Origin of the sequence: Mucilaginibacter sp., assembly GCF_028288225.1 — a bacterium.
Classification (GTDB): Bacteria; Bacteroidota; Bacteroidia; order Sphingobacteriales; family Sphingobacteriaceae; genus Mucilaginibacter.
Genome location: NZ_JAQBOC010000034.1, coordinates 1 through 42,765, shown reverse-complemented (window position 1 = coordinate 42,765; position 42,765 = coordinate 1). Strand labels below are relative to the sequence as shown.

35 protein-coding genes and 1 tRNA gene are annotated in these 42,765 nt (G+C 40.0%); 18 read left to right on the top strand and 18 right to left on the bottom strand.

Features of this window, described 5'->3' with window-relative positions; translation table 11 throughout:
* On the top strand, nt 1-1,860 hold a 1,860-nt coding region (locus JWQ54_RS10805; protein WP_299584340.1), incomplete at its 5' end, for a TonB-dependent receptor.
* A 95-nt stretch (nt 1,861-1,955) separates the two neighbouring features.
* On the opposite strand, the gene JWQ54_RS10800 is transcribed toward JWQ54_RS10805, so the two are convergent.
* Together JWQ54_RS10800 and JWQ54_RS10795 are read right to left on the bottom strand one after the other, a co-directional pair.
* Entirely contained in the window at nt 1,956-2,279 is a 324-nt protein-coding gene (locus JWQ54_RS10800; protein ID WP_299584338.1) for a hypothetical protein, read from the bottom strand.
* A gap of 407 nt (nt 2,280-2,686) precedes the next feature.
* Nucleotides 2,687-3,538, bottom strand: a complete 852-nt coding sequence (locus JWQ54_RS10795; RefSeq protein ID WP_299584335.1) for an AraC family transcriptional regulator — start codon at nt 3,536-3,538, stop codon at nt 2,687-2,689.
* A gap of 127 nt (nt 3,539-3,665) precedes the next feature.
* On the opposite strand from JWQ54_RS10795, the gene JWQ54_RS10790 reads away from it, so the two are divergent.
* The 4 genes from JWQ54_RS10790 to JWQ54_RS10775 all read left to right on the top strand — a co-directional run bounded on the left by JWQ54_RS10790 (nt 3,666) and on the right by JWQ54_RS10775 (nt 10,399).
* A complete protein-coding gene (locus tag JWQ54_RS10790; RefSeq protein ID WP_299584332.1) occupies nt 3,666-4,613 on the top strand; it encodes a phytanoyl-CoA dioxygenase family protein in 948 nt (315 codons plus the stop codon).
* A gap of 422 nt (nt 4,614-5,035) precedes the next feature.
* Complete coding sequence (locus JWQ54_RS10785) at nt 5,036-6,820, top strand: hypothetical protein (protein WP_299584329.1); 1,785 nt, start codon at nt 5,036-5,038, stop codon at nt 6,818-6,820.
* An 827-nt stretch (nt 6,821-7,647) separates the two neighbouring features.
* Nucleotides 7,648-8,250 carry a TetR/AcrR family transcriptional regulator gene (locus JWQ54_RS10780; protein ID WP_299584326.1) on the top strand — a complete coding sequence of 201 codons (603 nt, stop codon included), beginning with the start codon at nt 7,648-7,650 and terminating at the stop codon, nt 8,248-8,250.
* Between the two features lie 4 nt (nt 8,251-8,254).
* On the top strand, nt 8,255-10,399 hold the full coding sequence (locus JWQ54_RS10775; protein WP_299584323.1) for a beta-N-acetylhexosaminidase: 2,145 nt from the start codon (nt 8,255-8,257) through the stop codon (nt 10,397-10,399).
* Nucleotides 10,400-10,560: 161 nt separating this feature from the next.
* Here JWQ54_RS10775 and JWQ54_RS10770 read toward each other — a convergent pair whose 3' ends face one another.
* The 10 genes from JWQ54_RS10770 to JWQ54_RS10730 all read right to left on the bottom strand — a co-directional run bounded on the left by JWQ54_RS10770 (nt 10,561) and on the right by JWQ54_RS10730 (nt 19,488).
* Nucleotides 10,561-11,286: a DUF1080 domain-containing protein gene (locus JWQ54_RS10770; protein WP_299584320.1), complete on the bottom strand. Its 726-nt coding sequence runs from the start codon at nt 11,284-11,286 to the stop codon at nt 10,561-10,563.
* A gap of 43 nt (nt 11,287-11,329) precedes the next feature.
* Nucleotides 11,330-11,752: a c-type cytochrome gene (locus tag JWQ54_RS10765; RefSeq protein ID WP_299584317.1), complete on the bottom strand. Its 423-nt coding sequence runs from the start codon at nt 11,750-11,752 to the stop codon at nt 11,330-11,332.
* A 210-nt stretch (nt 11,753-11,962) separates the two neighbouring features.
* Entirely contained in the window at nt 11,963-13,564 is a 1,602-nt protein-coding gene (locus JWQ54_RS10760; protein WP_299584314.1) for a DUF6377 domain-containing protein, read from the bottom strand.
* A 64-nt stretch (nt 13,565-13,628) separates the two neighbouring features.
* Entirely contained in the window at nt 13,629-14,384 is a 756-nt protein-coding gene (locus JWQ54_RS10755; RefSeq protein WP_299584311.1) for a DeoR/GlpR family DNA-binding transcription regulator, read from the bottom strand.
* Nucleotides 14,381-15,556, bottom strand: a complete 1,176-nt coding sequence (locus JWQ54_RS10750; RefSeq protein WP_299584309.1) for an MFS transporter — start codon at nt 15,554-15,556, stop codon at nt 14,381-14,383. The genes JWQ54_RS10755 and JWQ54_RS10750 overlap by 4 nt, the downstream gene beginning before the upstream one ends.
* Before the next feature lie 239 nt (nt 15,557-15,795).
* Nucleotides 15,796-15,981: a DUF1016 N-terminal domain-containing protein gene (locus tag JWQ54_RS10745; RefSeq protein WP_299584345.1), complete on the bottom strand. Its 186-nt coding sequence runs from the start codon at nt 15,979-15,981 to the stop codon at nt 15,796-15,798.
* Nucleotides 15,982-16,744: 763 nt separating this feature from the next.
* Entirely contained in the window at nt 16,745-16,960 is a 216-nt protein-coding gene (locus JWQ54_RS29165; RefSeq protein ID WP_367187092.1) for a phage integrase SAM-like domain-containing protein, read from the bottom strand.
* Nucleotides 16,944-17,288, bottom strand: a complete 345-nt coding sequence (locus JWQ54_RS10740) for an Arm DNA-binding domain-containing protein (RefSeq protein ID WP_299584306.1) — start codon at nt 17,286-17,288, stop codon at nt 16,944-16,946. The genes JWQ54_RS29165 and JWQ54_RS10740 overlap by 17 nt, the downstream gene beginning before the upstream one ends.
* A gap of 294 nt (nt 17,289-17,582) precedes the next feature.
* Nucleotides 17,583-17,657 (bottom strand) — tRNA-Val (locus tag JWQ54_RS10735).
* Nucleotides 17,658-18,486: 829 nt separating this feature from the next.
* The gene (locus JWQ54_RS10730) at nt 18,487-19,488 is read right to left on the bottom strand and encodes a histidine phosphatase family protein (protein ID WP_299584303.1); all 1,002 of its coding nucleotides are present in this window, start codon (nt 19,486-19,488) and stop codon (nt 18,487-18,489) included.
* A 1,171-nt stretch (nt 19,489-20,659) separates the two neighbouring features.
* Between JWQ54_RS10730 and JWQ54_RS10725 the strand changes: the two genes are divergently transcribed.
* Nucleotides 20,660-21,772: an ISAs1 family transposase gene (locus JWQ54_RS10725; RefSeq protein ID WP_299584300.1), complete on the top strand. Its 1,113-nt coding sequence runs from the start codon at nt 20,660-20,662 to the stop codon at nt 21,770-21,772.
* Nucleotides 21,773-21,948: 176 nt separating this feature from the next.
* Here the strand turns inward: JWQ54_RS10725 and JWQ54_RS10720 are convergent, their stop codons facing one another.
* From JWQ54_RS10720 to JWQ54_RS10710, 3 genes are all read right to left on the bottom strand, one after another.
* Nucleotides 21,949-22,269 (bottom strand): hypothetical protein, encoded by a 321-nt coding sequence (locus JWQ54_RS10720; protein WP_299584297.1) that lies wholly within the window; start codon nt 22,267-22,269, stop codon nt 21,949-21,951.
* Between the two features lie 428 nt (nt 22,270-22,697).
* Nucleotides 22,698-23,165: a thioredoxin family protein gene (locus JWQ54_RS10715; protein WP_299584294.1), complete on the bottom strand. Its 468-nt coding sequence runs from the start codon at nt 23,163-23,165 to the stop codon at nt 22,698-22,700.
* Between the two features lie 79 nt (nt 23,166-23,244).
* Nucleotides 23,245-24,936 (bottom strand): DUF6600 domain-containing protein, encoded by a 1,692-nt coding sequence (locus JWQ54_RS10710; RefSeq protein ID WP_299584291.1) that lies wholly within the window; start codon nt 24,934-24,936, stop codon nt 23,245-23,247.
* 192 nt (nt 24,937-25,128) lie between these two features.
* Here JWQ54_RS10710 and JWQ54_RS10705 point away from each other — a divergent pair, with 192 nt between their 5' ends.
* The 8 genes from JWQ54_RS10705 (at nt 25,129) to JWQ54_RS10670 (ending at nt 34,777) form a co-directional block, all read left to right on the top strand.
* Entirely contained in the window at nt 25,129-26,091 is a 963-nt protein-coding gene (locus JWQ54_RS10705) for a 2-oxoglutarate and iron-dependent oxygenase domain-containing protein (protein WP_299584342.1), read from the top strand.
* A gap of 178 nt (nt 26,092-26,269) precedes the next feature.
* Nucleotides 26,270-27,733 (top strand): cysteine--tRNA ligase, encoded by a 1,464-nt coding sequence (cysS, locus tag JWQ54_RS10700; RefSeq protein ID WP_299584289.1) that lies wholly within the window; start codon nt 26,270-26,272, stop codon nt 27,731-27,733.
* A gap of 128 nt (nt 27,734-27,861) precedes the next feature.
* Nucleotides 27,862-28,734, top strand: a complete 873-nt coding sequence (locus tag JWQ54_RS10695) for a hypothetical protein (protein WP_299584286.1) — start codon at nt 27,862-27,864, stop codon at nt 28,732-28,734.
* Nucleotides 28,735-28,923: 189 nt separating this feature from the next.
* The gene (locus JWQ54_RS10690) at nt 28,924-29,106 is read left to right on the top strand and encodes a hypothetical protein (protein WP_299584283.1); all 183 of its coding nucleotides are present in this window, start codon (nt 28,924-28,926) and stop codon (nt 29,104-29,106) included.
* 297 nt (nt 29,107-29,403) lie between these two features.
* Nucleotides 29,404-32,433, top strand: a complete 3,030-nt coding sequence (locus tag JWQ54_RS10685) for a DUF2723 domain-containing protein (protein WP_299584280.1) — start codon at nt 29,404-29,406, stop codon at nt 32,431-32,433.
* A gap of 65 nt (nt 32,434-32,498) precedes the next feature.
* Entirely contained in the window at nt 32,499-33,029 is a 531-nt protein-coding gene (locus JWQ54_RS10680; RefSeq protein ID WP_299584277.1) for a hypothetical protein, read from the top strand.
* An 88-nt stretch (nt 33,030-33,117) separates the two neighbouring features.
* A complete protein-coding gene (locus JWQ54_RS10675; protein WP_299584274.1) occupies nt 33,118-34,170 on the top strand; it encodes a 3-oxoacyl-[acyl-carrier-protein] synthase III C-terminal domain-containing protein in 1,053 nt (350 codons plus the stop codon).
* A 106-nt stretch (nt 34,171-34,276) separates the two neighbouring features.
* Complete coding sequence (locus tag JWQ54_RS10670) at nt 34,277-34,777, top strand: isoprenylcysteine carboxylmethyltransferase family protein (RefSeq protein WP_299584271.1); 501 nt, start codon at nt 34,277-34,279, stop codon at nt 34,775-34,777.
* A 389-nt stretch (nt 34,778-35,166) separates the two neighbouring features.
* Here the strand turns inward: JWQ54_RS10670 and JWQ54_RS10665 are convergent, their stop codons facing one another.
* Nucleotides 35,167-36,576, bottom strand: coding sequence for an alpha-L-fucosidase (locus JWQ54_RS10665; RefSeq protein WP_299584268.1), 1,410 nt, complete (start codon nt 36,574-36,576; stop codon nt 35,167-35,169).
* Nucleotides 36,577-36,681: 105 nt separating this feature from the next.
* Here JWQ54_RS10665 and JWQ54_RS10660 point away from each other — a divergent pair, with 105 nt between their 5' ends.
* The 4 genes from JWQ54_RS10660 (at nt 36,682) to JWQ54_RS10645 (ending at nt 40,763) form a co-directional block, all read left to right on the top strand.
* Nucleotides 36,682-37,209, top strand: a complete 528-nt coding sequence (locus JWQ54_RS10660; RefSeq protein ID WP_299584265.1) for a hypothetical protein — start codon at nt 36,682-36,684, stop codon at nt 37,207-37,209.
* A 191-nt stretch (nt 37,210-37,400) separates the two neighbouring features.
* Complete coding sequence (locus JWQ54_RS10655; protein WP_299584262.1) at nt 37,401-38,711, top strand: aspartate kinase; 1,311 nt, start codon at nt 37,401-37,403, stop codon at nt 38,709-38,711.
* Nucleotides 38,712-38,805: 94 nt separating this feature from the next.
* Entirely contained in the window at nt 38,806-40,017 is a 1,212-nt protein-coding gene (lysA, locus tag JWQ54_RS10650; RefSeq protein ID WP_299584259.1) for a diaminopimelate decarboxylase, read from the top strand.
* 29 nt (nt 40,018-40,046) lie between these two features.
* The gene (locus tag JWQ54_RS10645; RefSeq protein WP_299584256.1) at nt 40,047-40,763 is read left to right on the top strand and encodes an SDR family NAD(P)-dependent oxidoreductase; all 717 of its coding nucleotides are present in this window, start codon (nt 40,047-40,049) and stop codon (nt 40,761-40,763) included.
* Between the two features lie 70 nt (nt 40,764-40,833).
* Here the strand turns inward: JWQ54_RS10645 and JWQ54_RS10640 are convergent, their stop codons facing one another.
* Together JWQ54_RS10640 and JWQ54_RS10635 are read right to left on the bottom strand one after the other, a co-directional pair.
* Nucleotides 40,834-41,601, bottom strand: coding sequence for a hypothetical protein (locus JWQ54_RS10640; RefSeq protein ID WP_299584253.1), 768 nt, complete (start codon nt 41,599-41,601; stop codon nt 40,834-40,836).
* A gap of 60 nt (nt 41,602-41,661) precedes the next feature.
* Nucleotides 41,662-42,321: an HAD family phosphatase gene (locus tag JWQ54_RS10635; RefSeq protein ID WP_299584250.1), complete on the bottom strand. Its 660-nt coding sequence runs from the start codon at nt 42,319-42,321 to the stop codon at nt 41,662-41,664.
* Between the last annotated feature and the right edge of the window lie 444 nt (nt 42,322-42,765).

The following is a 42,765-nucleotide window of genomic DNA, read 5'->3' as shown; positions in this document are numbered from 1 at the left end:
GCTGTTGGTATAAACGGTTTGGGCCTGGGTGTTAAGGGCACAGTTACTGACAATACAGGTAAAACAATAACGCAATTTGCATCAGTGCATTTAGGTATGGGTTATTTTTACCTGGAGGCTAAAGCCGGCAAAAGCTATAAGGCCAATTTAAGCTTTGCCGATGGGTCGCAAAATACGATTGACCTGCCAAAACCTGGAGAACAGGGAATAGTGTTAACTGTTGATAATGACTCGCTGCAAAAAGCATCTGTGACTATCGCAGCTAATAACACATATTATCAACAAAATAAGGACAGGGCTTATCAGCTGCTGATCTATTCAGGAGGTATCGCTATTACTGTGGATTGCAAGCTTGACAGCCCGGTAATAAAGCTTGACCTGGCAAAACGGCACCTGCGTACCGGCATTAATACGCTTACTTTATTTTCAGCAGCAGGTGAACCTATAGCTGAACGCTTGTTCTTTGTGCAAAACTACGACCAGCTTAACCTTTCAGTTAGCAGTGATGAAACAACTTATGCGACGAGGGGGAAAATAAATATCAGGCTGAATGCAAAGAACCGTGCCGATTCGGCAGTTACCGGGCATTTTTCCATATCGGTAACTGATGAAAGCAAAGTGCCCATTGATGAAAATGCAGAAAGCACCATATTAAGTAACTTGCTATTAACTGATGATTTAAAAGGAAATGTAGAACAGCCCAACTATTATTTTAACGGCATTACTGATGAAAAACTAAAACAGCTCGACCTGGTGATGCTCACAAATGGCTACCGCAGGTTTGAGTGGAAGCAGGTGCTGAACAATAGCTATCCGGCGTTAGCGTATCAGCCTGAAAAAGGATTAGAAATATTGGGAGTTGTGAAGACATTAAGAGGGACGCCAATATCAAAGGGTTTAGTGTCATTAATCGACCCGGTTGGTGGTAATTCAGTTTTACGGGCAGGTACTGATAATAAAGGAAATTTTCGCTTTTCTAATTTGGTGTTTGCAGATTCTTCCAAATTTATTTTACAGGCGGTTAATGCAAAAGAAAGTAACAAAACAGAATTAGCTTATATTCAGAATAAATCTGTTCCCCCTATTCAAATTAATAACCCGCAGCCAATACAAGAAGATACAAATAAGGGGTTAAAAATTTACATGATAAATTCAGCAGAGAACCTTGAAAAGCGTTATGGTAAAGGCTTAATAACCGGAAAGATGCTAAGTGAAGTTGAAATTAAGGCACATAAACTTAAACCGCTTGTACATACCAGCAGATATGGCGTAGCAGATTATGTGATAAAAAAAGAGGATATCTTAATTGGAGGTTTTTTGTCTGATCGGTTAGATGGGAGAATTCCGGGAGTTAAGTTTGTTCCGACAGCAGTTATGGGACAATATATAGCCTATAAACGTGTAACTATGAGTGGCAAACCGATGATGATTATTGTTGATGATCAGGAAATGCCGGCCCGTTTTGATATTAATTCAATAAGTACAGGTTTAATAGATAAAATAGAAGTAGTAAAAACAGTAGGAACAAGTGATACTGAAGGAGCTATTCTTATTACTTTATTGCATGGAACACCACTAAAAGACATTCCTTCATTCGGCGTATTACCAATAACAGCCCGGGGATACTATAAAGCAAGAACATTCTACTCGCCAAAATATGATAACCTTGAAGTTAACATGAAAAGGAAAGACCTGAGATCAACCATCTACTGGAACCCGAAGCTGGTTACTGATACGGATGGCAATGCCGAAATTGATTATTATAATGCCGATACTCCCGGCACCTACCGTATGGTAGTGGAAGGGATTGATGAAAAAGGAAATTTAGGAAGGAAAGTTTACAGATATACAGTAAAGTAAATATGATCTGTTTACTAAGTGATTTTAACAAGTGTTTTATTTATGAAGATGCCGGCATAAAGCCCGGCAATATTTATTAAGAAACCGCACAAAAATTACAACCTGCCCTGGTGAGTTTCGATTTCATTATCGACCACAAATACCTTGAACCCTGTAATAACGCCTATGATAATTAAAAACAAGGTTTCATTTTTTATCGGAAAAATTCTGCCGGTGCTGCCATTGTCTTCCGTATTTGTATTACCGGTGTTTCCGTTGATACTACGACCAAATGAATTATGCAGCCAATCACCAAGGCCGCTTAAAATTCCATTACTGTGTTGAGCGCTTTGTTTTGTGCCGGCTTTTGTTGGAGAATAGGCCAGGAATAAAAAAGCTGCTAACATGCTTATAACCAGTAATTTTGATGTTTTTATCATTTTGGGTAACTATTTAACTTAATTGTTATTAAGGAGTTTTATTGTCATAAAAGGCAAAAATAAAACCCGTTGAAAACATTTTAACGGGCCTTATTAATTAAAAGTTACAATAAGTGGTTTAAAATTAGAATTGAGAGATGAAAATTATATATGTTGAGGTTGTAATTAACTTAGTAACATCTTAAATGCTGTTACATATAGGTATTCAAACATTGTACCGTTAAATGAAAACGGGATTAGAAATATGCCTTTTAAGCATGGTTTGCTTCTCTTTAACAAAAAGATAATAGTATTAAGGCGAATTTTATCCAGGTTAATTTGGAAAAAATTCCTGCAAATGAGATTTTAATTCCCCGGATCTGCTTTCATAAATGTATCCTGCATCAATAAGTAACGTAATCAACCCTTTAGACTTTGCTTTCCCAACTCCGCCTGAAACCTGATGGGTTTTGTCCAACAATCTCTTTAAAAAGCTTATTAAAATAGGATATGCTTTCAAAACCAATGGCGTAGCAGGTTTCACTTACATTGTGGTTTTGCATCAGCAGGTTTTTTGCCCGCTCAATGCGGTATTGGTTTACAAATTCAGTAAAGGTCATATTGGTTTGCCTTTTAAAGTACCTGCAAAATGCAGGGGTTGTCAAATTTATCTTCCCGGCCACCACATTAACATCGGGCTTGTTATGGTATTGGGCATCAATATATTCATAAATAGCCCCCATTCTTATCTTATCCTTTAAAATAAAGTTTTTGCTGGTAAGGTCGTCATTTAAAATAGTCCGCTCGTTTGAGCTTGCCAGCATTTGAAAAATATTGATCAGCTGCAATAATTGATCAAGGGAATTTAAGCTGCCCAGCTGTTTTAACTTTTGTGCAACCAGCTGTTTGGTTTCACCATCGAAGGCAATTCCATACTCAGCGCTCTTAAATAAATTATTGATGACAGAAAATTCTGGAACAAGGCCCACCGCAGTGCCTAAAAAATCAGTTCTTAGCTGGATCACAATCTGGTGATATTCACTCCTTAAACGGTAATCAAAATTGAGATGAGGGAGGTTGCCCCCGATAAATACAAGGTCGCTGTGAGTATAGGTTGATATATGCGTGCCAACATGACGGATCCCGGCATCAGCTTCCACATAAACCAGTTCAAACTCGGGATGATAATGCCATAAAAAAGTATTCCTCAGGCGGGGAGAAAACAGTTTAAATGACTTACCCGGCTCAAACTCTACCTTTTCCAATTGGATCTCATTCATGCTCCATTGTTCTGATGATAATATCTAATTTAAGCAAAATGTTAATACAGAGCAAATTTTTGTTAATGTATAGAATAAGCGAACGCTAATAGCGCGGTAGCTTTGAATCATCAAACCAATTGTAATTATGCAAGTAGAAACAATGAATGCTCACAAGGAAATACCAGGTAATCCTTCAACAGCAAAATCAAGCCAGATAAAATTAAATGACCGCAGTAATGGCGAACCTCTTCGTTTGCTTAGCGAAGACGACTGGAACTTTTGGATAAATAATGGTTATGTGATCATTAAAAATGCGGTACCAAAAGAACAGGTTAAAAAAATGGCAGACTATTTATGGGAGTACGAAGATAAAAACCCTGATGATATAGAAAGCTGGTATAAAAAGCCCAATGCCCAAATGCAGATGAAGGAGCTTAACAATACCGGCATGGTTGAAATTTATAACCACCAATATATGTGGGATAACAGGCAATATCCAAAAGTGCACGCAGCATTCGCCGATGTTTGGGGAACCGAAAAGCTTTGGGTAACAATTGACAGGGCGAATTTAAATTTCCCGCTGCGCCCGGGTTTTGATTATAAAGGGTTTATACATTGGGATTATGACCCTGAAACCAGGCCCCAAAATGTGCAGGGTGTTTTGGCGCTCGCCGATCAGACAGATGAAAATATGGGCGGTTTTCAATGCATCCCCGAATTATACAGAACTTATGATACCTGGAAGCTGACACAACCGGAAGACCGCGATCATTATAAACCCGACCCAGCAGGCTTCGAAATAGTAAAAGTTAAGCTGGAAGCTGGTGATCTTTTAATATTTAACAGCCTGCAGCCACATGGCATCCGGCCAAATACAAGCAGCAACAAAGTGCGTATAGCCCAATATATTGCTATGATGCCGGCCCAGGAAGAAAATGAGGAGCTAAGGCAATGGCGAATTAACAGCTGGCAAAACCGCGATGCCATGGAAGGCTACGCCTTTCCCGGCGACCCGCTGAAACGTGAAAAACTGAACCCTGTTGCTGAACTTTCAGCGTTAGGAAAGAAGCTGCTGGGATTGGAGAAGTGGTAACAATCAGGGCTGATGATTGAAAGCCAATGCAATCATTGAAGCTTTCTTAAGCTTATCTGCAATGTAATTAAGTTGCCGTATTTTCCTTCCCTCCTTACGTGCAGTGCAGCGAAGGGAGGGAGGTCGGGCGAAGCAATGACCGGGTGGGTAAATCTGCGCGCGGCATTAACGCCAATGCATTAACGCAATTCATGGTAGGTTAAGCCCGGCATTGAATGTAAAAAGCTATAAGGCCCGAATCTTATAGCTTTTTTATTGAGTTATAGTTAATAATTTATTCTAAATGTTTAATAATATTCTGGTTTTAAATTATCAATAATTGTTGTTATATTTATCTATAAATTAACATATTGCTTAATAGGCATTGCGTTAATAACCTGAACACTTTTATCAATATTTAAACCTTTCAATCACAATTAATTATGAAACATTCGATCAAAACCGTTGCCGGTATTATTTCCTGCTGCGCACTTTGGGGCTGTAGTAACACCCCTGTTGTTGACAAAATTACGCTCCCCCAGGATGTTTTGGCTTCCTGTACAGTTACACCAGCTACATTTAACTCCTGGTTTGCCAGTGGCAAGGCCGAGCCCAATGGGTTAGTACTACCTGCTAATAGTGTCGCTTTTCAGCATCAAAACAATTGCGAGTTTTACCAATGGTCTGAAAATATGTTTTTATGGCTTACTTCGCCTAACGCCAAACAATATGGGAGTGAAAATACAGTATTTGAGTCGCCATTGTTTTATGATGTTTTACCGGCAGATTCAACGGGTAAGCGCAAATTACAGCCCCATGCCGCTAATACTCCTTTAAGAATGGCAAGCCATGTTACCAAAAATGGCCCAAACAGGCTGCCCGTTATTATTGATACCAAAGGAAGGATGTTAGAAGTTGAAACAGCAGAATCTGCCCCGAAAACCAAAGCCCTTGTAAAAAGCGGGGCCGGAACTACGGTTGAGGTAGATCATGTAAGCCTTGATAATAAAGGTGCTTTTGTGTTTATGGATAAAGCAGGGAAAGTTATCCAGCACCCGCAAGCAATTATCCGCCATAAGATCAACCCAAAAAACATAGTGGAAAAATTTACGGTAGGCGACAGGTCGGTATTTCTTGATGCTGCAGGTAACCAGGTGCAAACAGAGGCCGGCCAGGCAACAGGCGATGTTTTAATGGCACAAAATGGATCATTGGTGTACTATTTAACCATGGTGAACGATGTGTATGCGTGGTTTGTTACCGGCGCAATAAACGGTAAATTAACTGCTAACGAATTTCCAACAACGCAGGGTGCATTAGATAGCATTATTACCTATGCTAAAGCTAACAATGTTACCCTGCCAGACTCAAATGCCCTGGCTATGGAGCTTAAAACATCGTGGGTTGAAGCCAGCACGCTACCCAATCCTGGTGATTATGTAACTGTTACTGCTATTATCCCAACTTATAATACATCAAACCCAAAACAATGGATCCCCAATGGCGAAAAAACTGTAAAAATGGCATTGGTAGGCATGCATATTGTTGGCAGCGTTGCTGGGCACCCGGAAATGGTCTGGTCTACCTTTGAGCATCAAAGCAATACCCCTAATGCCGAATACAGGTACCTTGATTCAAATAAAAAGGTAAAAACAGTACCACAGGACACAGGTACCGGCTGGCTGTTCAGTAAAGATGCCTCGGATAAATCTTTCAATGTTTCGCACATGACAAATGTCGACAAGCAATTTAATTCTACCGATACTATTACTGCTGATTCAGGCTTTACCATTACCCCGAGCAATACGCTTACCGTTATGCCGTGGGGCAGTGCCAAAGATTCTGTTACTAACCAGGAGGATAAAAGCTCGGCCGCATCAAACAGCGAGATCATTTCCATCAATAACACCATCCGGAAATTGTTGGGAGATAAAGATGTGCGCAGCAACTATCTTTTAATTGGCTCAACCTGGACAAGCGGCGGTGCAGCACCTACAGGCGGCGTTTACGGCGTGGACGGTACAGCCCCGGGGGTATCAATAGGAACAAGCGTACTGGCCAACAGTACTATGGAAACCTATTTCCAGCAACCCAAATTCTCCTGTTTTACCTGCCATTCATCATCAGTTCCGGCCCTGAACCCGGATAGTATAAGTCACATATATGGAAAAATACTGCCATTAATTACACTTCATGATGAGCTGGAGAAGAAGAAAAAAGGGAAATAGATTGTTAGTTTAGATTTAAGTTTTAATAAGGAGCACCTGCAGATGATGTGGGTGTTTTTTGTTTGCAGGAGGTTAAACGAAATTGTTGAGAGCTTCAAAGGTTGGCCGAACGAACAAACTATCATGGTTTTTCTAAAATCCCCGTTCATTGGGTATTACAAATTTAACGATATGATTATCGGGACATCAATGATATCCACTATTGGAAAGCTGAGTATTTTGACAAATCATGTGCTTGCCTGCAAACTTGACCTAACTAAACCACCTGGTAGAGCCTAACAAAAACCCCTCTGGTTCAAGCATCTTTCGCTTGACCGCGAATGATTTTGACTGTCCATACTCAACAAAAAGCTCTCAGAAATTACTCTGAAGGCTTCTACAAAAACTCCTTGAACATTTTCAAGTGGTCCCCACTGTACATATATCGAACCATTTCCTTTCGGATTTGCGTTTAATAGCGGATTTAGATTTATAAATGATTTGGTTCAATTTCTTATCTATAAATAGGTTGCAGATGGAGATTATTGTATGGAATGTTATTGTTGCCTGTCTTTAAAACTTGTAGTCTTTCCTTTTGAACGTATATGCCAGGAAGAGCCCCTAAAGTAGATGGGGTTAAATTATATAAACTCGAATTATTAGTATAAAAGATAATAAAGTGGAGAGTATCGTAAGATCGATCGTTGCCAAAGGCATACCTAATTTGCAATGTGCGTGTAACTGCGCATGAATTAAAAATAAATTGATAAAAATCATCGGAAAATAACTTGCAAATGATATTTTCCATTACCTTTATGGAAAATTAAACAATATAAATATTTTCCACTTTGAAAGAAGAGATCACAAAGGTAGCGCTGGAACGTTTTATGCAATACGACATCCGCAGCATGACCATTAAAAAGCTGGTTGAGCCACTGGGAATATCAACCAAAACCGTTTACAAGTACTTCAAAAGTAAGGAAGAGTTGTTGGAGGAATGCCTGCGGCTAATGTACAGGCAGTTTTCTGACGACCTGGAGCTCCTTCTTAAAAGCAATGAAAACCCGGCTGTTACCCTGCTCACATTATTTCGAAGTTCACTTGCCAAAGATTTTGGCATAAACCATGGTTTTTTTTACGATCTCAATCATTACTATCCGGAGCTGCAAAATGTGGCATTGGCCCGCGAGCAAAATAATTTTGCGAAAAAAATATTGCCCATAGTAGAAAACGGCGTAGTTGAAGGCTATTTTAAGAATGACACAAATCCGGCGATCGCATTAACCGGGATTGGCGTCTTATACGCTTCCATCACACGTTCCGGCAGTTATGACCAGTTTGGGGTAAGCGCCAATGTGCTATTCAAAAACCTTGTAGAGGTCTATATCCGCGGTATGTGCACTGAAAAGGGAATAAAGGAAATTGAAATTAACCCACAACATAATAAATAAATATATGAAGAAGATCGCCTTTTTAACCATCCTGCTTTTTTGTGAGTTTGTCTTGCATGCACAACAGGTAACCAGTTTGAAGCTATTGCCAATGCCAAAACAATTAATATTAAATACTGGGAGTTATCGTATTACAGGTAAATTCACCGTATCGGTACAAGCTAATGTGGCAGATACTGTTTTTTATAAAGCTATAAACCGAACCTATCAAGCATTGAACCGCAAAACAGGATTAGTATTTGGCCAGCATTACATAACGGCTGCAGATAGATCGGATTCCGCATCATTGGTTATTGCGGTAAAGACAATGGCCAGCCCTGTTATCGCGGCAGATGAAAGTTATTCATTAACGGTGGACGAAAAGAAGGTTAAGCTGGAGGCGCCAAATACCATTGGTGCGTTACGTGGATTGCAAACGCTTTTGCAGCTTTGGGATAAAGATGATAAAGGATATTATTTCCCGTGTATCACTATTGAGGACTCACCCCGCTTCAAATGGCGCGGGTTAATGATCGATGCTGCCAGGCACTTTATTTCATTTGAAGAAATGAAAAAAAATCTTGATGCTATGGCTGCCGTAAAAATGAACGTGCTGCACTGGCATTTAAGTGATGACGAGGGATTTAGAGTGGAATCAAAAGTTTTTCCGAAATTGCAAGTGAATGGATCGAACGGTGACTATTATACTCAAGCTCAATTAAAGGAACTGGTTGGTTATGCAAAGGATAGGGGTATTATCGTTGTGCCCGAGTTTGATATGCCTGGGCACTCGCAAAGTTGGTTTGCGGGATATCCTGAACTGGCCAGCCAGCCAGGACCCTACCGTCCCGGCTCACGAGGGCAATGGCAAAAAGAGCATCCCAGACCTAACACCCCCAAAACCACTTCGATAGCAGACGTAATTGCTAACTTGGAGGCGCCAACTTTTGACCCGACCAATGAAAAGGTCTATGCTTTCTTGGATAAATTTATAGGGGAAATGGCAGCCATCTTCCCGGCTGGATATATGCACATCGGGGCTGATGAAAACAATGGTTTAACCTGGAGGCAAAACCCTGCTATCGTGGCTTACATGAAACAGCATAATATGCAAAGCACGGATGACCTTCAGCGGTATTATGTACAAAGAATATATCATCTTTTGAAGAAACACCATCGGCTGCTTATAGGCTGGGAAGAGATATATAATGATAAATTACCTGCAGATGCCATTGTGCATAAATGGATTCCATCGGATAACGGAATGATCAAGTCAGCAGGCAAAGCCAGTGATTTGGCCACGCATAATCCTGTATTGATATCTGAAGGTTTTTACCTGGACGTGTTTATGCCTGCTTATGTTTATTATAATAACCCGGCATTTGCGGAGACCGATAATCCTAATATTTTAGGCGGAGAAGGAGCGCAATGGACAGAATTTGCCGATAACAATAATATTGACGGTCGTATTTGGCCCCGTGCGGGAGCTATTGCCGAACGATTATGGTCACCTGCCCTGGTAAATAATGTAGATGATCTGTACCGCAGGTTGTTTATACTAAGCGGTCAGCTCGATGAACAGGGGTTGTCGAACATAAGTAATTATGAACGGGCACTGCGAAGGCTTACCAATGGTGAGTCCATAGAACACCTGCAAATTTTAACTGATGTATTGACTCCAGTAAAAGGCTACCGCAAAATGGTGGCAGTGATGTTTAAACCTACACAGACCGCTTTCCAAACCTCGCCGTTAACCAATGTGTCAGATATTGTATTTGTCGATTCGGAAACTAAGCGTAAATTCAGGCATTTAGTGGAGATATATTTATCAACGAAAGATAAAAATGCGGAAGCGCAAATAAAAAGCACCCTGATTTTATGGCAGCAAAACGACGTGCAGTTGCAACTTGTTTTTGCCGACAATAAGCGGTTACTGGAAGTACAGGATCATTCAAAAAATCTTGCTGCCGCCGCTGCTATAGGGCTTGACGCTTTAGGCAAAATAGACAAGGGTAATGCTAACGATACCGATTGGGTAAAACAACAATCGGATACGCTGGATATATTTGGCAAAGCACATAACGAAACGGAAATAGCTGTAATTCCAGAAATTATTGCACTGGTTACAGGTCACCTGGCTCCTGAACCCGCAAGTTATTCCGTATTCTAAAAGTTCAGGTTTTGCATGGGCGAATTTATGTGGTTATTGAGCCTTTATATGACATGGAATGGTCCAATTGAAATAAAGAAGGCCGCCAAATTTGGCAGCCTTTGTGACCCTGGGCGCTCTGGCCCAGGAATTTTCTTCTGTTCATCGTATGGGTTAATTATCTATAGCGCTTTAATTTTTATGTTTCTGAAAGCCACTCCAGTCGACCAATCCTGTAATGCAATGCGGCCGTTGATATGTTTGCCAAATTCAGGAAACTTGCTGAAATGGGAACTGGCAACCTTATTGGTCCAGGCTTTGGAGGAGAAATCTTCTTCCGCAGTTAATATCCCATTCAAATAAAATTTCACTTTCCCGTTTTCCTGTTTGATCTCAGAATGGTTCCAGGTATCGGACGGCCGGATTTTCACTGGATTTTTTTGTGGTGCAAGGCTATAAAGGCATCCGGATCGTGATTGTGGTTTTGCGAAATCAGGATTAGCATTATCCAGTAGTTGATATTCAGGCCCGGATGCCCATGCGGCGGGGATATCTTTTCGTTCCAAAACATTGACAAACACGCCGCTATTCCCGCCCTTAGGAAGTTTCCAATCGAACTTAAGGTCGAAGTTTTTGAATTCCTGATCTGTGACAAGATCGCCAGCGCCCGATTTGTCCAGCGGGTCGCAAACAAGCGCTCCGTCTTTCCCTTTCCATACCGTAAATTGTGCGGTACCGTTATATAAGTGCCAGCCTGCTGTAGAACGTCCGTCAAATAAAAGCTGCCAGCCGTTGGCCCGCTCCGTCTTCGAAAGTCTGTTGTTTTGATCGCCCTTGAAGGCAAAGCAAGTTATAGCCAGCCCAATGATTGCTGCAGCTGCTATTGATGTGGTAATTTTATTTTTCATGATCTATAGGTTTAATTGAAATTTGATACCAGGTGCGTTTCTCTTATTTATATTTAAGGATAAATTTTACAATAACGCTCGCATCGGTTATGGAAAGTGAAGGATGGGGGCTCATCGAGGCATCCCCCCAATGGCCTGATCCACCCTTTATTATTTTAGCCGCGAGTAAATCAATATCATAATGTCCATATCGCTTAGCTATCTCCGAAAACGCAGGGCCGATTAGTTTTTCCCTTTCTTTATGACAATTTCGACAATCGTTTTTCACAATTAACGCTGCGCCTTCATCCGTAGAAGTCATAATTGAAATCGTGTTTGAATTTTCCCTTGCGGAATCAGGTGTTTTAGTTCCTGCGGCACTATCTGCCAATACGCTGTCGGTAGAACTTTTTTGGTTTTTTGAATTACCACCGCAACCAGCTACCAGAAAAGACACGCACAGGATAATTGTTAATCGTTTTGTCATTTATAAATTAAAAGTTTGTTAAATGATCCTCAGGGGACCGGTTAGTTTTTTGATTTATTATCGGCTATGTAAAGGTAAACCGATTATAGATTGCGTCATGCTAACGCAATAAAAAAGTAGTAGATGAAATCGGATAACCAATTTATTATCAAGCGATTATTCTAGTAAACGGGTCTAAAAAAGTAGTGACGGGAGGAATGTTAAACCCTATTATGCTTCAATCAGGCCTATTTTCATTACGCTTTGTTCAAAACTGTCGCGCGATACCGCTGCTTTATTTCTGGCACTCGTACGGTGGTTATAAATCGTACTTAATGAATATCGAAGAAACGCCGCAATTTGGGCGCTATCTGTGATTCCAAGCCGGATCAATGCATAGATCCTGAGTTCGGTATTTAAGAGTTCTCCGGGCTTAACTGACATCCTCTCCTCTGGAATTAAGAGCGAATTGAACTCGCTGATAAAATTCGGATAGAGACTTAAAAAGATTCTATCGAATATTTTGTACAATTCATCTATCTCTTCGTTGACCATAGCGGTCGACCGTAAAATTTTTATTAATTCGTCGAGATGTTTTTCAGAAGCTTTCTTATTCAGCACTTTCCTAAAATTCTCAAGTTTATTTATATAGGCGGAGCACAGGTCAAAAAATTGAGCGATATATACTTCTTTGATTTTGTTGGCTTCCAGCAAAGCTGAATTCGCTTCATTAAGCCGCAAATTTGTAGAATTCAAAGTTCGGTTAAGTTCACTTAGCTGCACGGTTGTGGAGTTCAGTGCTTTTTTTATTCGTGACTCTCGTTTCATTTGCTTGTAAACATATACTGCGACCCCCGCTAGAAAAATGGAAAGTGCGCTAATTAAAATAAGATATAAACGAAGCTGCTCCTTTTGCTTTGCTTCCTTCTTTAAGTAAGCGGCATTAATAATTGCATAAAATTCGGATATATGTAGTGTGCGGAATTTTGAATCGCTGAACAGCGCATCTTCAATTGCTGACTGCGTACAGCGGTAAGCATTATCAATGTCTCCGGTAGCATTTAGCAATAAAGCCAATTCTTGCATAGAAGCGTTATCTTTAATAGCGAATTTGACATCAAGTGCGGCGGACTCAGCATAATATCTAATCGCCTTTGTGCTTTCATTTTGCTTTGCATAACTCAAGCCCAACAGGTAAGTAAACATTGCATAATCGGGCGTCATCTTATTTTTTGTCTTTAAAGCCAGGAGCAATAATTTTTCCGTTTCACGTGTGTGCCCGGCATAAATATTACGTACTGTTAATTTCTCTTGATAAGCAGGCGAATTATGATCCAAAATTTTCAATAAGGAGTCCTGATATTCACGGATGCGGTTTTGATATTCGCCGTTTTCATTGTTGGCAAGGTAATGTTCGTAAAACTCCGCCTTCGCCGCGTAATAATCCTCCAACTGATCTTTTGAAATCTTACGGGGATTGATTGACTGCAGAAGCTCATTTGCTTCGAGAAATTTATTTAGCGGGAAATAGACATTCGCAAGATCCAGTTGTGCTGTTACAATAAGATTTGAACTATTCATTGCCTTTGCAATTGCCAAATTTTTCAAGGCATAAGATGCTGCCGAATCAATTTGAAATTTCTGGTACTCATGGTATAGAACGCTGTTTATCCGGTATTGCTCCAACGGTGGACCCAACGCTGCTTTCGTTCTTTTTATTGACGCGATTCGCTCTTCTTTTTGCCGGGTAAATATTGCTTTGCCGGCGATAGCCCGGTTTAGGTCTGAAAGCGGTGCATCATTCTCCTGCGCTTTCTGATCAGCAGTAAGCAAAGAAATTAAAAAAATCAACAAATATTTAATCTTCACAGTCCTGCCTGGCCCCCTTGCCCAGGTTCTATAAAATTTCTATATCAAAATGCCTGAACGCATCAAGGCGTTTATCGTCGCTTTGCAGATCTGTTATAAGCGTATCCACGTCATCTAAACCGCAAACCTTAAAAAAGTCAGTGGTTTCAAGTTTTTCGAAATTGCTCAGCACGACGGTTTTCCGGGATGATTTCATCAGGGCTTTTTTAACCTCGCCATCTTCAAGTACAGCTGCAGTAATGCCAACCTCACTGTGCACTGCACAGACCCCCATCATGTAAATGTCAGCCTGGTACATACCTGCTTCAGCACAGGTTTGCTGACTAACATTAGTTTGAGTTATGCGGTTATAATGTCCCCCCAAAACGATGATTTCAATTCCCTTATAAGTATTTAAAATTGGGATCAATGCCACGTTGTTAGTAATTACCCGAAATGCAGCGTCCTTTGGAAGTGTCGAAGTCAATACTTGAATTGTTGTTCCACCGTCCATAAATACCGTTCGGACATTTTTTAACAACTGTACAGCTTTTAATGCAATGGCATTCTTACCTTCCGTAAAAATCCCTTCCCTGTCATGGAAAGACAACGGGTTCTTTGCCGGGCTGATCGCGCCCCCTCTTACTTTAACCAAAAGCCCGCTTTTATTAAGCAGTTCGATGTCGCGGCGTACCGTATCTTCGGATACGCTCAGGCCTTTCGCCAACGCTTCGAATGTGACTTGATTTGTAGCCCTCAATTCTTTTAAAATGATTTCAAAACGTTCCTCTTTAAGCATATTCATTGTACATTACGGATAGATTTAACCTGGTAGGCAACTCCTATTGATAGCAGCAGTAACCCCGTAACGAATAATGCTGCTGGCAACGAAAAGTGATGGGCTATAAATCCCAAAATAGCTGGTCCGGCAAGCTGTCCGGCATAGCCCATGGTTCCGATTACTGAAACAGCCTTTGAGCTGGTCACGTTTTTTATACGGCCGGCTGCGGTAAAGAAAACGGGTACGATGTTCGCTGCGCCAACTCCAATAAGAACAAAACCTATAAGCACGGCAAAAAGCCAGGAAGAGAACACCACAAGCATAAACCCGGCGAACGCGATAATACTTCCATAAATAACAACATGTTTGCCCTCAGTTTTAGAAACAATTCTGTCACCGAAAAGCCGCATCGTAGCCATTGCAATGGAGAAGGAAGCATAACCTACGCCTGCCATAGCTTTATCGACACCTTTGTTGTCTCTGAGAAAAACTGCGCTCCAATCTAAAACAGCCCCCTCAGATAAAAATGCTACAAAACACATGACACCAAGAAAAAGTACTGCGCCATTGAGCAGGCTGAATTTTTTATTTCCTTCGGTCTCAGTTAAGTTGGTGAATCTTGCGGATATTTCATGTTCGGTATTTTGGTCCATTAAGGAACTAAATTGTGTTAGGGTGATCGCAAGTAAACTAATTGAAATAACGCCTGCTGTTATCGGGGGGGCGAGGCCGGCCTTGATAAGAACACCTACAACAATTGGCCCGCACAGCCCTCCTACGCTAAATAGGCCATGTAATGACGACATAATATGTTCGTCGGCCATATTTTGTACATGCACGCCGTGAGTGTTCATTGCAATGTCGATTGACCCTACGCCCGAACCAAATATAAACAGCATTCCCGCTATCTCAAACCAATTGTTTAACCAAAGCACGATAGGGAAGCTAACAGCTATCACTATAGATGAAACGGTGATCACTATCCGTGTTCCTATTTTGTGAATAAGCCAACCGGTAAGGGGCATTGTTATTATGGCGCCCGCGCCTAAAAATAATAGAAGCAAACCTAAGCTGCCATCATTTATTCTCAGCTTGTCCTTGACAAAAGGAACCATTGGCGCCCAGCTGGAAATGGCTAAACCACAGACCAAAAAGATAATTTTCGTGGCATTTTTTGCGCGTTTTAAATTGTTCATTAGCCGGTATCGAAATTATTTGCAATATACCGCAAATTTGCATTAATTCGCAATTACTTAAGTTGATGTCAAAAAAACATTTCGTGAAATATGGCTCAAATGGATACAGGCTTACTAATTGGACATTCCGGAAGGTTTGACCAAGCCATTCCCAGCGCTTTGGAGTACCGGGTTGTGTAGGCAATTAGGGAAACCGAAATTAATAATCAACAAATTAAAATGGTCAAAGTGTTACGGAATCAACTGTTTGCTATTCCGGAACCCAGGTGGTCAATGGCCCAGGAATGTCCACCCTGCTGTTCTTCTTCGACTATTCGTTTGCCTATGTGCCAGTAGGCTTCGACCATCGCCGAATTTACAGCCGTGTATGCTTTTGCCTGGCATTTTGCAAAATCTGCAGGACATTCGTAAAAAAAGGATTTAATTTACTTGATTGTTCTCCATTTACTTACTTCAATAAAGCCAAGCGTATACAAGCTGTTAGTACTAGTGTTATGTTAATTGTGTAATGACGGGTATAGCTTTTTCAACTTTATTCATGCCTCCTTATTGGTGATTCTGTTGGTAATTGCTAGTGTAAACGCACAAACAAATTCTTTAATAAATTTCTAAAATTTCTAAATATATTAAAATGAAGGATTAGTCGAGTAGTTTCAACTAAATACGCAGTATTTGATCAATACGGTGACTAAACACAAACGTTTTGAAAAAGCTGCATTTTATTTTCATTTAATTGGTAATATTATTACCTTTATTAAGGTGAAGGATTAATCGAGTAGTTTCGACAAAATGCGTACTACTTGATCAATACGTAAGTAAACACAAACGTTATGAAAAAGGCGTATTTTATTTACATTTTATTGGTTGTAGCATTACCAATTAATTCATGCAAAAAGCATAATGATGGTATAAATATAAGCGCAACGGCTAGCACTAAAACAGATAAGAATAACGCTACCACTGAATGTAAAAATGTGGAGGTATTGGAGCATCCTCCAGTAACAATACTATCAAGTAACAAACAACGGGCGCAAAAGGACGCCGAGGCGACTATAAGGGCCAGTTATCCGTGTCCTTCTTGTTCAGGCTGTCCCAAAGGAGAGTCTTGTAAAAGCAAGAGTGTTACCTGGGACCTAAAATGTACTGCTGTTACAGGAGGCTGGAAGTTCACATTTCGTAACATAGTCGTTAAATGTGAGTGTCAGTGAGATGATTTGTGGCATAGCGATTTCTCAGGAATACCTCAAAGTTCTTGATGAACCTGAAATCAAGCTGATTAAGGTAGATGTCAGTTGATTTGTATTGCTGTTCCAGGAATTTGACAAGGTAACGCTGCGTGACGAAATAATGCTTTAAGGTTTCGGAGTTTAATTCCTCTTTAGCCGTTTCATAATGATAGCTGATCAGGCAGGAAAGAGTATAAACCGCCCAGGTAAAGACTCTTGATCGCTTTTGCAGTGATCATTTTACCCTTTAGCTGGAGATCCCTATAATGATTTCCCAAGGTTAAGCGCACATCGTTGAGGTAAGCGTTGAGTTCTTTTGATTTATTTTTCGTGCCTTTCGCAGCGCCTTTACCTAAATCCCAGCTATTAACCTCTACATTTTGCTTTAATGCGATGAAGCATTTTTCGCCGTTAACCGTTACAGAGGCGTAAAGCGGCGCTTTTCCGTCTTTTTTTTTGTCACTTTTAATGGTGAAATAAATGCGGAATGACTGTGATGTTTTCATAAAATAACATTTTTTAAGTGATTATTAATTAATTACATCCTGTTTTTAGTGCTTTTCAGGTGTTCAAAAGGCGTTCGGAACCCAGCTGTTTTTAGTTAGTTTTAACAGCCTTAATCAGTTAAATATCAATTCATTACATCACTTTTGAACACCTAAGTTAAAAACTAAAAACAGGTAGTCAGTTAGGTGTTCAGAACTTTGGCTTTCTTTGGCTTTGTTAAGGGGATAATTATGCAAAAAACCCTCTAAATAAGCTATTTAGAGGGTTTTTACACCTTTTCAGAGGTAGGTTTGTGGGAGTTACTGGGTTCGAACCAGTGACCCTCTGCTTGTAAGGCAGATGCTCTGAACCAGCTGAGCTAAACTCCCTTTATTATTGTGATTCCTGTTAACTTTGAGAACTCTTATATTCCCTCCGTTTTGGGATTGCAAATATAGAATGTATAGGCTATTCTTCAAAAAAAAAATTAAAATAATGTGCAATAGCTTGATTTATAGCTGATTTAATTGAAATCAGGGTGTTTAAATAGCCTGATTTCGCTAGTAGTTTAGTCTCAGATCATTATTATAATGCTTATCAATCCTTGGAATTTTAAATTGACGTGAGTACATTGATAATCCGATGTTGGTACAATTGATAGTACAATGTTAGTACATAAGGTGACCATAAACCCCAAATTATGGTTTACTTCAAAATGCTTCTTAATGAAAAATGCTTCTTAATGACAAGAGACTAAAATCAGACAACATCTATCCTATAGTGGTTAGCGTAACTTTTAACAGGAACAACACAACTTTTACAACGGGAATCAGAGTCAGCAGCAATCTATGAGATGAAAACTCTCAGAAAATAAAACATGGGCATCCTAATGCACAAACCCTGAATAAAACCATTTAGCGAATTGAAGTCAATATTCTCCGTGTCCCGGCCCCGCCACAGTAAACCAGCAACTTTGCATCCATGCATTTTTGCAAATTCCCGGGCGTTAAATTTGTTACTTAGCTTCCTTTGCCAATTTTCCACATCCTGCCATACCGGCAACGGATCTTGAGCGGATAAGATGGTGTTTCGGACAACTTCAGCATTGGGGTCTTGCCAGAACCCGGCATGCCTGAATTTAATACGTTTAGAATAATCACTACCCAAACTTATTTTACTGATTAAAGCACTTAGAAGAAGCATATTATAGTAGTTAAGTCAATTCAGATGAAGCTTTAGATCTCTCCAGTATTTGAACATTGCCCATGAAACGGCACCCTGATAGGTAATTTGTTTATCTGGTGAGATCTTGATCAGATAAGCACCTGTCCAGTTAAAAGGCGAAACATCAGGGAATGTGGGATACCCGGTCATTTTCCTGAGTTCGTTTATCGGGTGATGCGCGATGATCAGGGTCATTTTGTTATCAATCGGCTGTTCTTTAATAATAGCCAGCATGCCCTGGAACAAGCCATATGGATACACCGTGTAACTCGGGTGATTGATCCTTCCATCTATTACGGGTGCTGGACCGGCATTGATCAGGTTTCCCGTTTCAATGGCTCTGTTAAACTCACTTGTTATAACTCTTTTAATGGGATAATTAAGATCTTTAAAAACCTGTCCCAAAATTGTTGCGCGTTGTACACCCTGATCATTTAACTGTCTTGCTAATGATGGGTCCTTTGATTTCCACCAATTAGGGGGTCCTGGGTAGTTATGGTTTACCGAAAAATCAACACCATTACTTGCGTCGGCATGTCTGAGGACTATTGCATACGTTTCATTTTTAACAGGCAAACTTTGCAGTGTTTTCCATCCCTGCTGGTAGGCCGCAGGTGCATCCGTGGCCAAAGCTCCCTGATAGTGGGTAAACGGCGGATCCTGGTCAATGTCTGTAGCGCCTAATGCATAGATAGTTGTTTTAGGAATAGCTTTGTTTTTCCAGGTTATTTCAATTGGAACGATCTCAGCAGAAGTCAGTCTTTTGATCAGGCCGGTACTATTAATTTGAATGTGCGTATCGCTGGAATAAAATGTGGCGGGATCCGTAGTGAGTATCTGGTAGTTGTTGCTGTTAACAAACAAAAGTTTATCAATGTACTCCGGGGATTTAATTAAAGGAGTGGGCGTTACAGGAGTGGGAATATCAGTTGTTTTATCCCGACTGCAACCCAATAAAAAAAGTGCTCCAAGTGATAATATTGCGAGAATTTTCATAATTAAATGAATTTTGAAATATATTGTTGACAGGATTAAACAGATAAGCATCCTCTAACACTGACAGCGGGTTGCCTCGCTAGAAAAGCTTTGTGCTTTTTCAGAATGATAATGTCCCTCCTGCCGCTGATCTACATGCAAAACTTTTCAATCCCCAATCAAAAAACTGTAAGATGCATGTTGTTACGTAACGATTTAGAAAGCTTTCCGAAAAGACGAAAAACACTAGTGGCCAAAATTGCACAGGATGGATTGATCCTAACGAATACCCAAGTGTCTACATTAGACCGAAAAAAGCAGAACAGGAAAGCCGGGGCGAGAGTGAAACCAATCCTGAGCTATTTAGAGCCCGGGACAATTTTTGTTGAAATTCCAAATGCTCAATTATTCGCACCCAGATAATGGTACGTCTTTAATTAACTTCCATCTATACTTCCCCTTTTCAGCCGGTAAGCACTTAACTACCCCAAAAAAAAGCTGTATCCCATTTTTTTTGTCTTTACATTCACATAAGAAACAGGGAACTGAATGGGGTAAGCCGTCAATATAGTCTGGGATATAACAAAGATTACCATCTATCGACGGAGGCGGTATTTGCAGTTCCTGGATATTTTTATCCTGTTTATCTTGGGTAGGGCTGACTGTCGCCTCCTTTTTACAGGTAAGTAATCCAAAACTTATGCAGATCAGAAATATGAGTGATGACTTTTTCATGACTTATAATTTGATTAGTGAATTTCAGTAACTAATAAAGTATCATTGGCTTTATAACCAACCTAGTGCGCTTTTCAACTTATTAGACAACTTGATTTAGGAAGCTATAAATGAACTCTTTATTCTTATTTGAACCTGCGTTTCCCTGCAAAACAACTAAGCGGGATTCATCTTTTAAAAATAACATTTTCTAATAGAGAAAAAAATAGCTACCTATAGTTATTTTTATACAAAAAAAGTTAAATATTAGTTGCGTGTTAGTGCTTTTGACGAAAAAATGAGGAAAACTTAAGTCGAAAAGGCGTGCTCAGCACTACATTTTATACCCTAAAATTGGAAGACCTAATCAGGGCAAACGCATTAAAATAATTCACCGATTGTTGATTAATTAAATATCTGATTATCAGATATTTATATTATTTGTGATTATATTTTTGTATATTTATCTGACAATCAGATGGATACAAAAAATAAGACAAGTACTATTTTCGCGTATTTTAGCGAAATGCAAGACTTCCGCGTCGACAGAAAAAAGCGACATCTACTAACAGACATCATTACAATAACTATAGCTGCTGCATTATGTGGTATCGAAAGTTACAATGACATCGAAGATTTCGGGGTGGTTAGGGAAGACTGGTTAAAAACCTTTTTGGAACTTCCGAACGGGATCCCTTCGCATGACACCATTAACCGGGTATTTGCTAACATGGACCCTGTTAAATTTGAAGCATGTTTTAGGAACTGGGTAAACGATATTCTTGATGGTCATGTCGGCCAACTGATCAGTATTGATGGAAAAACCATACGGGGCGCTAAAAGCCATGGGATAAAGTCATCGATACATATGGTAAGTGCTTGGGCAAGTGATAGTAATATGGTTTTCGGACAAGTAAAAGTAACCGAGAAATCCAATGAGATCACCGCTATTCCTGAGTTGTTAAAAAGCTTGCTTATAAAAGATTGTCTCATCAGTATAGATGCAATGGGCTGCCAGGAAGATATTGCTACGTGCATTATAACGGGGGAAGGAGATTATCTTTTGGCCGTAAAGAACAACCAGTCATCATTATACCAGAATATAGAAGATTCATTCCGGTTTTTAAAGACCGCTGGATATGATCAAACCATTGATATTGACCATGGGCGGATAGAAACCAGAAAATGTACTATAATAACGGACTTGGCACATATTGAAGCGCCTGAAAGGTGGACAAACTTAAAGGTTTTAGTAAAGATGGAAAGCGAAAGGTGTTTTAAAGCCACCGGAAAAACTGAAAGGTCGATCCGCTACTATATTGGAAGCAAACCCGCTGACGCTGCTTTCTATCAGAAAAATATCCGGGGACATTGGGCCATAGAAAATAAACTACATTGGACGCTTGACGTTGTCTTTCACGAAGATGCGGACAGAAAAAGGAACAAACATGCAGCCCAAAACTTTTCCCTGATCAATAAGGTCGCTTTGAATATCCTTAAAAATGATCAAACAAGGAATATCAGCATTCGAAGAAAAAAGAACATCGCTTCCTGGGATTTTAAATATTTACTTATGCTATTAAAATTTTAATGCGTCTGCCTTGGCTGCTGGTAGAATGTATAGGCTATTCTTCAAAAAAAAATTTACTTTTTTGTTAATTTGTTTTTTTGCTGTGGTAAGTGTATTATAAACAGCTACTTATAGTATAGACAGCAACAGGTTAATCTGGGTCTTGTTAATGTTTTTAAGCGTTAAACTGGCAATTCTTATAAAATTACATGGGCAATATGCTGACCCGGACGCGGATCATCGGGCAGAATTTCCATTTGGGGGAAGTCGATATACTCGGCGTACCATTGAATGGCGCTTACAACATCCAGGGCGTCTTCGGCAACAATATTTATAGTTTCAAAGGCATATAGCTTACTTTGCGCATAGCCGTAAAGCTGGATCTCATTGTTATCAGGACAAAAAGACTCTTCACTGAGACAAAACACCCTGATTTTTAAGCGCGTATCCCGCGAATGAATAACATCTCTGCACGGATTATTTGGGTCGGTTGCTAACAAATATATATTGTAATCCATACAAGTGTAACAACATTAATGTGTTATAGTTTCCAATTAATGGTTTAAGATTGCAGGATGTTAATAAATTATAATGTCGCTTGGAATTTTAGCGCGGCTATTTTATTGTGCAAAATTATTCCGATGGGGTGTGTAAATAATTCCTCAATTTATTTTCTTTACAGGAAAAGAAAGGTTGATTTATAGCCATTTAAAGCAAGTTTGTTTATTGGCATTGCTTTTGAGTTAATATATATACCCTTCCAAAAGGGTTGTTTTTCATAGGTAGATGTAGGGCCGGAACACTGCGAGAGTTTTTCGGCCTTTTTTTATCTGATTAATAATTGAACGAACCACTTAAAATACTGCAGCATCACATTAATTGTTCTTTAATAACAAATGCTATATAAACTGATCTTAAAGCCGGGAATTGAAAGAGCGCACTTTTTTTATTTTTTCAGAGCCTCCTTGCCAAATCTTATTAGCTCGTCGGCCTTAATAAAGCCTACTGTTCCCAACACAGGCTTGCCTTTTGAGTCGAATATAATGAGGGTAGGATAGGCGCGCAATTGCCATTGACGGGCAAGTTCAGGTCCGCGACCTTTTTCCATATCAATCGCAACATTTATAAAATTGCTGTTGTAAAAAGCTGCAGCCTTATCATCGGTAAAGGTTTGCATCTTAAGCATTTTACAGGGGCCGCACCAGATTGCATAAGCATCAACAAAAATGTATTTTTTTTGCAAAGCGGCCTGTTTCAAAGCTTCATCCCATGAGTTTTCAATAAAAACAATATGCGTAGGACTATTACTTATAGTTGAACTGTGATAGTATTTTATACCGGTTAAAGTTAAACCTGCAATCAGTAAAACTTGTACTAAATATTTGTAAAGGGATGTTGTAAAAAAATCTTTCATATTTATAACTAAGGGCATAAAAATAGCACCCGAAAATAATTTATTAAAGGTGCTATTTTTTTATTGAATATAATACTAACTATTGCTCTTTACGCGGTTCCTGGCGTGGGCGTTTTTGTTGTTGCTGTTGCTGTTGCTTTTGCTGTTGAGCCTGTTGCTGGCGTTGCTGAGCCTGTTGCTGCTGACGTTGTTGAGCCTGTTGCTGACGCTGCTGCTCCTGCTGTTGACTTTTTTGCTGCGCCTGTTGCTGACGCTGCTGCTCTTGTTGCTGCTGCCTTTGTTGAGCCTGTTGCTGACGCTGCTGCTCTTGTTGCTGCTGACGTTGTTGAGCCTGTTGCTGGCGCTGCTGCTCCTGCTGTTGACTTTTTTGCTGGGCCTGTTGCTGACGCTGCTGAGCCTGTTGCTCCTGCCTTTGTTGAGCTTGTTGCTGACGCTGCTGCTCCTGTTGTTGATTTTTTTGCTGAGCCTGTTGCTGGCGCTGTTGCTCTTGTTGCTGCTGCCTTTGTTGAGCTTGTTGCTGACGTTGCTGCTCCTGTTGTTGCTGCCTTTGCTGTGCCTGCTGCGGGCGCTGCTGAACTTGCTGCTGGTTTTTTTGTGCCTCCTGTTGCTGACGTTGCTGAGTTTGCTGCTGCCGTTGCTGATTTTTTTGCTGTTCCTGTTGTTGACGTTGCTGGGCCGCCTGTTGATTTTTTTGCTGAGCTTGCTGCCTTTGCTGCGCTTGCTGTTGATTTCGTTGCTGTTCCTGCTGCTGGCGTTGCTGGGCCTGTTGCTCCCTTGGGTTATTTGCAGGTTGGTTTGCCGGTTGAGCTGGGTTTGGCCGGGCTGCCGGTTGTGCCGGAGGATTGTTAACCGGGTTAACACGGACAACTTTATTATCAGGTTTTGGGTTTCTGGCAACCTGGGCCAGTCTCTCGGCATTGGCACGATTATATGCTGGTGAACCATTGCCCCTTTGTGCAATTGCCTGGTTAGGGTTTTGCTGCCTGTAAGCCTTGCCATCAACTACGCGCGAAGGGCGCGCATTTGGTGCTTTATTAACTGCCGGCCTGTAAATATTAACGGTATTATTTTGTACCCTGTAATTACCCGGACGGTTAGCGTTATTGATCTTATAGATCTGAACATTTTGACGGGTTACCCGCCTTATGTCCTGCGCACGGGGGCCTGCAATGTAAGTTCTGTTATTATTAACATAAGTGTTATTAATAATAGTAGTATTACGTATAATAGTAACAGCTCTTTGGTGCGGTACATAATAGTTATAAATATTGGGCCTGTTTATATAAGCCTGCGGTGCACATACCCAATAATTATCCGGTGCACGGTATCCGCCGCCAATTGAAATGTTTATGCTGATGCCGGGCTGCAGAGGGGCCCATCCATAATAGCCGCCACCATGCCTCCAGCTAACCCATGCAGGTGCCCATTCATGACCAGGCATCCATTCCCATCCATAATAATCATCATAATGCCAGCGGCCATAGTGGAAGGTTGCCCATCCCCACGGATAGTCTGATACCCAGGTGTTACCATATTCTGTTAGTACCCAGTGCCCGCGTGTAGCATAAGGCCTGAAACCTTCTTCGGCGTCAGGGATCCATACGTTGCCATATTGCGGATCGCTTACCCAGGTACCATAGGGCTCCAGGTCATCATAAAATTCCTGGTCAGAAATGTAATCGCCCTCCTGGGCTTTGCTATGTTTAGGGGCTGCTAATAAAAGCAAGAGAGCTAATAAGCCCGTTCCCCATATTTTATTTAATGTTTTCATAATTTATTAATCTATTAAGGTATTTATTATAAATACCCGGATTAACCTTTTTAATAAAAATAAATATATAATTGGTTTGACTATAGATAATGTAAAAGGTAAAGCCAGGCTTATTGTTTTATTATAAACCTATTTGTAATTTTTTTTTCAACTATTTTTAAATTAGATAGTTTTACAAAATAATTAAATACAATAAACATGGTAAACATTCCGAGACTTGATTTGAATTTATATACAGAAGGTGACAGCGGGCAACGCAAACAATTTTCGGATGATATTGGGAAAGCGTTTAACGATACGGGGTTTGTAACCATTACTAATCATGGTTTGAATAAGCAGTTGATTGACAAGCTATACGAAAATGTTAAGGCACTTTTTGCACTGCCTGATGAGGTAAAATCAAAATATGAAGACCCTGAACTTGCAGGCCAGCGGGGATATACCGGCAAACAGAAAGAAACAGCAAAAGGCTTTACTGCGCCCGATTTGAAGGAGTTTTGGCAAATAGGCCAGACGGTAACTGACGATCCGCAGCTTAAAGCAGAATATCCGGATAATTTAACTGTTGATGAGCTGCCTTCATTTAATGAAACTACACAGCAGGTTTATAAAAAATTGGAGCGGATAGGGCAGCATTTGTTAAAGGCAATAGCATTTTATTTAAACTTGCCCGAAAATTATTTTGATGATAAAGTGCACAACGGAAATTCTATCCTCCGCACGCTGCATTATTTCCCAATTACTGATCCGGATGCATTGCCTGATGATGCTGTGCGTGCCGGGGCGCATGAGGATATTAACCTGATTACCCTGTTAATTGGCGCCAGCGCTGATGGACTTGAAGTACTTACCCGCGATAATAAATGGTTTCCCGTAAAGGCGCACGGAGAAGACCTGGTGGTTAATGTAGGCGATATGTTGCAGCGCTTAACTAATAACAAGTTAAAATCAACCACGCACCGCGTAGTAAACCCTCCGCGCGAACTGATGAAAAATTCCCGCTATTCAGTACCGTTCTTCCTGCACCCAAAAGCAAATATGGACCTAACCTGTTTACCTCAGTGCATCGATAAGGATCATCCTAAACAATATGAGAATATTACAGCAGGCGAGTACCTTGATGAACGCTTAAGAGAAATTGGACTGAAGAAATAGGTTTTCAGAGATTAGTTTATGAATAACGGCCTTATGTTTCGTTAAAAATAACTTAAGTTATATAGAAGAGACCGGAGATTAGAGACCGGGAAAGGATAATTTATTATTATGACCAAAGTCTGACCCCTAATCTCTGGTCTCTATCTTCTACTCACTAAAAAATATTAAGTTTGCGCTCATGGAACAAAATTTGTTTGTTTACAACACTTTAACACGCAAAAAAGAAAAATTTGAACCGCTAAATCCTCCACATGTAGGGATGTATGTTTGCGGGCCTACGGTTTACAGCGATGTACACCTGGGTAACTGCCGTACCTATATATCTTTCGACCTGATATTCCGTTACCTTACCCACCTGGGTTATAAAGTGCGTTATGTGCGCAATGTTACCGATGCCGGTCACCTGGAAGGGGATGGCGGTGATGAAGGTGAAGATAAGATCTCGAAAAAAGCTAAAATAGCCCAGCTTGAACCTATGGAAATTGTACAGAAGTACACTGTAGGTTTTCATGACGTTATGCAGATCTTTAATATCCTGCCACCAAGCATTGAGCCTACTGCAACCGGGCATATTATTGAGCAAATTGAACTGGTAAAAATTATTATAGATAAAGGTTATGCTTATGAAGTTGACGGTTCAGTTTATTTTGATGTTGAAAAATATAATAAAACGCAGGACTATGGTATTTTGAACGGCAGAAACCTTGAGGATCTGTTAAACAATACCCGTACACTTGGTGGCCAGGATGACAAACGTGGTAAGCTTGATTTTGCCCTATGGATAAAAGCTAAGCCTGAGCACCTGATGAAGTGGCCGTCACCATGGGGGATAGGTTTCCCGGGCTGGCATTTGGAATGCTCGGCAATGAGCCATAAATACCTGGGTGAGCAATTTGACATTCATGGCGGCGGTATTGACCTGGCGCCAACTCATCATACAAATGAAATTGCCCAAAACGTAGCCGCTTGCGGTAAAAACCCGGCAAATTATTGGTTTCACACCAATATGCTCACGGTAAACGGCCAAAAAATGTCCAAATCATTAGGTAATAGTTTTTTACCGCATGAACTTTTTTCGGGCGAAAATTCAATATTGAAAAAGGGCTATAGCCCGATGACGGTACGCTTTTTTATGCTGCAGGCTAATTATCGCAGTACACTTGATTTCGGTAACGATGCCATGGAAGCATCCGAAAAAGGGTTTAAGCGATTAATGAATGCCTTTGGTTTGCTTGATGGCTTAAAAACATCGGCAGCTACTGACGTTGAAATACAATCCTTGCTTGATCGTTGCTATGCGGCTATGAATGATGATTTTAACAGCCCGGTATTAATTGCGGAGCTTTTTGAGGCATCGCGCATTATTAATTCTGTTCAGGATGGCAAAATGAAAATTGATGCCTTAAACCTGGAGATCTTAAAAAATTTGATGAACATATTTGTGCTTGATGTGTTAGGTTTAAAAAATGAACAGGCTGCCAATGACGATCTGCCCAAAATATTAAACCTGGTTGTTACATTAAGGAACGAGGCTAAGGCGAACCACGATTATGCCACATCAGATAAAATAAGAAATGGCCTGCAGCAAATAGGCTTTCAGTTAAACGATAGCAAGGAAGGTACAAACTGGAGTAAAATTTAATTGGAAATATTTCGTTACATGTCAATCTTGCCGTTGTAAAATAAATTATTTCATTTTGTCAGATTTGATTTAATAAACTGCCGCCTGATAAATTATTATAAATTTGCCCATATATCTATAAAAAAATAATGAAAAGAATATTATTAGCCGCAATTATATTAATCGGCTTAAATAAAGTATCAATTGCGCAAACTACCGAACCTGTTAATGTAAATAAGGTTATAGATGCAGAGAAAAGTTTCAATAAACTGGTTGAGCGAAAAGGTATAAAAAATGCATTTTTAGCTGTTGCTGACCCTGAAGGCATTGTTTTTAAGCCAGATGCTGTTAGTATCACAGAGTTTTATAACAATATTGATAAGCAGGCGGGCTCCCTAAGCTGGAAGCCTGATTTTGCCAGGATCTCCGGCAATGGCGATCTTGCATTTTCTGCCGGCCCATATATTTATCAAAATGGTAAAACCGATGATGATAAAGTATTTGGCGACTATGTTTCAATTTGGCGTAATGACAGCGAAGGCAAGTTTAAGCTACTGATTGACCTTGGCATACAACACCCTGAACCGGAAAAAGAAGCTTTAACAGATTTCAGGAGTCCTGAGCCGGATAAGAAAGTTGCTCCAAGCAAAGATCCGTTTAATGGCAAAAAGATCATCCTGGCTACTGACGAGTTGTTTAATCATTCATTAACAATTTCAACATTGGCAACTTATAAGGAGTTTTTAAGCCTTGAGGGACATTACTACTTTCCGGGCTTTGACCCATTAACCGGGCGGGAGCAGGTAATGAAGTTTATTGATAACGAAGGGATCTCCATCAGTGCCCAAACAGTTAACGGTGGCCGTTCAACCAGTAATGATCTTGCTTATACCTATGGGAAAGCCCGAATTAAAAAAGGAAGCATTGTAAGTAATTTTAACTACGTTCGTATTTGGGAATTAGATAAAAACCACAAATGGAATGTTCTGTTAGAAGCATTTTCGGCAATTGAAAACGAGTAAATTTAAAAAACTTTTGTATTGATATTAGGAGCCGGTATTGTATACCGGCTTTTTTATTGTGCTATTTGCTGAAATTCATAGTGCTATGTAACATTTATGTAACAATGTTAATAAAACTAACATTGTTGATAAGCTTTTGGAACTGTTGCGTAACCTGAACCGTAAAAGGGCTAATTAAATAATTTGGTTATGGCCGATTTAAATAAATTCCACCGATCAAAAGAAAGAATTACTGAAGTTCTTAATTATTTAACGATGTCTGGTGACGACGATCATCCATCCAACCTATACCTCAACACACTTCAGCAGTCAATACAAATAATCGACGATAAGATTGAAGAGCTTAAAAATAAGCAGATGGCCGAAAATTAATTTATTGATTCCATCACCATACTACCCGCCAGTTTATCCTTTCTATAAGTATTTTTTATAAAAATAATGCTAACCATTTGTCTTTCAATAGATCAAGTGTAAATATCAAAAGACTTCTGCAAGTGTTAAATCAGCCCGGTTTTTTGTTAAAGTATGTTAACAGGTGTTAAATTTCAATAAGGATTAAAAAATTAGGTGGAAATTGGTGTATTGGTTGATTAGAAAAACATTATTAAATCTAACCAACTAAACATAATTCAATCAACTTAATGACTAAACTCTACACACACCATCTCCATGCATTACAAAAAGATCAATAACCTTTTAGGCTGGCTTTGCTTTGCAATTGCGTCAGCAACCTACATCCTTACTTTAGAACCCTCCGTAAGCTTTTGGGATTGCGGCGAATTTATTTCTTGCGCTTATCGTTTGCAGGTATCGCACCAACCGGGCTATCCTTTATTTGCCATGCTGGGCAAAGTATTTTCACTTTTATCATTTGGTGACAATGCAAAAGTGCCATACTTTACTAATTTAATGTCAGCATTGGCCAGCGGGGCAACCATTATGTTTTTATTTTGGACGATAACCGCATTGGCCAAAAAACTGTTGAATGGCAGGGGAGAAGAGATTGAAAACTCACACCTTTATTTAATTATGGGTGCAGGTTTAGTAGGCGCACTGGCATTTACCTATACCGATACCTTTTGGTTTTCGGCTGTTGAAACCATTGTATTTGCGCTTTCATCATTATGTACGGCGGTTGTTTTTTGGGCAATATTAAAGTGGGATGCCCATGCTGACGAGGCAGGAGCTGATAAATGGATAGTGCTTATTGCTTACATAGTGGGCCTGTCAATAGGGATCCATTTACTCAATTTGCTAACCATCCCGGCCATTGCCATGGTTTACTATTTTCGCAGGTATAATAACATCACGGTTAAACGCGGCATTATCGCTTTTTTAATAAGCATAGTTATACTTGGGCTTGTTCAGTTCGGGATAAGGGGATACACCATATATTTTGCCGCCTGGGCAGATCTCTTCTTTGTAAACTCATTAGGAATGGGCTTTGGCAGCGGTGCCGCTTTTTTCTTTTTATTGCTGATGGGCGCAGTTGCAGCAGGGATCTGGTATAGCATCCGCAATAAAAAACCAATGTTAAACCTTGCACTTTTGTGTGTTGCCTTTATTTATTTTGGCTATAGCTCATTTGTTTATATCCCCATCAGGGCAACTGCCAATACCGATCTGAATAATTCACATCCTGATAACGCTTTTACTCTGTACAGCTACCTCAACAGGATCCAGTATGGTGAAACCCCATTGTTATCAGGCCCATATTTTGATGCCAAAATTATAGATCAAAAAGATGGCAATACTATTTATTCGAGAGGAAAAGCAACGTATGAAAGCGCCGGTAAAAAATCGGATTATGTGTATGATCATACTACCTTTTTGCCACGGATATGGAGTACGGAATCAGACCCGTATTATGCGCAGAACTTACAATTTTATAAACAATGGTTAAACCTGGCCGATGGACAGGCGCCTACGTTTGCGGATAACCTGAAGTGGATGTTCAGCTGGCAAATGTACCAGATGTATGCCCGCTACTTTTTGTGGAACTTTGTTGGCCGATATAATCAAATGAACGGACAGTTTAGCTCACAGGATGTTAACGGCAACTGGACGAGCGGTATTCTTGACGGCTCCAAACATCTGCCAAAATCAATAACGCAGGGAACCAATTATGCACCTTTATATGCCTTACCGTTTATATTGGGTTTGCTGGGTGCTGCTTATCACTTTAGACGCAAAAAACGCGATGCGCTGGTAATAGCACTGCTTTTCTTTTTCACCGGAATAGCTATTGTGCTTTATGTAAATCAAAATTCGGTCCAGCCCCGCGAGCGTGATTATTCATATGTCGGCTCTTTTTATGCATTTGCTATATGGATAGGATTGGGTTTTATTGCCTTTGCAGAAATTGCCCGGAAAAAGCTCAATGCAAGGCTTGCCGCAATAGGCTCGTTTGCCATATGTATGCTGGCGGTGCCGGTGTTATTGGCGTTTAAAGAATGGAAGGGGCATGACCGGTCAACCAAAACTATCCCGCATGATATGGCTTACAACTATTTAATATCGTGCCCAAAAAATGCTATCCTGTTTACCAATGGCGATAATGACACCTACTCGTTATGGTATGACCAGGAAGTTGAAGGCATAAGGCCCGATGTACGTATTGTTTGTATGAGCCTTTTTAGCGGTGATTGGTACATTCACCAAATGCAAAAGAAGATGAACCAATCTGCACCACTGCCTGTTACCCTTCCTTTTGATAAGTATAAGGCCGGCACACGCGATGTGATCTATTTTAATGATGCCAAGATCCCGGGATCAGTTGAGTTGAAAGATATTTTTGATTTCATAACATCTGATGACAGCCGTACCAAGGTAAGCTACCAAAGCGGGGATGTACTAAACTATTTGCCAACCAAAAACTTTAAGTTAACGGTTAACCCCGACGAAGTGGTTAAAAATGGCGTGGTTACTCCCGAACAAAAGAATAAGCTGGCCGATGTTATGGAATGGAAATACAACTCAAATTATGTGACCAAAGATAACCTGGCCATGATTGATATGCTGGCCCACAATAAGTGGGAGCGGCCAATTTGCTTTACTACAACTATGGGTTCCGAAGCCATGTTTGGCTTACAGCCTTACTTGTACAAAGAGGGTTTTGTTTATCATCTGATCCCGTTTAAAGCGGAAACGGACAAATCAACCGGTCAGGGAACGAAGACCAATAGCCTGGTGATGTATAACAATGTAGTGCACAAATTTAAGTTCGGTAACTATAAAAAAGCAAAATACCTGGATGATGTGGCATTAACCCAGTTTTACCTGACAATGGAAATTACATTTAATGACCTGGCACAAGGCCTTATAAAGAACGGACACCGCGACCTTGCATTAAAAGCTGTTCATAAATTTGATGAACAAATGCCTGACATTAACCCTGATATTGATACGGCTGCACAAAAATTTTTCCTTGCAGAAAATGCGTATAACCTTGGCGATAAAGCTTTAGGCACCAGATACGTAAAAGGTGTTGCCAATTTTATTTCAGACCAGCTGGATTATAACTATAACCTGTTGCAAAATAATAAACCAAATATTGATCAGCGTACCGTTCAGCTTGGCGTACAGCTGTTAAACGGAATGGCAGATACTACGCGGAACAACAATGAAATGGAATTAAGTAAACAATTACAGGCCCAGCTAAAGGATTATAGCAATAAGTTTGCTGTTTTGATGCGATAATATGTGTGCTAAAAAACTTACGGAGCGTTCATAATTCCGTAAGTTTATGGTACTTATAACCATTCATGAAAAAACTGTTACTACTATTCGCATTATTTAGTGTTGTTTTTTCTGTTGATGCACAAACACCTGGGGGAACTTTTAAAGCTGATATCGGCGCCGGCTATGCCAAACCTACAGAGGGCTTTGGGGTAAAGCCCGGAGTTACCCTTGCGGTAGAGCCACATTATTATTTATCTGATAATTTTACAGTTGGAGTAAGGTTCGAGGGTGCTTTTTTAGGGTACCAGGCTCAATATAATGATGAGCTATTTTCTTTTTTTGGATCTACAACCTTAACCGGCGAATACTATTTTGCCAAAGGAAAGATCAAACCTTTTTTAGGTATGGGCGGGGGCTTGTTCACACGTCATTATATTCTTGAAAATTCCAGTGGGGAAGAGCTATATACCTCGGGCTACGGCACGATAAAACTGGGTTTTTTAGGGAGGATAGGGTTTGAAGCAGGGCATATCAGATTTACCGGGACCTACAATGTTATTGGGGCTAATTTTAGTTATGTAGCTTTTACTGTTGGGTATATTATCAGGGAGTGAATAACAGATTGTGTTATTCTTTTTAGTTATTTTTTCTACTATGAAGCAACTGGCATGTTAATGGCTACGTACTTATAAATAAACGTATATGCCCTTTATAGCAGCAACAGCAAAAATAGACTTACCATATAAAACAGATCAATCAGAAGCTAAGAAGCAGGCGCTGGAGTTATTTTCGAAGAACTTCCCTGAAGCAAAGCGCCTGATCTTTGCGTTTGATAATACAGAGATCAAATACCGTAACTTTTGCAAACCACTCAGTTATTACGAAAAACCGAACACTTTTGAGGAGCGGAATAACGACTACATAAAAACAGCCTTAGATTATTCCGTACAGGCCGTAGAGGACTGCATTACGAAAGCAGGCATTGCCAAAGAAGATATTACCGATATCCTGTTTGTTTCAACAACCGGCCTTGCAACCCCCAGTCTTGATGGCCTGATCATTAATAAAATGCGGCTCAATCCGCACGTTAACCGCTCGCCTTTATGGGGCCTTGGCTGCGGTGGAGGCGTATCAGGCATGGCAAAGGCAAATACTGTGGCAAAAGCTAATCCCGATGCTGTAGTGTTGCTGGTAGCCGTTGAACTTTGCTCTTTAACCTTAATAAAAAGCGATTACAGCAAAAGTAATTTTATTGGCTCCAGCTTATTTTCTGATGGTATAGCAGCCTGTATTATAAAAGGCGATAATCATAAAAATAATAATGAGGTTACCTTTATAGGGTCATCCAGTAAATTGTATTACGATTCATTGGAGGTTATGGGCTGGGATTTTCAGGACACTGGTTTTAAGGTGCTGTTTTCAAAAGATATTCCCACATTTATTAATGAACATATAAAAGAAGACATTGACGAGTTTTTATCAAAACACCAGCTGCAAATGAGCGATATAAAGAACTTTATTTTTCATCCAGGTGGTAAAAAAGTGCTTGATGCTTACCAGGACACTTTGCGTGTTGAAGGCGATTTTCTGAAAACAACCCGTGAAGTAATGAATGATTATGGCAACATGTCGAGTGCAACAGTATTGTATGTGCTTGAAAAATTTATGCGTGAAGGTTTTGAAGAGGGATATGGCTTAATGCTTTCCATGGGGCCCGGTTTTTCGAGCGAGATGGTGCTGTTGAAGATTAGTTGATTAAGTTAGATTGGGTTGGATTGAGTTGATTAAGTTTTCAACTCAATAATTAAAAAACCTGATCAAAAACCAACCGAATCAACCGCTCACTCAATCAACTTTAACAATGTACTTCACCATATTCATATCCTTCCTGATAATCCAGCGGCTTTCTGAATTGCTTATAGCGCGCCGGAACGAGAAATGGTTACTAAGCCAGGGTGCAATTCAATACGGGCAAAGCCATTACCCGTTTATGATAGCTATGCATACGCTGTTTATTGTTTCAATTATAGCGGAGTATAATTTAAGAGGAGGAACCGAGATCAGCTGGATTTTCCTGGCCATCTTTTTGGCAGTTTTACTGTTTAAGTTTTGGGCCCTGTCGTCCCTGGGGAAATATTGGAATACAAAGATCTACCGGATCCCCGGTGTTTACCCTATAAAACGCGGGCCCTACAAATTTTTAAAGCACCCTAATTATATGGAAGTTGTTTGCGAGATAGCCTTCATCCCGCTTGTATTTCATTTATATTACACGGCCATAATATTTACTGTTTTAAATGCTGCTATGTTGAGTGTAAGGATAACAGTAGAAAACAGGGTTTGGGCGGATGTTAGAAATTAGAGATTATGAGTGTTCGAAAGATTCGTTGTCTCTTACAGTAAGAGCCTTCGGCTCGATACATTTTGTAACAACGGGTTTCAACCCGTTGAGAACTATCATGCCACACATCCGCAGTGCCATCGGCACGATGCATATCGATCTTAGGAAGCATTTACCTTTTTGCACGCAGTTATACGGACCGAACCTATGGTTCTTTTTTATCTGCTTTTATAGCCAACGGATTAAAATCCGTTGTTACAATATAGGTCGAGGCTATGCCTCTCGTAATTTTTTTAACGTTGTGGTAATAAAAATGAAGGATTATAAATCTTTCGAACGCTCTTAATTAGAGATTAGAGACCATTTTTATCAGCATCAAAGCGGTTTAACTAATCTCTAACCTCTAATTACTACCTCTGTTCATCATAAACCCCAAACTCTGCAATTGATGCCTGGTGATCTGATTTATCTATCCACATCCTTACCTTGCTCCCCCACACCCTGTCGAAACGGTTAACTTTTACGCGTTTGCTGTTTTCTCCATTAAATAAGGGTTTCCACACGCCGTTGGCAAAATACTCCAGGCGGTAATTGCTGATGTTAGCCTTCTCTTCGGCAATGCTGATGGCATTGAAAGCCTTGTCGCGGTCAAAATTAATTTCGTACCATGGTTTTTCAACGGTTGGGTTTGAGATCCATGAAGTTGTAAAATCGTCATCGTTAGCCTGATCCATTATATTGCTATCATCGGCCCAGCTTGAGCTTGATGGCTGTTTTTTTGCAATGTTTGATGATATAATAGGGGCATCAAGCTCGGGCAATTTTTTAACCGGACCTTCATTGTGCCATAATTTACCTATCTCTTTTAAAGCTGCAAGGGCATTATCATCAAATAACCCATCACGGTTTGGTGCAACGTTTAGTATAAAATTACAATCAACGTTGTTTAAAGGGATAATGGTTTCGTTAACCAGCTTTGCCACATCCTTAACAGGCTCGTTAGGGAAGGTTGTTTTCCAGAACCAGGCTTTTTGAAGAGGTAAACATGCTAATGCAGGCATGTGATTGCTTTCTTTTGATATACGCTGACCTGCACCCATTTCGTAAGTTTTTATATCACTGTAATACAGGCCTTCAGTCGGGTATTTGGCGCCATTCAGATCCATCAAAACGCAATTTGGCTGTAATGATTTTATCAGCTTGTAGATATCTTCAAAGGGAATATCATCATAAGAGATCCGTGACCATGGTGCATCCCAGCCGTCAATTATCAAAGCGGAAATTTCGCCGTAATTGCTTAATAACTCGGTTATCTGGGCTTTCACCATATCAATATGCTTGCGGTTTATCATATTGGGGCGCAGGCGATGATGTGTATCCAGTATGGAATAATATAACATCACTTTCAATCCATTCTTTCTAAATGCGTCAGTAAATTCCTTTACCACATCCTTTTTTAGCGGACTGTTCATTACATTGTAATCCGTTGTTTTGGTGTCCCAAATACAGAAACCACTGTGGTGCTTGGTAGTTAAGCAGCCATAGCTCATATTGGCCGATTTTGCTGCTTTGGCCCACTGATCGCAATTTAATTTTGTGGGATTAAAAATGGCCGGCGATGCATCCGGATCAGGCCAATCCTGGTTCATATAGGTTGGAATGTTAAAATGGATGAACATCCCAAAACGCAGGTCTACAAATTGCTGTTGTAGCTGAGAAAGCGGAGTTTGTGTTTTTGCACTTGAATTTTGAGCATTAACGGTATAACATTGGTGCCCAAAAGCTAAAAAAAGCAGGAAGATTATAAGTTTTTTGTTCATGTTCAAATCTATAAAAATTCAGAAACCTGTTTGTAATAGATAAATATTATTTTAGAACATAAATTCCTTTCAAAATCTTATAATTGCATAAACCTAATAAATACAATGGAAAGCTTTTTCTCGAAATTTAATGTAAAACTGCTTATAATTCATTTTATAGCGTTTTGGCTTTTTATCTATGCATTTCAAACGCTGTCTTTTTTGTACGATTTTAATTTCCTGGTGTTTTTGCCGGTTGAAGCACGAATAAATGATGTAGCAAGAGTGAATTTTGATATGAAGATTGTTGCACAAGCCGGACTTTTGGGTTCAATTGCAGCATATGTTATTTCATGGAGGATCTCGTTAAAACGCAACTGGTTTTGGTTAAACTCAGTGTTGATATTTGTTTTAATATATATTTTAAAACTGAACGATCTTTTAGGCTGGAGTAAGCTGCAAAAAGTATTTCTTTTACCCGGCCAAATCTTCAGGCTAAACACCCGCACGTTTTACGTAACCAATGGCCTAATCATGCTTGCAATAGGATGCTTTTTGCTTTTTTCGGAAAAGGTAAAGCGGTTTATTGACGGGAAAGGTGCTCCTGAAAAAAAGGCGAGTACTGCCGGTAAGGTTAAATCTGCAAAAAGCTAAACAAAAAGACAAATCAACACAAGCTGTCTTTCGCTCTTTAACAATATATTCTACTGCTATCGCGATTCTTTCGCTACCCGTTCCAAATTTTATTTTGCTTAAGTTTAGCTATAAGCGGTTTAAAATCTTATTTTTAGCGCCTCAAAATTGATGCAATAACAGGAGTCAATTTGTGGCTAAAAGGAACAAAAATGAAGGTTTTAAAATTTGGCGGAACATCTGTAGGGAGTCCTGAAAGGATGAAAAAGCTGCTGGATATTATTGATCCGGCCCAACGGCAGATCGTAGTATTGTCAGCTGTATCCGGCACAACAAATAGTTTGGTGGAGATTGGGCAGGCTTACCTGGAAGAAAATAAAAGTAAAGCATCAACGCTTATTGCCGCCTTAAAAGATAAGTACGAAGGTTTTATAAAAGTATTATTTGCCAAATCTGAATACCTGCAACAAGGTAAAGAAGTTATTGATTATCATTTTGCACTGCTTAGCAACCTGGCGAATGACCTGTTCACCTCAATTGAGCAGAAGGTAATACTGGCACAGGGTGAGTTGCTTTCAACAACCTTATATCATGTTTACCTGAAAGAGATCGGCGTGCCTTCGGTATTGTTGCCTGCGCTTGATTTTATGAAGACTGACGAGGACAATGAGCCCATTGTTGAATATATAACCACGCACTTGACGCCTTTGCTGGATAAATACCCTGATAATAATTTATTTATTACACAAGGCTATATTTGCCGCAACAGCTTTGGCGAGATTGATAACCTGCGCCGTGGTGGCAGTGATTATACCGCATCATTAATAGGAGCAGGCATCCGCAGTGAAGAGGTGCAGATCTGGACGGATATCGACGGCATGCACAATAATGATCCGAGGATTGTTAAGGGTACAAAGCCCATAGCACAGCTTTCGTTTGACGAAGCGGCAGAGCTGGCCTATTTCGGCGCCAAAATCCTGCATCCGCAAAGTGTGTTTCCTGCTCAAAAATATAAGATCCCGGTCAGGTTACTGAATACTATGGAGCCTGATGCCCAGGGAACTTTAATATCAGATGCCAGTCAGAAGGATGGAATTAAATCCATAGCTGCCAAGGACGATATTACAGCTATCAAGATCCAGTCGAGCAGAATGCTTTTAGCCCATGGCTTTTTACGCCGCATTTTTGAGGTTTTTGAGCGATATAGAACTTCAATAGATATGATCACCACTTCGGAAGTTGCCGTGTCATTAACTATTGACGATACTACTTATCTTGAGGATATAAAAAGGGAGCTTTTAGCGTTCGGCACCGTTGATATTGATAAAGACCAAACCATTATTTGCGTAGTAGGCGACTTTGGTGCCGAGAAGCACGGGTATGCCTCCCGTGTGCTTGAAGCAGTAAAACACATCCCAATCCGGATGATCTCCTACGGTGGCAGCGATCATAATATGTCGTTACTGATCGGTACAGGAGATAAAGTAGAAATATTAAGAAGTTTACATAACAGGCTGTTTTAATTTCGGAGGTCGGAATTTCGATTTCGGAATTAAAATATCCAGAATTATAATCAGGGAAATCTATTAATCCCATAAATCAAGGTTCAGAAAAAAGATGTTCAATACAAATACCATAACCCGTTTTCAACAATTAGAAACACCCTTCTATTATTATCACCTTGATGTTTTGCGCCAAACATTGGAGGCTTGCCGCACTGCATCATCAAAATATGGGTTTCATGTGCATTATGCCATGAAGGCCAATTTTAACCCAAAAGTTCTGGATATTATAAGGGAGTATGGCTTTGGGGCCGATTGTGTTAGTGGTAATGAAGTGAAGGCTGCCATTGCACATAACTTTGGTAAAGAGAATGTGGTTTTTGCAGGTGTAGGAAAATCAGACAAGGAGATAAACCTGGCCCTTGATGAAGATATCTTTTGCTTTAATGCTGAATCGGTTCAGGAACTGATCGTTATTAATGATTTGGCGAAAGCGAAAAATAAGATTGCCAAAATTGCTATCCGCATCAATCCAAATGTTGACGCACATACGCATCATTTTATAACTACAGGTCTTGATGAAAACAAATTTGGCATCAACACCTGGCAGCTTCCTGAAGTAGCCGACGCGCTGCGTAACTGCCCTAACCTGCAGTTTTTAGGGATCCACTTTCATATTGGTTCACAGATTACAGATATGGAGGTTTACAAAAGCCTTTGTACGCGCATTAACGAGATCCAGGATTGGTTTGAAGATCACGGCTTTACCGTAAAGGTACTGAATACAGGTGGCGGGTTAGGTATTGATTACCATAACCCTGACACCAACAGCATCAGTGATTTTGAAAGCTATTTTAAAGTTTTTAAACAGTTTTTGAACGTAAAACCAGGGCAGGAAGTGCATTTTGAATTAGGCCGTGCTTTGGTAGGCCAAAGTGCATCCTTAATTTCAAGGGTGCTTTATGTAAAAAACGGCCAAAAAAAGAACTTTCTTGTTTTAGATGCCGGTATGACGGAACTGATCCGCCCAATGCTTTACCAGGCTTACCATTTGATAGAGAATCTCAGTAGGAAGTCCGGAAGTCCGCAAGTCGGAAAATCCGAAAGTAAGGAATCTCATATCTCAAATCTCACGTCTCAAATCTTAAAATACGATGTCGTAGGCCCCATCTGCGAAAGCACTGACTGTTTTCAAAAAGATGTGGAGCTGCCTGAATCTTTCCGTGGCGACTTAATTGCAGTGCGTACAACTGGCGCTTACGGCGAGGTTATGGCTTCCGGTTATAATTTAAGAGACAGGGTGGCAAGTGTTTATTCGGAGGGATAACAAATTGACAACTTAGTGGTTTAACAAGCATGAAAAAGGCAATAGTTGTAGGCGCTTCATCCGGTATTGGCCAACAGCTTGCTGTTTTACTGGCTGCCAATGACTATAAAGTTGGTATAACCGGCAGAAGGGACCAACTATTGCTAAATCTGCAGGCAACAAATCCTGAACATTTTATCGTCTCTGTTTTTGATGTAACTGATATTGCCACAGTGCCACTGCAACTAAAGCAACTCACTGATGAACTTGGTGGCCTCGACCTGCTGGTGTTAAGTTCCGGAACAGGCAAAATTAATCCAACGCTTGATACTGCCGTTGAACAGGAAATAAATGCGCTAAATGTTGCAGGTTTTACCGCTGTTGCAAACTGGACTTTTAACTTATTCCAAAAGCAGGGCTTTGGCCATTTTGCAGCAATCACTTCTATTGCAGGAATACGGGGCAGCAGGCAGGCACCGGCGTATTTTGCCTCAAAAGCATATCAAATTAACTACCTTGAAGGTTTAAGGCAAAAGGCAAAAAATACAAAGCTGCCAATTTATGTTACAGATATTCGTCCGGGTTTTGTAGACACTGCTATGGCTGCAGGCGAGAATTTGTTTTGGGTAGCCCCGGTTGAAAAAGCAACGCTTCAAATTTATAAAGCCATTGAAAATAAAAGGGATGTGGTTTATATTACCAAACGCTGGCGGATCATTGCGTTTTTGTTTTGGATTTTACCTAAAACTATCCACAAAAATCTTTGATAAAGACCAGGATACAAGATGCATTCAAAACCAATCTCTAATCACTAAGCTCCGATCTCTAATCACTAACCTAAAACTTATACCCAAATCTTACAAAAATGTTACTGCCCACTTCAAATGTGCCGAAGTAGTTTTTGAAAGTTATAAAGTAACTGGCTTTAGGGAAGATCTTGCGGAACATTCTTTCAGTTGAAGTTTGGTCGTTGTAATAAGTATCATCCAAATTATTGTGACCAACTGTTGTACCTAAAAAGCCACGGATGCCATGCTGAAAAGTATTATCATCCCGATTATGGAATATTACCTCCGTTGTTAAGCCAATGGTGAACAGATCGGTCCGTGGGTCAACATAATAGCCTCCCTGAGTATTTATTGATTTCCTGAAATCGGCATAGGCTCCAAACTCGTGACTGTAAGCCATTTCCACACCTATAAATCTGAAATCTGCTCTGCCTGTTGTTACAAAAGCATTGGCTGAAAATCTGCCGCCTACAGCGCCAAAAAATTTATCGCTAAAGTAATTCGGCTGGGTTTTATCGCTGGAGCCATTCTGGTAGTCGCCAAAAATAGCAAAACCGCCATAAGCAACATTGAAATTATCAAAAACATGACCACGGCTTACATTGAGCTGCCCACTTACCAAAAGGTCATTGAGGTTAGTATTGGAGTATCCGCCTAAGCCCGCAGAAACGTAGGTTAAAGATTTTGCTGTATCAAACGAAGTTGGTTTTGGCTGATAGGCTATATCCTGGTGATAAAGTGCAGGCGTATAAACATGCGAGCATGATGCAAATATTAGGGCAATGCTTAATATAGGTAATAGGATTTTAATGTTCATATAATAGGCTAAAACGCTCTAAGATACAATATATTTAATTGTGATGTGTGCAGGTAATGTTTAAGAAGGAGCAATTAGTCCTTTCACAGCCTCATCATCAAAATCCTTTGCAAAGCATAATACATTTTGCAGGTAATTGAATTCTTCCTGTTTATGGGTTGTAGTAATAACAACAGCCTTCATCCCTGCATTTTCCGCTGCTTCAGCGCCTTTTGGTACATCTTCAAATACTATACAATCGGTTGGTGTTGTGTTTAATAGGGCTGCTGCCTTTAAATAAGTTTCGGGATGGGGTTTGCTTAAAATAACATCATCGGCACTTACAATAACTTTAAAATAGTGCCTGATGTTAAGGTTATCCAACACAAAATCGATATTAAAAGGAATAGCTGCTGATCCTATTGCCATAGGGATCCCCTGCCTGTAAGCGTTTTCTAAAAACTCATTTAAGCCGGGTAAAAGCTTAAGGTGTGGTAAAAATTCAAGCTGATATTTTTTTTCCTTTTCCAGCGACAGCTGGTTCATTTCGTCCAAAGTAAAACGGTCGGGGCCGAACATCCTAACCAGTACTTCGGGATTTTTTCCATACATCTGCGGTTTTACCTCGTCCCAGGTAAAATTGCCCCCCAGTTCATCATTTAAAAGAGTTTGCCATGCTTTGGTATGATAGGTCATATCATCAATCATGGTGCCGTTAAGGTCGAAAATAAAGGCCTTCATCTGTATAAATTATCTGACCCCTGTTTATATAACAGGTCATTTTCGGGCAAAAATAGTATTTAATAAAATGATGGGGGAATAAATTAATTATTAGATATTAGAGGTTGGAGACCAAAGATTAGTTGAGGAAAGTCCGCAAGTCGGTAAAGTCCGGAAGACCGAAAGATGAAGCTCGGATTTTAACTAATGGAAAGGATTCCGCTAATCCGGATGAAACCAACCTGCCAATCAGCCACGATGTTTTAATAACATCAGTTTCAACATTTTAATCAATTAAAATCAGTGATCACTTTCGGACTTTCCAGACTTTCCAGACCTCCGGACTAAACAAAATACTTGCTTTACGGATAATTATACCTACCTTGGCGCCTTTAATAAATAAAATAATGCAAAAAGAAGGAACAGTAAAATTTTTCAATGAAACAAAAGGTTTTGGATTTATTA

Coding starts and splice junctions, on each gene's coding strand:
- JWQ54_RS10800 (WP_299584338.1), bottom strand. CDS start 2,279: ATGATAAAAACATCAAAATTACTGGTTATAAGCATGTTAGCAGCTTTT.
- JWQ54_RS10795 (WP_299584335.1), bottom strand. CDS start 3,538: ATGAATGAGATCCAATTGGAAAAGGTAGAGTTTGAGCCGGGTAAGTCA.
- JWQ54_RS10790 (WP_299584332.1), top strand. CDS start 3,666: ATGCAAGTAGAAACAATGAATGCTCACAAGGAAATACCAGGTAATCCT.
- JWQ54_RS10785 (WP_299584329.1), top strand. CDS start 5,036: ATGAAACATTCGATCAAAACCGTTGCCGGTATTATTTCCTGCTGCGCA.
- JWQ54_RS10775 (WP_299584323.1), top strand. CDS start 8,255: ATGAAGAAGATCGCCTTTTTAACCATCCTGCTTTTTTGTGAGTTTGTC.
- JWQ54_RS10770 (WP_299584320.1), bottom strand. CDS start 11,286: ATGAAAAATAAAATTACCACATCAATAGCAGCTGCAGCAATCATTGGG.
- JWQ54_RS10765 (WP_299584317.1), bottom strand. CDS start 11,752: ATGACAAAACGATTAACAATTATCCTGTGCGTGTCTTTTCTGGTAGCT.
- JWQ54_RS10755 (WP_299584311.1), bottom strand. CDS start 14,384: ATGAATATGCTTAAAGAGGAACGTTTTGAAATCATTTTAAAAGAATTG.
- JWQ54_RS10750 (WP_299584309.1), bottom strand. CDS start 15,556: ATGAACAATTTAAAACGCGCAAAAAATGCCACGAAAATTATCTTTTTG.
- JWQ54_RS10740 (WP_299584306.1), bottom strand. CDS start 17,288: ATGAAAACATCACAGTCATTCCGCATTTATTTCACCATTAAAAGTGAC.
- JWQ54_RS10730 (WP_299584303.1), bottom strand. CDS start 19,488: ATGAAAATTCTCGCAATATTATCACTTGGAGCACTTTTTTTATTGGGT.
- JWQ54_RS10725 (WP_299584300.1), top strand. CDS start 20,660: ATGGATACAAAAAATAAGACAAGTACTATTTTCGCGTATTTTAGCGAA.
- JWQ54_RS10720 (WP_299584297.1), bottom strand. CDS start 22,269: ATGGATTACAATATATATTTGTTAGCAACCGACCCAAATAATCCGTGC.
- JWQ54_RS10715 (WP_299584294.1), bottom strand. CDS start 23,165: ATGAAAGATTTTTTTACAACATCCCTTTACAAATATTTAGTACAAGTT.
- JWQ54_RS10710 (WP_299584291.1), bottom strand. CDS start 24,936: ATGAAAACATTAAATAAAATATGGGGAACGGGCTTATTAGCTCTCTTG.
- cysS (WP_299584289.1), top strand. CDS start 26,270: ATGGAACAAAATTTGTTTGTTTACAACACTTTAACACGCAAAAAAGAA.
- JWQ54_RS10695 (WP_299584286.1), top strand. CDS start 27,862: ATGAAAAGAATATTATTAGCCGCAATTATATTAATCGGCTTAAATAAA.
- JWQ54_RS10690 (WP_299584283.1), top strand. CDS start 28,924: ATGGCCGATTTAAATAAATTCCACCGATCAAAAGAAAGAATTACTGAA.
- JWQ54_RS10685 (WP_299584280.1), top strand. CDS start 29,404: ATGCATTACAAAAAGATCAATAACCTTTTAGGCTGGCTTTGCTTTGCA.
- JWQ54_RS10680 (WP_299584277.1), top strand. CDS start 32,499: ATGAAAAAACTGTTACTACTATTCGCATTATTTAGTGTTGTTTTTTCT.
- JWQ54_RS10675 (WP_299584274.1), top strand. CDS start 33,118: ATGCCCTTTATAGCAGCAACAGCAAAAATAGACTTACCATATAAAACA.
- JWQ54_RS10670 (WP_299584271.1), top strand. CDS start 34,277: ATGTACTTCACCATATTCATATCCTTCCTGATAATCCAGCGGCTTTCT.
- JWQ54_RS10665 (WP_299584268.1), bottom strand. CDS start 36,576: ATGAACAAAAAACTTATAATCTTCCTGCTTTTTTTAGCTTTTGGGCAC.
- JWQ54_RS10660 (WP_299584265.1), top strand. CDS start 36,682: ATGGAAAGCTTTTTCTCGAAATTTAATGTAAAACTGCTTATAATTCAT.
- JWQ54_RS10655 (WP_299584262.1), top strand. CDS start 37,401: ATGAAGGTTTTAAAATTTGGCGGAACATCTGTAGGGAGTCCTGAAAGG.
- lysA (WP_299584259.1), top strand. CDS start 38,806: ATGTTCAATACAAATACCATAACCCGTTTTCAACAATTAGAAACACCC.
- JWQ54_RS10645 (WP_299584256.1), top strand. CDS start 40,047: ATGAAAAAGGCAATAGTTGTAGGCGCTTCATCCGGTATTGGCCAACAG.
- JWQ54_RS10640 (WP_299584253.1), bottom strand. CDS start 41,601: ATGAACATTAAAATCCTATTACCTATATTAAGCATTGCCCTAATATTT.
- JWQ54_RS10635 (WP_299584250.1), bottom strand. CDS start 42,321: ATGAAGGCCTTTATTTTCGACCTTAACGGCACCATGATTGATGATATG.